Raw genomic sequence first — 57,671 nt, 5'->3', positions numbered from 1 at the left:
GCGCGCACCGTGGCGGCTCCGCGCCACCAAGCGTCGGGAGGCGCCCGCACCGCGGGGTCGCGTGCGGAGGTGAGGACGCCCGCGAGGTCGTGGCCGTCGGCCGGGACCAGCACGCCCGAGGTCGTCACCGTCGCCCCCAGCGCCGCGTGTCGCCAGGCCTGGCCGCCGATGACGAGCACCGGCGTGGCGAGCCGGTGGGTGCGCCCGCGACCCGTGACGGTGCGCACCTCGAGGCGGAGCACCACCTGCTCGGCAAAGCGGCCTGCCACCGGACGGGGGTCCGACGCGACGGTTCCGGTCAGGGTGGCGGCGGCCCGGTCCTGTGCCAGGGTGCCCACCGGGTTGTCGCTCACCGCCTGCACCCGCAGCAGCGTCGAGGCGGCCACCGCGGCCGCCACCATCGCCACCGCCACGAGCGTGGGGGACCGGCGTCTCGCCGCGAGCACCCCGGCCACCGCGACCGCCGGCCACACCCAGCCGCCCACCTGGTGGGCGGCGATGCCGGTCAGCCATCCGGCCGCCGCCAGGGCGGGCATCCGCAGGTCGTGCCCGGCGACCGCCCCTCCCACCGGGTGCCTCGTCAGATCGTCACGAAGGGAGCGATCTTGGCGAGGGTGGCGTCGCCGATGCCGTCGACCTCCAGCAGCTCGTCGACCGACGAGAAGCCGCCGTGCTCGGTGCGCCAGGCGAGGATCGCCTGTGCCGTCACGGGCCCCACCTCGGGCAGCGTCTCGAGCTCGGCCTGACCGGCCGTGTTGAGGCTGACCGGCGCCGAGGCGCTCCCGCCCCCGGGCGCGGGAGGAGGCGCCGCACCCGGCACCGACGCGGGCGCGGCACCCACCAGCACCTGCTCGCCGTCGATGAGGAGCCGGGCGAGGTTGAGCGACGCCAGGTCGACCCCTGCCCGGGCGCCGCCCGCCGCCTCGATCGCGTCGACCACGCGCGCCCCGGCCTCGAGGACCTGGATGCCCGGACGCCGCACCTTGCCGGCGACGTCGACGGTCACGGTCGTGGCCGCGCCGCTCGTCGTGCCGGGGTCGGACCCGGGCGGCGCCGGGGCGGGCGGTGGCGCACCCGCGGGCGCCTGGGCCACCGAGACCAGCGGGTCGCTCACCGGCGAGAGGGTCGGGCCGACGGAGACCGGCTCGGGGTCGCCGCGCACCACCCACCAGGTCGTGACGGCCAGCCCCACGGCGACCAGCACCGCCACGACCGTCACCTGGAGGGGGCCCAGCCACGTCCGGCCGCGCAGCGGCTCGGGCACGGCGTCGGCCAGCACCCGACGACGACGAGCCGCGTGCCGTCCGGGGAGCGGCACCGGCGGCACGGGCGGCTCTGGCGGCACCGAGGGCCCAGGGACCTCCGGCAAGCCGGGTGGCGGGGCGGGCGGCCGGACCGCCGGCCTCGTGGGCGGAGGTCCCTGCGGCGGGTCGGGGTCCGCGGGAGCCACCACCACGAGCGGACGGCGGGCCGGGGCGATGCGGGTGTGACCGTCCCACCACTCGCCGCCGGCGGCGGGCGCCAGCCCGCGCTCGTCCGGCCCGTGCGGGCCCGGCGGCTGGTGGGTCGAGGTCAGCTCGGCACTCAGCTGGGCCAGCCTGCGCGCCACCGCCTCGTCGTGCTCCTGCTGGGCTCGTCGCGATCGCATGGGAGGGACGCTAGGCAGCCGGCCGGACGGCGGCCGCCGGCAGCGGCGCGGGGTGTGGACGGCCCCTCGCGGCGGCGTACCTGTGCACGACTGACGGCTCGTTCGGTCGGTCGAGCGCGGGCCTGACGGCGTCGCGGCCGGACCTTCTGGGCAAATACCTGACGTTCTGGGCCAGAACTCTGCCCCAGAGGCGCTGGTCTACCAGCAGATGCTGAAAACCCTGCTACGTGCGCGGCGCGACGCAGACGGCGATCATGCCCGGGCCAACGTGCGCGCCGAGGACGGCGCCGAGCTCGCCGCACCAGGCCTCGCGGCCGCCGAGGTTGGCGGCGAGGCGGTCGGAGAGCCGGTCGACGAGCACCGCCGCACGGTCGGGGTTGGCGAGGTGGGCGACGCAGAGGTCGATCGGGCCGGAGCCGGCGGCCTCGACGGCGAGCTCCTCGAGGCGGGCCAGCGCGCGGGTGGTGGTGCGGACCTTCTCCAGGGACGCCACGACGCCGTCGTCGATCTGCAGCAGCGGCTTGACCGCGAGGGCGCCGCCGAAGAGCGCGGAGGCGGTGCCGATCCGGCCGCCGCGCCGCAGGTACTCGAGGGTGTCGACGTAGAAGAGCGAGCGGGAGGCGGCCGCGCGGGTGCGGGCGGCCTCGGCGGCGGCCTCCACGGAGGCGCCCTGGCCGATGGCGTCGGCGGCGGCGAGCGCGGCGTAGCCCGTGGCGACCCCGACCTGGCGGCTGTCGACGCAGATCACCCGCACCGGGGCGTCGCGGGCCGCCAGCTGGGCGGACTCGAAGGTGCCGCTCATGTCGCCGGAGATGTGCACCGAGACGATCTGCTTGGCGCCGGCGAGCGCCGCGCGCTCGTAGGCGTCGAGCATCGCCCGGGGCGCGGGCCGCGACGTGCTGACGGGACGGAACTCCCGCAGCGCCTGCGCGACCCGCTCCGGGGTCGCCTCGTCCGAGCCCTCGTCGTAGGAGCTCGCGCCGATGACCACCTGCAGCGGGACCACGATGATCCCGCGCTCGGCCGCCAGCTCCGGGGGGAGGCTGGCGGTCGAGTCCGTGACGACGACGACCGACATGGAGCGAACAGTAGCCCGAACGGCCCGGGCTCAGACGACGATGTTGACCAGCTTGGGCGCGCGCACGATGACCTTGCGGATCTCGCGCCCGTCGATCGCGCGCACCACGCCCTCGTCGGCCAGGGCCAGCGCCTCCAGCTCGGCCTCGGAGATGCCCGGGGGCACCTCCAGCCGGCCGCGGACCTTGCCCTGCACCTGCACGACGGCCGTGACGGACTCCTCGACCAGCAGCGCCTCGTCGACCGAGGGCCAGCCGGCGAGGGCCACGGTCGGCTCGTGGCCCAGCCGGTCCCACATCTCCTCGGCGGTGTACGGCGCCACCAGCGACAGCAGGATGGCGACCGCCTCGACGGCCTCGCGCACGGCGGGGTCGGCGCCGCCGGGGCCGGAGTCGATGGCCTTGCGGGTGGCGTTGACCAGCTCCATGGTGCGGGCGACCATCACGTTGAAGCGGTGGATCTCGATCAGCGACTCGGCGTCGTGCAGCGTGCGGTGGGTCAGCCGGCGCAGCGCGGCGTCGCCGCCGGCGGGGTCGGCGCCGGGCTCGCTGGTGACGTCGCCGCTCAGCCGCCAGGCGCGCTGCAGGAAGCGCAGCGAGCCGGCGGGCGACATGTCGGCCCAGTCGATGTTGTCCTCGGGCGGACCGGCGAAGACCAGGGTCAGCCGCACGGCGTCGACGCCGAAGGCCTCCAGCTGCTCCCCCAGGCTGACGCCGTTGCCCAGCGACTTGCTCATCTTGCGGCCGTTGTTGATGACCTTGCCCTGGGACAGGTACGCCGAGAACGGCTCGTCCCAGTCGACCATGCCCATGTCGCGCAGCGCCTTGGTGAAGAAGCGCGCGTACAGCAGGTGCAGCACGGCGTGCTCGTCGCCGCCGACGTACAGGTCGATCGGGCCCCACGCGTTGGCCAGGTCGGTGTCGAAGGCCTGGGTGTCGTCGTGCGGGGAGACGTAGCGGAAGAAGTACCAGGACGAGTCGACGAAGGTGTCCATGGTGTCGGTGTCGCGCGTGGCCGGGCCGCCGCACGTCGGGCAGGTGACGTTGACCCAGTCGGTGGCCGCCCCCAGCGGTGAGGTGCCCTTCGGCTTCAGGTCGGCCCCGCGCAGCTCGGGCAGCTCGACGGGCAGCTGGTCCTCCGGGACCGGGACCTCGCCGTCGACCGGGCAGTGGATGATCGGGATCGGGGCGCCCCAGTAGCGCTGGCGCGACAGCAGCCAGTCGCGCAGCCGGAAGTTGACCGTGCCGCGGCCCAGGCCCTTGCCCTCCAGGTAGGCGATCGTCGTGGACTTCGCCGCGGCGATGTCCATGCCGGACAGGTCGATCTCGTCGTTGGCGGAGTTGATCGCCGGCCCGTCGCCCGTGAACGCCATCGTGTCGTGGCCCTCCCAGTCGGCGGGCGGCTCGACCGTGCGCACGACCGGCAGGTCGAAGACCTGCGCGAACTCCCAGTCGCGCTGGTCCTGCCCGGGCACGGCCATGATCGCGCCGGTGCCGTAGTCGGCCAGCACGTAGTCGGCGGCGTAGACGGGGATCCGGGTGCCGGTCAGCGGGTTGGTCGCGTGGACGCCCAGGTCGACCCCGGTCTTGGGCCGGTCGGTCGACAGCCGGTTGATCTCGGTCTCCTTGCGGACCTCGACCAGGTAGTCCTCCAGCGCCGGGCGCTGCTCGTCGGTGACCAGCTCCGAGGCCAGCGCCGCGTCGGCGGCGACCACCATGAACGTCGCGCCGAACAGCGTGTCCGGACGCGTGGTGTAGACGGTCAGCGGCTCGGAGCGACCCTCGACGACGAAGTCGACGTGCGCGCCCTCGGAGCGGCCGATCCAGTTGCGCTGGGCGTTGACGACCTTGTCCGACCAGGTCGGCTGCAGGTCGTCCAGGCCGTCCAGCAGCTCCTGGGCGTACGCCGTGGTGCGGAAGTACCACTGGGTCAGCTCGCGCTTGGTGACCTCGGCGCCGCAGCGCTCGCAGGCGCCGTCGACGACCTGCTCGTTGGCCAGCACGGTCTGGTCGTGCGGGCACCAGTTGACCCAGCTGTTCTTGCGGTAGGCCAGCCCCTTGGCGTGGAACTTCAGGAACAGCGACTGCGTCCAGCGGTAGTACTCGGGGTCGGAGGTGTTGAAGCGCCGCGACCAGTCGAAGCTCACGCCGTAGCGGCGGAAGGACTGCAGCTGCGTGGCGATGTTGCCGTAGGTGTAGTCGGCGGGGTGCGCGTCGTTGCGGATCGCGGCGTTCTCGGCGGGCAGGCCGAAGGAGTCCCAGCCCATGGGGTTCAGGACCTCGTAGCCCTTCTGCCACCAGTAGCGGGCGATCACGTCGTGCAGCGCCGTCACCTCGGCGTGACCCATGTGCAGGTCGCCGCTGGGGTAGGGGAACATCGTCAGCGCGTACTTCTTCTCGCGCGGCGACGCGTCGTCGGCGCGGAAGGGCTCGAGCTGCTCCCAGACCGGCTGCCACTTCCGCTCGGTCGCGGCGACGTCGTACGTCGCGGCGTCGGGGCCGGTCTCGCCGGCGGTGTCGCTCTGCTGCTCGCTCATGGTGTCTCTCTCGCCTCTGGTGGGTCCTGGCTCCGGGCACAAAAAAGCCCCTCGGTCACGAGGGGCAGCCGCGTCGGTCTCGGATCGATCGACGCGGCTAGGTAAGGAGCAGGTCCCTGTGCATGGCACCAGGGTAGCCGAATCTCACGAGGGAGCGGGAGCCAGCATCAGCGGCATCAGGCCGTGCACCTGGGAGGCGATCGAGTCCAGCGCCTCCGGCTGCCCGGCGATGTGGCCGAGCAGCGCCTGCTGGAACAGCCCGTCGAGCACGGCGTACGCCGCCGAGGGAGCCATCGCCGTGGGGCGGTCGGCCAGCTCGGCGTAGCGGCTCACCACCCGCCAGATCATCTCCTGCAGCGTGGCGTCGATCATCGTCACGGCCTCGCGCAGCGACTCCTCGAACATGCTCTGGGTGCGCAGGTCGTACCAGAGCCGGTGCATCGGGGCCTCGTCGCGCAACGTCTCCACCAGCTTGGCGGCGAAGGCGTCCAGCAGCCCCTCCGCGGAGGTCGAGTCGGAGACGACCGCGTCGTAGCGGGTCACGCACTGCGCCTTGTAGTAGCGCACGCAGTAGACGATCAGCTCGAGCTTGTCGTGGAAGTAGTAGTGCACGACGCCGTGGCTGAACTCGGAGTTGTTGGCGATCTCGCGCAGGCTGGTGCGGGCGTAGCCGAGCTCGCCGAGCGTGGTCAGCGCCGACTCCGCGAGCTGGTTGCGCCGGGCGTCGTGCTTGTCGGCGGGGCTCCGCCGGACGGTCTGGGTGCCGGCCACCTGCTCACCTCCGTCCGGCTGCTCGAGCGTCACTCTACGGGCTCGGCGCCCCGCGACACGGCGATCTTGACAAATGTCCAGAAAAGTCTTGACAGTCGTCAAGACGCTGCGGGACGTTGTGACGGCCACCACTCGCGAACTCGAGGAGCACCCACATGACCCACCTGGACCTGTCCGGCCGTACCGCCCTGGTGACCGGGGGTGCGCAGGGCCTCGGCGAGGGAATGGCCCACGCGCTCGCCGCCGCCGGCGCCCGCGTCGTGATCGCCGACCTGCAGGACGACCTCGGCGAGAAGGCCGCGGACGCGCTCCCCGGCGAGGGCCACGGCTTCGTGCACCACGACGTCACCGACGACGCGAGCTGGGCCAACGTCACGACGGCTTGCGCCTCCGACTTCGGCGGTCTCGACATCGTCGTCAACAACGCCGGCATCGAGATCACCAGCCTGCTGGTCGACCTCGACCCCGACCAGGTGCGCCGGCAGCTCGAGGTGAACCTCCTCGGCACCTCGCTGGGTATCAAGCACGCCTTCCGCACCATGCGCCCCGAGGGCGCCGCGGGCAAGGGCGGCTGCGTCATCAACGTCGCCTCGGTCGCCGCCACCATCGCGTTCCCCGGCATCGGCGTCTACTCCGCCACCAAGTCCGGCGTCGACCGGCTCACCCGCGTGGCCGCCATGGAGGCCGGCAAGCTCGGCTACGGCGTGCGTGTCAACTGCATCTACCCCGGCCTGGTGCCGACCGCCATGGGCGCCGGCCTCGCCAACGACGTCGCCTCGATCGGGCTCTTCGGCTCCCCCGAGGAGGCCGTCGGCGCGGTCATCGAGCTCACGCCGTCGGGCCGCCTCGGCGAGGTCTCCGACATGGCCGACGCGGTGGTCTTCCTGGCCTCCGACGCCGCTCGCTTCGTCAACGGCGTCGGCCTCCCGGTCGACGGCGGGATGGGGATGTGAGCATGAGCGAGACCAAGCGCGTCGTCGTCTACGGCGCCTCCGGCTACACCGGCCGCCTCATCTGCGAGTACCTCCGCGAGTACGGCGTGCCGTTCGTCGCCGCCGGCCGCTCGGCCGACACCCTCAGCGCCTCGATGGCCACCAACGTCGCCGGCATCGAGACGGCCGACTACGAGGTCGTCGAGGTCACCCACGACCTGGAGTCGCTCACCGACCTGTTCCAGGGCGCCTCGGTGGTGCTCAACACCGTCGGCCCGTTCAGCAAGTGGGGACCCGAGGTGGTCGAGGCGTGCCTGGCCGCGGGCGCCCACTACACCGACACCACCGGAGAGCAGGACTGGCTGATCACCTGCGACGAGCAGTACGGCGCCGACTTCGCGGCCGCGGGGCTGCTGCTCGCGCCGGGCATCGCGCAGATGTACACGACCGGCGAGATCGCGGCGGAGGTCGCGCTCGAGACGCCCGGGCTCGACACCCTCGACATCGCGGTCTTCTGGGGCGGCAGCCCGACCATCGCCTCCACCCAGACCATCCTGTTCAACGCTGCGCTCTCGGGCGCCCACTACCTCGAGCAGGGCCGCTACGTGCCCTTCGACCCCGAGGCGGGGCACTACCAGCTGGCGATCCCCGGCCAGCACGAGCTCGCGCTGGCCCTGCCGTGGGGCGGCACCTCGCACCCGGTCTGGTACCGCAACGACCCCCGCGTCGCCAACGTCAAGGCGCTCGGCGGGGTGTTCAACAAGGCGCTGATGCTCGGCGTCCCGCAGATCGTGGCCGCCGCGATCGAGGCCACCAAGGACATGGACGCCGACGACACCTACACCGCCCTGGCCGCCACCGCGGCCCAGGTGATGAGCACGATGCCGCCGCGCGAGAACCCCCGCCTGAACAAGTCCCTCGACTCGGTGCACGCCTCGGGACCGCTCGGCCGCGCCCACTGCGTCATCCACGGCAACCAGAACTACAAGCAGACCGGGCTGCTCCAGGCCTACGCCGCCTACCACCTGCTCCAGCAGCCGCCGAAGCGCGTGGGCTTCGCGTCCGGGTGCCAGGCGTTCGGGCACCGCGAGCTGCTCGGCGTGCTGCGCAGCTTCGGGCTGGTCTCCGCGCCGGTGCTGACCGTGGAGAGCTGACCTACGTGCGACTGGTCGACTACCTCGACAAGGGGGCCTCGCTCGATCCCGGGGCCCCCTGCCTGACCACCGACGGCGCGAGCCTCTCCTACGCCGAGGTGCAGGAGCTCAGCGCCCGCGTCGCCGGCGGTCTGGTCGCCCGGGGGGTCGCCGCGGGCGACACCGTGGCGATCCTCTCGGCCAACGACCCGGTCGCGTTCGCCAGCGTCTTCGGCATCAGCCGGGCCGGCGCCGTGTGGTGCCCGGTCAACCCGCGCAACGAGGCCGCCGAGAACCGCGAGCTGCTCGACCTCTTCGACTGCTCGGTCCTGGTGTTCCAGGCGACGTACGCCGGTCTGGTCGCGCAGATCCGCGACGACCTGCCGAAGCTGACCACCCTGGTCTGCCTCGACGGCACGGTCGAGGGGGCGCTGGCGTGGGACGAGTTCCTCGGCGAGCCGCTCGCCGAGCCCGTGCGCCCGCTCGACGACGTCGCCATGATCGTCGGCACCGGCGGCACCACCGGCCGGCCCAAGGGGGTCCTGCTCACCGGGCGCAACCTCGAGACGATGAGCGCCATCACGCTGATGAGCTACCCCTTCGAGGGGCGGCCCGTCTACCTCGCCCTGGCGCCGCTCACCCACGCGGCGGGCGTCCTGTGCTTCCCCGTGCTGACGCTGGGCGGCGAGATCGTGGTGATGCGCTCCCCCGACGTCGGGTCCTTCCTCGAGCACGTCGCGCGGCACCGGGTCACCCACACCTTCCTGCCGCCCACGCTCGTCTACATGGTGCTCGCCCACGCCGACCTCGACGCGACGGACACCTCGTCGCTGCAGTGCTTCTGGTACGGCGCGGCGCCGATGTCGGCAGCCCGCCTGGAGGAGGCCATCGGGCGGCTGGGCCCGGTGATGGCGCAGCTCTTCGGCCAGACCGAGGCGCCGATGATGATCGCGACCCTGTCGCCGCGCGACCACCTGCGCGCCGACGGCAGCATCGCCCACGAGCGGCTGTCATCAGCGGGGCGTCCGGCACCGCTGGTGACGGTCTCCATCATGGCGCCCGACGGCACGCTGCTGGCCCGCGGCGAGACCGGCGAGATCGTGGTCCGCAGCTCGCTGGTGATGGCCGGCTACCGCCGCGACCCGGAGGCGACCGCCGAGGCGTCGGCCCACGGCTGGCACCACACCGGCGACATCGGCTACCTCGACGACGAGGGGTACCTGTTCATCGTCGACCGCGCCAAGGACATGGTCATCACCGGCGGGTTCAACGTCTACTCCACCGAGGTCGAGCAGGCCGTCATGCAGCACCCGGCCGTCCAGGACTGCGCGGTGGTGGGGCTGCCGGACGACAAGTGGGGCGAGCGGGTGACCGTCGTGCTGCAGCTGCGACCCGGCGCGAGCCTCGAGCCGGACGAGCTGACGGCGTTCGTCAAGGAGCGCCTCGGGAGCGTCAAGGCGCCCAAGCAGGTGGAGGTCTGGGACGACCTGCCGCGCTCCAAGGTCGGCAAGGTCCTCAAGACCGACATCAAGAAGACGCTGCTGTCGGGTTCGGCCTAGCACGCCCTAGGGTCGGGGCATGACCGTGAGCGACATGTTCCGACTGGACGGCAGGGTGGCCGTGGTGACCGGCGCCTCGAGCGGGCTGGGCGTCGCCTTCGCCCAGGGCCTGGCCGAGGCGGGCGCCGACGTGGCGCTCGGCGCGCGCCGCGTGGAGCGGCTCGACGACACCGCCGGCCTGGTGCGGGCGGCCGGTCGCCGGGCCCTGCCCGTGGCGACCGACGTGGCCGACCCCGACTCGTGCACGAACCTCGTCGCCCTGGCCATGGAGGAGTTCGGCCGCGTCGACATCCTCGTCAACAACGCCGGCATCGGCACGGCCGCACCGGCCACTCGCGAGGCACCCGACGACTTCCGCCGGGTGATCGACGTCAACCTCAACGGCTGCTACTGGATGGCGCAGGCCTGCGGTCGGGTCATGCAGCCCGGCTCGAGCATCATCAACATCTCCTCGGTCCTCGGCATCACCACCGCGGGACTCCCCCAGGCGGCCTACGCCGCGTCCAAGGCGGGCCTCATCGGGCTGACCCGCGACCTCGCCCAGCAGTGGACCGGTCGCAAGGGCATCCGCGTCAACGCCATCGCGCCCGGCTTCTTCGCCTCCGAGATGACCGAGCAGTACCCGCCCGGCTACCTCGAGTCCCAGGGCCCGCGACTCCTCGCCGGACGCAAGGGCGACCCCGCCGAGCTCGCCGCGACCGTGGTCTTCCTCGCCTCCGACGCGGCCGGCTACATCACCGGCCAGACGCTCCCCGTCGACGGCGGCATGACCATCACGTGATCGGTTTCGAGACGGTTGCTGCGCAACCTCCTCAACCAACGGGGGCTGAGGTAGCCGCGCTGGACCCCCGGGGGTTGAGGAAGGCGCGCTAGACCCCCGGGGGTTGAGGAAGGCGCGCTAGCGCCTGTCTCGAAACCCCCACCGCGCCCGCGCGTGCAGGTACGCCGCCGCGTCGGCGTAGCCGAGCCGGGCCGCCACCTCGGCGACCGGCATGGTCGCGCGGCCGGCGTGCAGGGCCCGGGCCAGCGACGAGCGCACCTCGTCGAGCAGCTCGCGGTAGCCGACGCCCTCCTCGGCCAGGCGCCGCCGCAGTTGGCGCTCGCTGAGAGCCAGCGCCGCAGCCACCTCCGGCATCGGGGCGCCCTCGGGCAGCCGCTGGGTGATCAGCACCCGCACGTCCTGCGCCAGGCCCGTGCGCGCCCGGCGGACGTCGACGACCTGCGCGCACATCGTCGCGGCCAGCGCGAGGCGCTCGTCGCTGCGCTGCGGGAGCGGCCGCTCGAGCTGCTCGACGCCGAACTCCAGGCGGGCCGCGTCGTCGCTCCAGGCGAGCTCGGCGCCGACGCCGCCCGGCACCAGCGCCTCCAGCACCGCGTGCACGGCCGTGGCGTCCCGCTCGACCAGGAAGCGCCGCACGTCGGGCGGCAGCCCGGCCCCGTCGAGCGTCACGACGACCCGGTCGCCCACCAGCTCGGCGCGCGGGATCGCGAAGGCGAAGCTCAGGTCGATGAAGCGCAGGGCCACCGTCATCGCGTCGAGCACGGTGCGGCTGGCCAGCAGCGCGAACCCGAACGCGCCGAACGTCGCCGCCTCGTAGCGCTCCCCCACGTCGCGCCCGACCTCGCCGAGGAGCCGGTGCAGCGTCCGCACGACCCGCAGCTCCTGGGCCGCCGTCACCTCGCCACCGGCCAGGTCTCCGAGGCGCAGCCCGGTGCCGAGCAAGGCCCGCTGCGCGCGCACGCCGCGCGCCGCGGCGTACTCCACCAGCAGCGCGACGCCCGCGGCGGAGCGGGGGAAGTCCCAGTCGCGGGCGGCGGGCTCCGGTAGGTGCGGCATGTCCGGAATTATCAACCCGGTCGCCCTCCGGCGCCCCCCCGCACCGCCGGACAGCCCTACCTTCGAGGCCATGAGCACCCGCGTCGTCGTCATCGGAGCCGGCTTCGGCGGCCTCGGCGTGGTCCGGGAGCTGCGCCGGCGCGGCCTCACCGACATCACGGCGCTGGAGCGCGCCGACGACGTGGGCGGGGTCTGGCGCGACAACACCTACCCGGGCGCCGCGTGCGACGTCCCGTCCCCGCTCTACTCGTGGTCGTGGGCGGTCAACCCGCGCTGGACCCGCCGCTACTCCCGGCAGCCCGAGATCCTCGCCTACCTGCGCGAGGCGGCGCAGCGCGAGGGGCTGCTCCAGCACGTGCGCACGGGGGTCGAGGTGACGTCGCTCGTCTACGACGACGCGGCCGGGCTCTGGCACGTCGGGACGGCCGACGGCACGACGTACGACGCCGAGGTGGTCGTCTCGGCGGTCGGCCAGCTGTCCAACCCGGCCGTCCCCGCCGTGCCCGGCGCTGAGACGTTCGCCGGCCCCGCCTTCCATTCCGCCCAGTGGCGCCACGACGTCGACCTGCGCGGGGCGAGGGTCGCCGTCGTCGGGACCGGCGCCAGCGCGATCCAGCTCGTGCCCGCCATCGTCGACGACGTCGCCGCGATGACCGTCCTCCAGCGCTCGGCGCCCTACGTCGTGCCGAAGCCCGACCAGGGCTACCGGCCCGCACACCACCGCGCGTTCGAGCGGTTCCCGTGGCTGCTGGCCGCCGAGCGTCGCTCGTGGTTCTGGCTCACCGAGCGCTTCAACCTCGCCCTCGGCGGCCGCTCCCCGGTCTCCCGGCCGCTGCTGGCCACCCTGCGCGCGGCCTGGCGCCTCACGCTGCGGCGCCAGGTCCCTGACGAGCGACTGCGCCGACGGCTGGTGCCGGACTACCCGCTCGGCTGCAAGCGCCTGCTCTTCTCCAACGACTGGTACCCCGCCCTGGCGCGCGAGCACGTCGACGTCGTCAACGAGCACGTCTCGGCCATCGAGCCGGGCGGGGTGCGCACCGCCGACGGGCGTCTCCACGAGGCCGACGTGCTGATCTGGGGCACCGGCTTCAAGGCCACCCAGTTCCTCGCCCCGATGCGCGTCACCGGCGTCGGCGGCGCCGACCTGCACGCCCTGTGGAGCGACGGCGCCCGCGCGCACCTGGGCCTCACCGTGCCGGGCTTCCCGAACCTGTTCTGCATCTACGGGCCCAACACCAACCTGGGCGGCAGCTCGATCATCGCGATGATGGAGGCCCAGGCCGGCTACGTCGCGCAGGTGGTGGCCCGCCTGGACCGCGACGGCCCGCGCCCGCTCGCCGTGCGGCGCGAGGTCGCGGCGGCCTACGACCGCGAGATGCAGTCGCGGCTGGCCGACAGCGCCTGGAGCGGCTGCACGAGCTGGTACGTCGACGGCCCGCGCATCACCACGAACTGGCCGGGGCTCGTCGCGGAGTACCAGGCCCGCACGGCCCACGTCGACTGGGACGACCTCGAGGAGATCACGGCATGAGCACCCCCTACCCGCCGCAGCCCTGGGACCTTGCCGGACTCGGCCACCTGACGACCTGGTCGGTCCCCGCCGAGGCGCTGCCCACGCTGCCGTTCAGCGCCAGGCCGGTGACCGTGCGCGGCCGGGCGGTGGTGACCACGGCGTTCGTGGCCTACTCCGACGCCGGCCAGATGGCCTACGACGAGCTCCTCGCGGCCGTCGTGGTGCGCCACGGCCGGCGAGTGGGCCTGTCGATCACCGACATCTGGGTCGACAGCGAGACCTCGATGCTGGGCGGGCGCGGGCTGTGGGGCATCCCCAAGGACCTGGCGGCGTTCGACGGGCTGCACGCCTCTGTCGGCGGCAGGCCCATCGCCGGCGCGCGCTTCACGGCCCGCCGGCTGCCCGCCGTACCCCTGCCGGTGCCGGTGCGCGGTCGCGTCGTGCAGACCCTGCGCGAGCGCACGGTGGCCAGCCCGATCCGCGCGTCCGGCCGGATGCGCCCGGCCTCCGCCGCGTGGACCATCGACGAGGCCGGCCCGCTCTCGTGGCTGCGCGCCGGTCGTCCCCTGGCGAGCTTCGTGGCCGAGGACTTCGCGATGCGCTTCGGCTCCTGAGCCGCCTCAGGCCTCGGCCTGGGCCTTGGCCCAGCGGTAGTCGGCCTTGCCGGAGGGCGAGCGCTGCATCTCGGTGACGCGGACGACCGCCTTGGGCACCTTGTAGCGGGCGACGTGCCGCCCGGCCTCGGCGAGCAGGTCCTCGTCGCTGGCGTCGGCGCCGTCGGCGAGCTGCACGACCGCGACGACCTCGCTCCCCCAGCGCTCGGAGGGGCGGCCGACCACGACCACGTCGCGCACGGCCGGGTGGGCGGCCAGCGCCCGCTCGACCTCCTCGACGAAGATCTTCTCGCCGCCGGAGTTGACGGTGACGCCGTCGCGGCCGAGCAGCTCGATGCGGCCGTCCTCCAGCACGTTGGCGCGGTCGCCCGGCACCGACCAGCGCACGCCGCCGACGACCGGGAAGGTGCGCGCGGTCTTGTCGGCGTCGCCGAGGTAGCCCAGCGGGATCCGGCCGGTGCGGGCCAGCCAGCCGCCGCTCTCGCCGGGACCGAGCAGCCGGCTGAGGTCGTCGGCCACGACGGCGGTGTCCTCCTGCGCCTCGAACACCGCGGTGTCGGCCTCGGCACCCTTGAACGAGTAGATGTTGAGCTGGATGCCGGTCTCGCTGGACCCCACGGTGTCGCGGATCATCACGTGCGGCAGCGCCTCGAGCAGGCGGGTGCGCACGGTCGGCGACAGCGGCGCGCCGCCGTTGCTGACCGCGGCCACGCACGACAGGTCGTAGTCGCCGCGCTCGAGCTCCTCGACCAGCGGTCGCGCCACCGCGTCGCCGACGACCGGGATCGCCAGGCACTTCTCCCGCGAGGCCGCGCTGAGCGCGTCGGCGGGGTCCATGCGGTGCACGTCGTCGGGGATGACGATCTTCCCGCCGGTGGCGAACATGTGGAACGCCGACCACTGGGCGGCGCCGTGCATGAAGGGCGGCAGCATCAGCATCGTGGTGCCGCCGTTGGCGGCCACGGCCGCCTGCGCGATCTCGTCGTACGACGCGTAGGGCGTGGTGGTGCCGAACGGCAGCCCGCCCATGGCCGAGATGAACACGTCGTCGTGGCGCCACACCACGCCCTTCGGCATCCCGGTGGTGCCGCCGGTGTACATGATGAACAGGTCGTCGCCGGACGGCTCCGGCATCCCGCCCGCCGGCGCCGGGGTCGCGACGATCGACTCGTAGTCGACCGCGCCGGGCAGCAGCGCGTTGCCGCTGTCGTCGGCCACCTGCACGAGCACCCGCAGCCCGGGCACCTGCTCGCGCAGCGCGGCGACCTGGGGCGCGAACTCCGCGGCGTAGACCAGCCCGTCCGTGCTGGCGTCGTTGAGGAGGTAGAGCAGCTCCTCCTCGACGTAGCGGTAGTTGATGTTGTACGGCGCCACGCGGGCGCGCCACGCACCGACGAGCGTCTCGAGGTACTCGTTGCCGTTGCGCAGGTAGACACCCAGGTGGTGCTGGCCGGACTCGTGACCGGCGAGCCCGTCGCGCTCGGTGTGGCACCCGAGGCCCTGCTCGACCAGGAAGTGCGCGACGCCCTGCATGCGGCGGTCGATGTCGGCGTAGGTGAAGCGCCGGTCGCGCCAGACCAGGACCTCCTGGTCGGGGACCGCGCGGGCCACGGTCTCGAAGACCGTCGAGAGGTTGAAGCCGGGCATGCATGCTCCTGTGGTGGACGGCCGGACGGGACCAGAACTAGAACAAGTTCCAGGAACTGTAGCGGCCGTCACACCCCAGGGACAGGCTTTGGAGGAAGTTGTTGACAGGTGTCAAATCAAGGGTTGCGGCGCACCCGGATCGTCGCGCTCACGTCGCGCCGGCAGCCCGCGTCGGTCGGCCCTCGGGGCGGCCGCCGCCCCCGCGACGCCGAGCGGGAGTGCGACGGCCCGCCCGGTGGCACGGGTGGGACGCCCGCCCCCTAGCCTCCCCTCGTGGATCTCTCCTTCTTCCGCGCCGACGGCGCGGCGCTCGTGCCCACCGAGCTCGCCCAGAGCATGTGGGACGCCAACCAGATGCACGGCGTGGCCGTCAGCGGTGCGCTGGGCCGGGCCCTGGAGCGCAGCGTCGCCGACCTCGGCCGGCACGACCTCCGGCCTGCCCGCCTGACCGTCGACCTGTTCCGCCCGGCGACCATGGACCCCTGCGAGACCACCACGACCGTGGTGCGCGAAGGCCGCCGGATCTGCCTGGTCGACGGGGTGCTGACCCAGGGCGGGGTCGCGGTCGCGCGCGCGAGCGCCGTCTTCCTGGCACCCTCGGCCGACCCCGAGGGCGACGTGTGGAGCCCCGACGCCCGGCCGGTCCCGCCACCCGAGGACGTCGCCCCGCCGACCGACGTACCGCACGTGCCGTTCTTCCACAGCGAGGACGCCGGCTGGTCCCAGCAGTTCGGCGACCACCAGAACGGCTCGCGCAAGCGGTCCTGGAACTCCGCCATCCCGATCGTCGCGGGCGAGTCGATCACGCCCTTCCAGGCCGCGGCCGCCGTCGCCGACGGTGCCAGCCTGGTCACCAACTGGGGCAGCGGCGGCGTCCAGCACATCAACACCGACATCACCCTCACCCTGGCCCGCCGCCCCGAGGGCGTGGAGATCGGCCTCGCCGCGGTCGACCGGGTCGAGAGCGACGGCATCGCCGTCGGCACCGTGGCCGTCTTCGACCGCCGCGGCCCGCTCGGCACCGCCGTCGTCACCGCCCTCGCCAACTCCCACCGCACCGTGGACATGGGCGGGATCGAGTACCAGGACGACGGGAGCCGGCGCTCGCGCTGAGGCGCGGGCGAGTCCGGCGCACCACCAGCCACGCAAGCACCACCGCCCTGACGAAGCTCACGCTTCCGGCGTGAAGCTTCCTACCGGAAGCGTGAGTTTCACCGGGTACCCGGTGAAACTCCCCCGACGAGGCGCGCCGCTACACCGCGGCCGCCAGCACCGAGTCCAGGAGCCCGGGGAAGGCCCGGTCGAGCTCGTCGCGGCGCAGGTGGAGGACGCGCCCGCGACCCTGCGGCTCATTGCGTACGACGCCGGCCTCGCGGAGCACCTTGAAGAGGTGGGACTTCGTCGACTTCGGCAGCGCCGGGTTGAACGTACCGCACTCGGCCATGCTGAGCGGGCCGCCCGCGAGCTCGCGCACGATCTCGAGCCGCGCGGGGTCGCTGAGGGCGAAGAGGACGTCGGTCAGGCGCACCTCGGACATGTCCGGGTGCGGCAGGGACGTGACGGAGGCCATGGTTCGATAATACTTGAACAATCCTGAGACTTCCGTAGGGTGAGCACGGTTCCAACTATTTCGAACTCACGCCCGCAGAAGGACCACCATGACCGTCACCAGCGCCACCAACGCCACCGGCGCCACCACCGCGCCGGCCGCAGCGCGCACCGGCAGCTCGGGCTTCGCGCTCGCCGTCGCCGCCGTCGTCACGATGATGGCCGGCGCCAGCGCGCCGTCGCCGTTCTACCCCGTGCTGCAGCAGCAGCTCGGGTTCTCGGCGGCCACCATGACCGGGATCTTCGCCGTGTACGCCGTCGCGCTGCTCGTGACCCTGCTCCTCACCGGCTCCATCTCCGACCACCTCGGCCGCCGGCCGGTCGTCTCCGCCGGGTTCGTGGTGCTCGCGCTGAGCATGGTGGCGTTCTGGCACGCGGAGTCCGTCGGCGTCCTGGTGGCGGCGCGCATCGCCCAGGGGGCCGCCACCGGACTGCTGGTGTCGTCGCTGTCGGCCACGGTGGTCGACCTGGAGCCCGCGCACCGTCCCGGCTCCGCCGCGACGCTCAACAGCATCAGCCCGCTGGTCGGCCTCGCGACCGGCGCCCTCGTCGCCGGCGCGGTCCTCGACTGGACCTCCTCGGCGCTCACCGGAGTCTTCAGCACCCTGACCGTGGTCTACCTCCTCGTCGCGGCCGCCGTCTGGCTGCTGCCCGAGACCTCGCCGCGGCACGAGGGTCTGCTGCGCTCGCTGGTCCCTCGCATCGGCGTTCCGCAGGCCGCCCGGGCGCCGTTCCTGCGCAGCGCCCCCGCCCTGTTCGCCGGCTGGGCGAGCGGCGGGCTCTACCTCTCGCTCGGCGCTCCGCTGGTCGCGACCGAGCTCGATGGCGCGCGCCACGTCGAGCAGGGCCTGGTCGTGACGACGCTGGCCGGGGTCGGCGCGCTCGCGTGCTTCGTCGGCCGCCACCAGACCTCGCGACGCCTCACGATCACCGGGACGACGTCCCTGGCGGTGGGCACGGCGCTCACCCTGCTCGCCCTGGCGCTCGGGTCCTTCTGGGGCTTCATCGCGGCCGCGGTGGTCGCCGGGGCCGGCTTCGGGCTGACGTTCATGGGCATCATGCGCTCGATCACCCCGGTGGCCGCCCCTCATGAGCGTGGCGAGCTCTTCGCCTCGGTGTTCGTGGTCTGCTACCTCGCCTTCGGCGTGCCCGCGGTCGTCGCCGGCATCGCCTCACCCCACCTCGGCCTCGCCGAGACGACGTACGTCTACGGCGGGTGCGTCATCGTGCTCGCCGGTGTGACGGCGCTGATGCGCCGCTTCGGCTCGACGGACTAGGCGCGGCGGCGCCCGGTCTCTGCGCCAACAACGACAACGGCAGGCCCCTCGGGGCCTGCCGTTGGTCGTGATCTCCGAGGAGATCGTCCGGTGGAGCTGAGGGGACTCGAACCCCTGACCCTCTGCATGCCATGCAGATGCGCTACCAGCTGCGCCACAGCCCCGAACCGCTGCCCCGTGCTTCAGGCAACTCGCGGAATACTAGCCAACGCCGCTCGCCAGAGGAAATTCGGGGGTCACCCCGCGCGGTTGTAGGCGCCCAGCCGCAGCCCGCCGTCGTCCGGATGCTCCTCCAGGACGACCCAGCCGCAGTTGCCCAGCCCGCGCAGGGTGTGGAACTGCTCGTCGGGCCACCCGAGCATCGCGCCGGTCGCGACGCGGATCGCCGCGCCGTGGGAGACCGCGACGCCGGTCTCGCCGGGGGCGAGCTCGTCGAGCAGGTCGTGCAGGACCGCGCTCATGCGGCGGCGTACGTCGCCCGTCGGCTCGGCGCCCGGGGCGGCGTCGTAGCGGCCGCTGCGGAACTCCGCGAAGCCCTCGGGGTCCAGGGCGGCGTACTCGTCGTGCGTGAGGCCCTGTCGCTCCCCCAGGTGGAACTCCCGCAGCCGGGCGTCGTACGTCGCCGAGAGCCCGGTCGCGTCCGCGACCGCGTCGGCGGTCACGCGCGCACGCAGCAGGTCCGAGGACCGGAGCAGGCTGGGGCCGAGCTTGGCCAGCGCGGCGGCGGCCACGACCGCCTGCTCGCGCCCGACGTCGTCGAGGTCGACGTCGGTCTGGCCCTGGACGCGCTTGGCGTGGTTCCAGGCGGTGCGGCCGTGGCGGAGCAGGACGAGGGTGCGGGAGGCGCTCTCAGGCACCGGCGGGCGGGGCGGGCGGGCCCAGGACGTCGGCGGGCAGCTCGATCGCGGGGCAGTCGCGCCAGAGCCGCTCGAGCGCGTAGAACTGGCGCTCCTCCTCGTGCTGCACGTGGACCACGATCTCGCCGTAGTCGAGCAGCACCCAGCGGCCCTCGCGGTGGCCCTCGCGGCGGATCGGCTTGGCGCCGGCCTCGCGGAGCTTGTCCTCGACCTCGTCGACGATCGACTTGACCTGGCGGTCGTTGGAGCCCGACGCGATCACGAACGCGTCGGTGATGGCGAGCTGTTCGCTGACGTCGAAGGCGACGATCTGCGTGGCGAGCTTGTCGGAGGCCGCGCGGGCGGCGGCGACGACGAGCTCCACGGCGTGGTCGGTGGCAGTCATGAGTTGTCCGATGCTGTTGCGGTGGTTGCTGCGGGGGTTGCGGCGGCTGCGGGAGGAGCAGCCGGTGGGTACAGACGGTGCTTCTGGATGTACTGCACCACACCGTCGGGCACGAGGTACCAGACGGGCTGACCGCGGCGCTGGCGCTCACGGCAGTCGGTGGAGGAGATGGCCAGCGCTGGGATCTCGACCATGGTGACCCGCGCCGAGGGGATCGAGCCCAGCACGTCGGGGTCCATGTCGTAGCCCGGGCGGGTGCAGCCGACGAAGTGGGCGAGCGAGAAGAGCTCGTCGGCGTCGCGCCAGCCGAAGATATCGGTGAGGGCGTCGGCGCCGGTGATGAAGTAGAGGTCCGCGTCGGGCATCGCCGCGCTGAGGTCGCGCAGCGTGTCGATCGTGTACGTCGGTCCCTCGCGGTCGACGTCGACGCGGGAGACCGTGAAGCCCGGGTTGGCCGCGGTCGCGATGACCGTCATCAGGTAGCGGTGCTCCGGCGGGGAGACCTGGCGCTCGGACTTCTGCCACGGGCGCCCGGTGGGGACGAAGACCACCTCGTCGAGGCCGAACCACGCCTGCACCTCGGCGGCGGCCACGAGGTGGCCGTGGTGGATGGGGTCGAACGTGCCACCCATGACGCCGACCCGGCGTCGTACGGCGTCAGTCATGGCCGGCGGTCATGACCGGGCGTCGTGGAGGGTCATGCTCAGCTGTGCTCGCGTCCTCCGCCGAAGGCGACCAGGGCACCGAGCATCCCCAGGAGGATGCCGATCGCGATCAGGCCCACCCACCACGGGTTGATGACCTGCTCGTGGTGCTCCTCGGCGGCCCGGCTCAGGGACAGCGTGATCTCGCTCAACGACATGCCCCCAGCCTATCCGGGTCCTCACCCGAGCAGCGACTCGACTCCGGCCAGGACGACCCAGAAGCGCAGGGAGCGGCCGATGAAGATGGTGGGGAGGAAGACGTACATCCGCATCTTCAGCGCGCCGGCCACGGCCGCCATCACGAGCAGCGGCGGCACCCCGGCGAACGACGAGACCAGCATGATCGTGCCGCCGAACCACGGCCGGCCGTCGATGCGCTGCTGCCAGCGCTGGTAGCTCGCGCTCACCTTGGGCCCCGACAGCCGCTTCTGGACCCACTCGGTGTCGAAGCTGCGGCGGGTCAGCTCGTACCAGACGATCTTGCCCACGGTCTGGCCCGCGCCGGCCACGCACGCGAGCGCCAGCGCGTGACCGTCTCCGACGGTGGCCGCCATCCCGCCCAGGATGACCTCCATGTTGATCAACGGGAACAGCGCGGAAGCGATGCTGACCCCGAAGGTCCACAGGTACAGGCTCATGCCGGGAGGCGCTCCGGCACCGGCAGACCCAGCTGGAAGAGCCACCGGAGGGAGACGCACTTGAGCACGACCAGCGCGAGGGCGATGCTCAGGCCCACGGCGAACGCGACGTCGACGTTCCAGTCGCGCAGCACCAGGAGCAGGACGGCGAAGAGCGACGAGTTGACCGCTTTGGCCGGCTTCGACCAGTTCCAGACGTAGATCCGGCGGTCGACGACGTAGAAGTAGTTGGGGCTGCGGATCGGCCAGGCGAGGAAGGCCAGCGACAGGAACATGTCGATGACCATGAAGTTGAAGAGGTAGACCGCGACCGGCAGCGCCAGGTCCGGCTCGATCCAGACGAGACCGATGTAGAAGCCCGCGCAGTTGATGCGGTCGCACATGATGTCGATGACCCCGCCGATGCGGGTCTCGCAGTCGCGCAGGCGGGCGTAGCCGCCGTCGGCCATGTCGCCCACCCAGTAGACGGCCAGGCCCACGACGAGCATCGTGAGGTCCTCGTCCATGGCGGCAGCGAGGCAGAGACCCAGGGAGACGAGGGTCCGGACGAAGGTGATGACCGTGGCGCCCGTGAACAACCTCTCGGCTGCCGGATCGGCGTACACGGACGCGTCGGTCGCGGGCATGCGGGAGACGCTATCGCGCCGGGGGCCCGGGTCAGCGCACGTGGCCGTCCCCGGTGACGACGTACTTGGTCGAGGTCATCTCCGGCAGGCCCATCGGACCGCGTGCGTGGAGCTTCTGGGTGCTGATCCCGATCTCCGCGCCGAAGCCGAACTCGCCGCCGTCGGTGAACCTCGTCGAGGCGTTGACCAGCACGGCCGCGGAGTCGACGGCGGCGACGAAGCGGCGGGCCGCGGTCTGGTCCTCGGTGACGATCGCGTCGCTGTGCTGGCTGGAGAAGCGCCGGATGTGGGCGACGGCCGCATCCAGGTCCGGGACGACGGCCGCCGAGATGTCGAGCGAGAGGTACTCCTGCGCGTGGTCCTCGTCGGTCGCCGCCACGACCCCGGCCAGCCCCTGGAAGGACGGGTCGCCGTGGATCGTCACCCCGGCGCCCTGCAGCGCGGCGGTGACCCGCGGGAGGAACTCCCCCGCGACGTCGGCGTGCACCAGCAGCGACTCCGCCGCGTTGCAGACGCTGGTGCGGTGGGTCTTGGCGTTGAGCACGATCGCGAGTGCCTTGTCGAGGTCGGCGGCGCGGTCGACGTAGACGTGGCAGTTGCCGACGCCGGTCTCGATGACCGGCACGGTCGACTCCTCGACGACCGAGCGGATCAGGCCGGCGCCGCCGCGCGGGATCAGCACGTCGACGTAGCCCCGGGCGCGCATCAGCGCCTTGACGCTGTCGCGCGTGTCGCCGGGCACCAGCTGCACCGAGTCGGGGTCGAGGCCCGTCGCCTGCGCCGCGTCGCGCAGCACCGCCACGATCGCGGCGTTGCTGGAGCGCGCGCTGGAGCTGCCGCGCAGGAGGACGGCGTTGCCGGACTTCAGGCAGATGCCGGCCGCGTCGGCCGTGACGTTGGGGCGCGCCTCGTAGATCATCCCGACGACGCCGAACGGCACCCGCACCTGCCGCAGCTCGAGGCCGTTGGCCAGGGTGCTCCCCCGCACCACCTCGCCCACCGGGTCGGGCAGGCCGGCGACGTCGCGCAGCCCTTGGGCCATGCCCTCGAGCCGGTCGGGGGTCAGCCGGAGCCGGTCGACGATGTTGGCCGGCGTGCCGTCGGCCTCCGCTCGCCCGACGTCCTCGGCGTTGGCCGCGAGGATCTCGTCGGCGCGCGCCAGGAGGGCGTCGGCCATCGCGTGGAGCGCGCGGTCCTTGTCGGCGCGAGTGGCGAGCGCCAGCGCGTAGCTGGCCTCGCGTGCGCGCGCCGCGACGGCGAGGACGTCCTGCTCGGTGCTCATGGACCCAGCGTAGTGAGCCGGCGCCGCCCTCGCGCCGGGCTCAGACCACGTGGTCCTGGTAGAGCATCGACCACGGGGCTCTCGGCGAGACCCGCTGAGTTGCGCGCCGACGTCCGGTGGTTGAGGTGCGAGCGCAGCGAGCCTCGCAACCACCTTCCGGTGGTCGAGCAGTGAGGAGCGCCAGCGACGAGCGCCCGTCGAGACCCCTGCACTTCTGGTTGTCTCCTCGGGGCCGGACTGGGGTGCCGCGCGCGTAGCCGGTCGCGTCTCCGCGTCAAGGAGCTTCGCCCGCTTCGCGGCGGCTTCGCCGTCCTTGACCCGGAGCCTCTCCCGACCGGCTTGACGGCGCACGGGGCGACACGGGCTTCGCCCGCGCCGCCCGCGCAATGCGCGGCACCCTTCCCCGTGGGGCTGGTGTGACTGGTGGTGCGTCTACCGACACACTCAGCGTCGGCAGTTGGTCACCGGTGCGGGCCACGCCAAGCGTGCGGAGGCCCAGTCCGAGCTCGAACTGCCGACATAGGTGACCGATAGGCAGGGCCCGCGCTGTATGCGGGCGGCGCGGCGAAGCCGCCGCCGCCCGTGCGCCGCCACAGCAGCCCGGGAGAGGCTCGGAGTCAAGGACGCCCGAAGGGCGCCGCGAAGCGGGCGAAGCTCCTTGACGCCGAGACCCGGGCTGCTACGCGCGCGGGCCCACACCAGCCACGCACACCGTGAGTGGTTTCGAGGCGCGCTGCGCTCGCACCTCAACCACCGTGGTTCAGCTCGGCGGTCAACTCACGGGGTCTCGACGGGCGCTCGTCGCTGGCGCTCCTCACTGCTCGACCAGCGGGGCCGAAACGACCGCCGACCCGCCAGAGAGCTCTGGCGGGTCAGCGGGTGGAGCGGGTCAGTTCTTGCGCTCGTTGATCTTCTCGGTCGCGGCCGGGAGGACCGAGTGCAGGTCTCCGACGACGCCGAAGTCGACCAGCTCGAAGATCGGGGCCTCGTCGTCCTTGTTGACGGCCACGATGGTCTTCGAGGTCTGCATGCCGGCGCGGTGCTGGATGGCGCCGGAGATGCCGTTGGCGACGTAGAGCTGCGGCGAGACGGTCTTGCCGGTCTGGCCCACCTGGAAGGTGTGGGGCATCCAGCCGGAGTCGACCGCGGCACGCGAGGCACCGACCGCCGCGCCGAGCGCGTCGGCGAGACCCTCGATCGGCTCGAAGTTGCCGCCGGTGCCACGACCGCCGGAGACGACGATGGCGGCCTCGGTGAGCTCGGGGCGACCCGACGCCTTGCGCGGCTGCTGCGCCACGATCTGCGCGGTCTTGGCGGCGTCGGAGATGGTCGCGGAGAACTCCTCGACCGTGCCGGCGCCGGCCTCCTCGACCGGGGAGGTCGAGTTGGGCTTGACCGTGATGATCGGGGTGCCCTTGGTGACCTTGGCCTTCACCGTGTAGTTGCCGGCGAAGACGGACTGCGTGGTGACGGGGGCTCCCCCGTCGGCCTCGACGTCGACGGCGTCGGTGATCAGGCCGGACTCGATCTTGATCGCGAGCCGGGCGGCGACCTCCTTGCCCTCGTAGCCGGAGACGAAGAGCACCGCCGCGACGCCCCCTTCACCGGCCTTCTCGACCAGCTGCTGCAGGGCCTCGGCCTTGGGGGCCACGAGGTAGCCCTTGATCTCGGCGTCGTCGACGACGTAGATCTTGTCGGCGCCGAACGCCTTGAGCTTCTCGGAGACCTCGCCGGCCTTGTCGGAGCCGCCGAAGAACACGGCGGCGGGCTCGCCGAGCCGCTTGGCGATCGCCAGCAGCTCGAGCGTGGGCTTGCGGATCGCGCCGTCGACGTGGTCGACGACAACCAGGACCTCAGACATGTTGGCTCCCCGTCCTCAGATGAACTTCTTGGAGGCGAGGAAGTCGGTCAGCGCAGCGGCGCCCGACCCGTCCTCGTCCTTGACGATCTCGCCGGCCGTGCGCGGCGGGCGCTCGGTGGTGTCCTCGACCTCGGACCAGGCGACCGACAGGCCGACCTCGCCGGCGTCGACGCCCAGGTCGCTGAGCGACCAGACCTCGAGCGGCTTCTTCTTCGCGGCCATGATGCCCTTGAACGACGGGTAGCGCGCCTCGCCGGTCTGGTCGGTGACCGAGAGGACCAGCGGCATCGTGCCGCCGATGACCTCGGTCGCCGTGTCGGAGTCGCGCTTGACCCGCACCTGGTCGCCCTGCGTCTCCACGACGGAGGCGAAGGTCACCTGCGGGAGGTTGAGGCGCTCGGCGAGCATCGCCGGGACGACGCTGCCGGACGCGTCGGTGCTGGCCATGCCGCACATGACGAGGTCGGCCTGGCCCTTGTCCTGGCTGATCTTCTCGATCGCCTTGGCCAGGACCAGCGAGGTGGCGATGTAGTCGGAGCCGGCGATCGCCTCGTCGGTGACGTGCACCCCCTCGTCGGCACCCATCTGGAGGGCCTTGCGCACCGCGTCGACCGCCTTCTCGGGACCGACGCTGAGCGCGATCACCTTGGTCTCCTCGGGGCTGCCGGACTTCTCCTTGATCTGGAGGGCCTGCTCGACGGCGTACTCGTCGAGCTCCGAGAGGAGCCCGTCGACGCCGACGCGGTCCACGGTGTTGTCCGACTCGAACCGGCGGTCACCGGTCGCGTCGGGGACGTGCTTCACACAGACGACAATGTTCATGGTGGTGTGGCCTGGACGGCCCCTCCTGATGCACTCGTGAGGTCAAGGTGTGGCCTGACTGCCAGGACTGCTGGCCTGGGCAGGCTACCGCCGAGTCACAAGCGGACGGAACAGCGGTCGGCGGTCGACTACGTCACAGCGTGCGATGGGTCACCGGCGCCGTGCGCGCGGGTCAGGGCCGCACGAGGCGGTCGACGACCCGGCCGACGACGAGGTAGACGACCGCGCCGATGCCGTAGTTGAACAGCGCGGTGGTCGTCTCTCCGTTCTCCCCGGTGAACCGCTTGATCGGGTTGTCGAGGTCGAAGACGCCCAGGTCGACGCCGTCGGCAAGGTCCAGGACGAGCTCCACGAGAGGGTTGCTGCGCTCCGCGTCGACCGCGATCAGCAACGCGGCCACGGCGAGCACCGAGGCCGCCAGCACGAACAGCGCCCAGAGCACCCGTGCCACCGTCAGCCGCATCCTGGCACCGCTCGTCCTGCCCTCAGCCACGTCGCTACCGCCCCTTGAACTCAGCCTTGCCCGGTCCGTTCGTGACGAAGGATTGCATACCGGCGGTCCGGTCCTCCGTGGCGAACAGCCCCGTGAACTGGATGCGCTCGATCTCCAGACCGGTGGCCAGATCCACCTCGAGACCGCGGTCGATGCTCTCCTTGGCCGCGCGCAGCGCCAACGAGGCGCCCCGGGCGAACTGCCCGGCCCAGGCCACCGCCTCGTCGTAGACCGACGCCGCGGGGACCAGCCGGTCGACCAGGCCGATGGCGAGCGCCTCCTCGGCCTTGACGAAGCGACCGGTGAAGATGAGGTCCTTGGCGCGGCTCGGACCGACGAGCCGGCTCAGGCGCTGGGTGCCGCCGGCGCCCGGGATGATGCCGAGCAGCACCTCCGGCTGCCCGAGGGTGGCGTCGTCCGCCGCGATCCGGAAGTCCGCGGCCAGGGCGAGCTCGCAGCCGCCGCCGAGCGCGTAGCCGTTGATGGCCGCCACGACGGGCTTCGGGATCGCAGCGACGGCGTTCACCGCCGACTGGATCGAGCCGGAGATCCGCATCATGTCGGCCGAGGACAGGTCGGCCATCTCCTTGACGTCGTTGCCGGCCGCGAAGACCCGCTCGCCGCCGTGGACGACGACGGCCCTGACGTCCTCGCGGTCGGTCGCCTCCTCGGCGGCCGCGCGGAGCTCGGTCTGGACCTGGACGCTGATCGCGTTCATCTTCGGCCGGTCCAGCCGGATCGTGCCCACGCCGTCGGCGACCTCGAGCGTCACGAACTCTGACATCTGGCTTCTCCTTGCTCGTCGGTGGTCTCGCTCGTCTGAGGAGCGGAACCCGAGCCTCCCACCCGGTGCCGGGTTCGGGGGACCCGGGACCGGCCCATAGGCCACAATGGATCGAGTGACTCCCGGCCTGTGGCGCAACCTCGGTGACCGTGCGCCCGTCTGGCCCGGACGGCACTACCCGCTCGGGGCGACCTGGTCCCCCGAGTCCACCAACTTCGCCGTCCACGCGCCCCGCGCCGAGGCCGTCTGGGTCTGCGTCCTCGACGACGAGGGGGGCGAGCGGCGCCACCAGCTCACCGAGCAGTCACTGGGCATCTGGCACGGCGCGATCCCGGGGATCGAGCCCGGCGCCCGCTACGGCTACCGCGTCGACGGCCCCTGGGAGCCTGCGGCCGGCCTCCGCTTCAACAGGGAGAAGCTGCTGCTCGACCCGTTCGCCCGCGCCGTCAGCGGCGGGCTGACCCTGGACCCGGCCATCTACGGCTTCACGCTCGACCGCGACGGCGTCCAGCAGCGCAGCGACGCCGACTCCGCGCCGTACGTGCCGAAGAGCGTGGTCGTCGCCGACGACTTCGACTGGGGCGACGACGCCGCTCCCCGGCACCGGTGGCGCGACACGGTCGTCTACGAGGCGCACGTGGTCGGCATGACCAAGCTCCACGACCGGGTGCCCGCCGAGCTGCGCGGCACCTACGCCGGGCTGGGGGCCCCCGCGGTCGTCGACTACCTGCGCGACCTGGGCGTCACCGCCATCGAGCTGCTGCCGGTCCACCAGCACGTGCCGGAGCCGGCGCTGCTCGAGCGCGGACTGACCAACTACTGGGGCTACAACTCCATCGGCTACTTCGCCCCGCACGGCGCCTACTCCGCCTCGGGTGACCGCGGCCAGCAGGTGAGGGAGTTCAAGGAGATGGTGCGCTCCTTCCACGCCGCCGGTCTCGAGGTGATCCTCGACGTGGTCTACAACCACACCGCCGAGGCCGGGCCGGACGGGCCGACCCTGTCCTTCCGCGGGTTCGACGACGCCGTCTACACGCGCGTGGGGCCGCGACCGGGCGCGCCCACGGACGACGCCTACTGGGACGTGACCGGGTGCGGCAACACCGTCGACGCGGCGTACCCGTTCGCACTGCGGATGATCCTCGACTCGCTGCGCTACTGGGTGACCGAGATGCACGTCGACGGCTTCCGCTTCGACCTGCTCTCCGCGCTCACCCGGGTCGACCACGAGGTCGACATGGACTGCCACCTGCTCACCGCGATCGGCCAGGACCCGGTCCTGCGGCACGTGAAGCTGATCGCCGAGCCGTGGGACGCCTCGATGGACGGCTACGCCGTCGGCAAGTGCCCGCCCCCGTGGGTGGAGTGGAACGACCAGTACCGCGACGAGATCCGCGACTTCTGGCGTGGTCGGTCCGCCGGCATCCGGACCGTCGCCACCCGGCTGGCGGGCTCCTCGGACCTGTACGCCGACGACGGCCGCTCGGCGTACGCCTCGGTGAACTTCGTGACCGCCCACGACGGCTTCACCGTCCGCGACCTGGTGACCTACGAGCACAAGCGCAACGAGGCCAACGGCGAGGGCAACCGCGACGGCACCGACAACAACCGGTCCTGGAACCACGGCGTCGAGGGTGAGACCGAGGACGCCGACGTGCGGGCGCTGCGCCGTCGGCAGGCCGCGAACCTGATGGCCACCCTGTGCCTGTCGACCGGGGTCCCGATGATCACGGCCGGCGACGAGCGCGGCCGCACCCAGCGCGGCAACAACAACGCCTACTGCCTCGACGACGAGACCTCCTGGATCGACTGGCGGCCCGACGACGCGTGGCTCGACGTCTACGAGGTCACCAAGACGGCGCTCCGGCTGCGGCGCGACCACCCGGCGCTGCGCCAGCGACACTGGCTGGCCGGGCGGCCGGCGATCCACGGCGGCCCCAAGGACCTCGCCTGGCTGCACCCGTCCGGCCGCGAGATGACCGCCGACGACTGGCACGACGCCGGCATGACCGCCGTGGGGATGTTCGTCTCCGGTGCCCCCCTCCGCTCCCCCGGCCCACGCGGCGAGCAGCAGGTCGACGACTCCTTCATGATGTGGTTCAACTCCGGCGCCGAGCCGGTCACGCTCACCCTCCCCGAGAACGACTGGGTGCAGCAGGGCGAGGTCGCCCTCACCACCGACTCAGCGTTCGACCAGGGATCCCCCGTCAAGGCCGGCGACACCCTCACCCTCGGCCCCCGCTCCGTCCTCGTCCTCCGTGGCACGTAGCCGGAGCCTCCGGTGGTCGAGCAGCGAGGAGCGCCAGCGACGAGCGGCCGTCGAGACCCCCGCACCTCTGGCTGTCTCCTCGGGGCCGGACTGGCGTGAGGCTGGTGTGACTGGCGGTGCGACAACCGACACTCTGCGTCGGCAGTTGGTCACCCCGCCGGCCCGGCCAAGCGTGGCGAGGCCGGCCTGGGGCTCGAACTTCCGACATAGGTGCCCGATAGGCGGGCCCGCGCTGTTTGCGGGCGGCGCGGCGAAGCCGCCGCCGCCCGTGCGCCGCCCCAGCAGCCCGGGAGAGGCTCGGAGTCAAGGACGCCGAAGGCGCCGCGCAGCGGGCGCCGAAGGCGCCGCGCAGCGGGCGCCGAAGGCGATCCTTGACGCCGAGACCCGGGCTGCTACGCGCGCGGGCCACATCAGCCACGCAGACACTGTGGTTTCGAGGCTCGCTGCGCTCGCACCTCAACCACCGTGGTTCAGCTCGGCGGTCGGCTCACGGGGTCTCGACGGACGCTCGTCGCTGACGCTCCTCACTGCTCGACCACCGGAGACGTGGTTTCGGGGCTCGCTGCGCTCGCACCTCAACCACCGTGGGGTCGGTCGGCGGTCGACTCGCCGGGTCTCGACGGACGCTCGTCGCTGGCGCTCCTCACTGCTCGACCACCAGCGGTGTGGTTTCGAGGCTCGCTGGCGCTCGCACCTCAACCACAGTGGGGTCAGCTCGGCGTTCGGCTCACCGGGTCTCGACGGGCGCTCGTCGCTGGCGCTCCTCACTGCTCGACCACCGGAGACGTGATTTCGAGGCTCGCTGGCGCTCGCACCTCGACCACCGGTGGGTGGTTTCGAGCGACCGGGGCAGGCGTCAGGCCATGGTGACGACGCCGAGCTCGGCGTCGGAGGCCAGGAGGTCGTTGCGGGGGATGACGCGGACGGTGTAGCCGAACGAGCCGCTGTGGTCGAGGGTGACGTCGCCGTCGAAGCGGTAGCGGCCGCCGTCGTAGGTCTCGCCGACGGTCAGCGGCTCGATGACGGTGTCGGTGAGCTGGTCGTCGGCGTCGGTCTTGCCGTGGACCAGCTGGACCGCGACGTCGTCCGGGGCCAGCTCGCCCAGGGAGACGAAGGCCCGCACGTCCAGGTGGGCGCCGACCTCCGGGGCGTCGCCGACGCCGCTGCTCTCCACGTGCTCGACACGTACGTCGGACCAGCCGGCCTTGACGCGCTGCTTCCACGCCGCGAGGCCGCGGGCGCCCTCGTAGTCGGAGTTGAGCAGGCGCGCGTTGGTGGCGGCCGGGGTGTAGAGCTGCTTGGTGTAGTCGCGCACCATCCGGGTGGCGAGCACCTTGGGGCCGAGCGACTTCAGCGTGTGGCGGAGCATCTCGACCCAGCGGGTCGGGACGCCGTCGGCGTCGACGTCGTAGAAGCGCGGGGCCACCTCGTTCTCGAGGAGCTCGTAGAGGGCGGTCGCCTCCAGGTCGTCGCGTCGGTCGGGGTCGTCGAGTCCGTCGGCCGAGGGGATCGCCCAGCCGTTCTCGCCGTCGTACCACTCGTCCCACCAGCCGTCGAGGATCGACAGGTTGAGACCGCCGTTGAGCGCGGCCTTCATGCCGGAGGTGCCGCAGGCCTCGTAGGGGCGCAGGGGGTTGTTGAGCCACACGTCGCAGCCGGGGTACAGCGGCTGCGCCATCGCGATGTCGTAGTTGGGCAGGAAGACGATCCGGTGGCGCACCTCCGGGTCGTCGGCGAAGCGCACCATCTCCTGGATCAGCTTCTTGCCGCCGTCGTCGGCCGGGTGCGACTTCCCGGCGATGATCAGCTGGATCGGGCGCTCGGGGTCGAGCAGCAGCCGCTTGAGGCGGGCGGGGTCGCGCAGCATCAGCGTGAGCCGCTTGTACGACGGCACGCGTCGCGCGAAGCCGATCGTCAGGACGTCGGGGTCGAGCGCGCCGTCGATCCACGCCAGCTCGGCCTTCGCCGACCCGCGCTTCTCCCACGAGCGACGCAGCCGCTTGCGGGCGTCGGCGACGAGCCGCTCGCGCAGCCGGCGCTTGGTCGACCACACCTCGGCGGAGGGCACCCTGTCGACCGCGCTCCAGAACACCTCGGTGTCGTCGGACTCGGCGTCCGCACCCTGCGACTCGGCGAGCGCGATGACCTCGCGCGCCACCCACGTCGGGGCGTGCACGCCGTTGGTGATCGAGCCGATCGGGACCTCGGCCTCGTCGAAGGCCGGCCACAGCCCGTTGAACATGCCGCGGCTGACCTCGCCGTGCAGGAGGGAGACGCCGTTGGCGCGCTGCGCCAGCCGGAAGCCCATGACCGCCATGTTGAACACCGACGTGTCGCCGCCGGCGTAGTCCTCCGTGCCGAGCGCCAGCACCTTCTCGATCGGGACGCCGGGGGTGGCACCGCTCTCGCCGAAGTACTGCTCCACCAGCGTGCGCGGGAAGCGGTCGATGCCGGCGGGCACGGGCGTGTGGGTCGTGAAGACGGTCGAGGCCCGGCTGACCTCGAGCGCCGTGGCGAAGTCCAGGCGCGGGCCGGACTCGGCGACCGTGAGCTCGCGGATCCGCTCGATGCCGAGGAAGCCGGCGTGGCCCTCGTTGGTGTGGAACACCTCGGGCACGGGGTGCCCGGTGATGCGGGAGTAGGCGCGCAGCGCGCGGACGCCACCCACGCCGAGCAGCATCTCCTGGCGGAGACGGTGCTCGCTGTTGCCGCCGTAGAGGCGGTCGGTGACGTCGACGTAGTGCTCGGGGTTGCCCTCGACGTCGGTGTCGAGCATCAGCAGCGGGACGCGGCCGACGCTGGCCACCCAGATCCGCGCGACGAGGTCGGGTCCGCCCGGCATCGCGATCGAGATCGTGGCCCGGCTGCCGTCGGGCTCGCGCAGCAGCGAGATCGGCAGGCCGTCGGGGTCGAGCAGCGGGTAGGTCTCCTGCTGCCAGCCCTCGCGCGAGAGCGACTGCTCGAAGTAGCCGTGGCGGTAGAGCAGGCCGACGCCCACGATCGGTACGCCGAGGTCGCTGGCGGCCTTGAGGTGGTCGCCGGCGAGGATGCCGAGCCCGCCGGAGTACTGGGGCAGCACGGCGGTGATGCCGAACTCCGGCGAGAAGTAGCCGATCGCGGCGGGACCGCGCTCGTGAGACGTGCCGTCGGCGCCGTCGCGGGCGGCGACGCGCTGGTACCAGCGCTCACCGGTGAGGTAGGAGTCGAGGTCGTCGGCGGCGACCTTGAGCCGCTCCAGGAAGCCCTGGTCGGCGGCGAGCTCCTCGAGGCGGGTGCGGCCCACCGCGCCCAGCAGGCCGACCGGGTCGTGACCGGTGGACTCCCACAGCTCGGGGTCCACCTCCTCGAAGACGTCCTGCGTCTCGGGGTGCCACGACCACCTCAGGTTGAGGGCGAGCACCCCCAGCGCCTCGAGGGCGGGAGGAAGGACGGGACGGACCGTGAATCGTCGGATGGCGCGCACCCGGAGGACGCTACCGCCGATCTCTGGAACGATCCAATGAATCGCGGAACCCGTGCCGGGAGACCGCCGCCGGACCGCCGGGCACTCCCGGCTCTCGGCGCTTCACCCTCACGGGGGATGGACAGGACTCCGGTTTGCACGGGGGCTGGCGACCGGCAAGGGTGGGTCGTATGGCTGGACGCATACCGATCATGGACGTCATGCCTGTCGTGGACCTCGGCAGGCGACCCGCGAAGGCGACGGCAGGTGAGCCCTTCCCGGTGACCGCGACCGTCTTCCGGGAGGGGCACGACCAGCTCGGCGCCGAGGTGGTGCTCATCGACCCGAAGGGCGGTCGCCGCGAGCCGCGGCGGATGACGCCCCACGGCGAGGAGCCCGACGTCTACCGCGCCTGGGTCACCCCGGACACCGAGGGCGCCTGGACCTTCGAGGTGCAGGCCTGGTCGGACCCTCTGGCGACCTGGGAGCACGACGCCGGGATCAAGATCCCCGCCGGCGTCGACGTGGAGCTGATGTTCCTCGAGGGCCGCCTGCTCCTGGAGCGGGTCAAGGCCGGCCTGCCCAAGAAGGCCAAGGACGAGCACGCGGCGCTGAAGGGCGCGATCAAGGCGGCCACCGACACCGACCGCCCCGTCGAGGCACGTCTGGCCCAGCTCATGTCGGAGGACCTGTGGGCGGTGCTCCACGCCCACCCGCTGCGCGACCTGCTCACCGTCGAGGGTCCCTACCCGGCGTACGCCGACCGCACCCGCGCGCTCTACGGCAGCTGGTACGAGTTCTTCCCGCGCTCCGAGGGCGCCACCCGCGACGAGGCCACCGGCGCGGTCACCAGCGGCAGCTTCCGCACCGCGACGAAGCGCCTGGACGCGGTCGCGGACATGGGCTTCGACGTCATCTACCTGCCGCCGATCCACCCGATCGGTGAGGTCAACCGCAAGGGCCCCAACAACACGCTGACGCCCGGCCCCGACGACACCGGCTCCCCGTGGGCGATCGGGTCCAAGGACGGCGGCCACGACGCGATCCACCCCGAGCTCGGCACCTTCGCGGACTTCGACGCCTTCGTGGCGCGCGCCGGCGAGCTCGGACTCGAGGTCGCGCTCGACCTGGCCCTGCAGGCCGCGCCGGACCACCCGTGGGTCACCACGCACCCGCAGTTCTTCACCACGCGCGCCGACGGGTCGATCGCCTTCGCGGAGAACCCCCCGAAGAAGTACCAGGACATCTACCCGATCAACTTCGACAACGACCCGACCGGCATCTGCCGCGAGGTGCTGCGCGTCGTGCGGCTGTGGATCTCGCACGGCGTGCGGATCTTCCGCGTCGACAACCCGCACACCAAGCCGCTGCCGTTCTGGGAGTGGCTGCTCGGCGAGGTGCGTCGCACCGACCCGGACGTGCTGTTCCTGTCGGAGGCGTTCACGCGCCCGGCGATGATGCACGGCCTCGGCTCGGTGGGCTTCCACCAGTCCTACACCTACTACACGTGGCGCACCGCCCGCTGGGAGCTCGAGGAGTACCTCACCGAGCTGTCGAGCGAGTCCGACCACCTGATGCGGCCGAACTTCTTCGTCAACACCCCCGACATCCTCCACTCCTACCTCCAGTACGGCGGTCCGGCCGCGTTCAAGGTGCGCGCGGCGATCGCGGCGACGAGCTCGCCCAGCTGGGGCGTCTACGCGGGCTACGAGCTCTTCGAGCACGTGGCGGTCAAGCCGGGCAGCGAGGAGTACCTCGACTCGGAGAAGTTCCAGATCCGGATCCGCGACTGGGACGGCGCCGCGGCCGAGGGCCGCACCCTCGCGCCGTACCTCACGCGGCTCAACGAGATCCGGCGCCGGCACCCGGCGCTCCAGCTGCTGCGCAACATCACCATCCACAGCAGCGACGACGAGAACATCCTGGTCTTCTCCAAGGTCGCCTACGACCCCGAGAGCGGCGACCCGGGCGACACGGTGATCGTGGTGGTCAACCTCGACCCGCACGCGACCCGCGAGTCGATGGTCCACCTCGACCTGCCCGCCCTCGGCCTCGACTGGCACGACGGCTTCACGGTCCACGACGAGATCACCGGCGAGGACTGGAACTGGGGGCAGCACAACTACGTGCGCCTCGACCCGGGCCACGAGCCCGCCCACGTCCTCACCCTCAGGAGGGGCCTGTGACCGACCTGCAGCCCGAGCAGACCCAGCAGCCCGAGCCCCGGCCGGCCGATCCGAACGACCCGTTCCCCGACACCGTCGGGACCACCCCCGACTGGTTCAAGTCGGCGGTGTTCTACGAGGTGATGGTCCGGTCCTTCCGCGACTCCAACGGTGACGGCACCGGTGACTTCAAGGGCCTCACCGAGAAGCTCGACTACCTCGAGTGGCTCGGCGTCGACTGCCTGTGGGTGCCGCCGTTCTTCACCAGCCCGCTGCGCGACGGTGGCTACGACGTCGCCGACTTCACCAACATCCTCCCCGAGGCCGGGACCGTCGAGGACTTCCACCACTTCCTCGACGAGGCCCACAAGCGCGACATCCGCGTGATCATCGACTTCGTCATGAACCACACGAGCGACCAGCACCCGTGGTTCCAGGCCAGCCGCGAGGACCCCGACGGGCCCTACGGCGACTTCTACGTCTGGTCCGACACCGACGAGCTCTACCAGGACGCGCGGGTCATCTTCGTCGACACCGAGCCGTCCAACTGGACCTGGGACCCGGTGCGCCAGCAGTACTTCTGGCACCGGTTCTTCTCCCACCAGCCCGACCTGAACTACGACAACCCGAAGGTCCACGACGCGATCCTCGAGGCGATCTCGTTCTGGTTCGACATGGGGCTCGACGGCTTCCGTCTCGACGCGGTGCCCTACCTCTACGAGCGTCCGGGCACCAACGGCGAGAACCTCCCCGAGACCCACGACTTCCTCAGGAAGGTCCGTCGCTTCGTCGACGACAAGTACCCCGGCCGGATCCTGCTCGCCGAGGCCAACCAGTGGCCCTCGGACGTCGTCGACTACTTCGGCGACTTCGAGTCGGGCGGCGACGAGTGCCACATGTGCTTCCACTTCCCGGTGATGCCGCGCATCTTCATGGCCGTGCGGCGCGAGTCGCGCTTCCCGATCTCGGAGATCCTCGAGCAGACGCCGCCCATCCCCCACGGCTGCCAGTGGGGCATCTTCCTGCGCAACCACGACGAGCTCACCCTCGAGATGGTCAGCGACGACGACCGTGACTACATGTGGGACGAGTACGCCAAGGACCCGCGGATGAAGGCCAACATCGGCATCCGCCGACGTCTGGCCCCGCTGCTCGACAACGACACGAACCAGATCGAGCTCTTCAACGCCCTGCTGCTGTCGCTGCCCGGCTCGCCGGTGCTCTACTACGGCGACGAGATCGGCATGGGCGACAACATCTGGCTCGGCGACCGCGACGGGGTGCGCACGCCGATGCAGTGGACCCCCGACCGCAACGCCGGGTTCTCGGCCGCCACCCCGGGCAAGCTCTTCCTGCCCGCGATTCAGGATCCCGTCTACGGGTACCAGTCGGTCAATGTCGAGGCTCAGATGGAGAACCCCTCCTCGCTGCTGCACTGGACGCGGCGGATGATCCAGGCGCGCCGTCGCCACGACGCGTTCGGCCTCGGGTCCTTCCACGACCTGGGCGGCTCCAACCCGGCCGTGCTGTCCTACGCCCGTGAGCACACCGGCGACGACGGGGAGCGCGACGTCATCGTCTGCGTCAACAACCTGTCGCGCTTCGCCCAGCCGATCGAGCTGGACCTGCGCCGCTTCGAGGGCATGGTGCCCGTCGAGCTGCTGGGCGGCGTGCCGTTCCCCCGCATCGGTGAGCTGCCGTACCTGCTCACCCTCGGCGGCTACGGCTTCTACTGGTTCCGGCTGACGCCGGGGACCGACTCGGGAGAGAGGCAGCTGCTGTGACCCATCTCGATCCGGTGGTCTTCACCGACTACCTCGTGCGCACGCGCTGGTTCGCCGGCAAGGGACGCCCCTTCACCGTCACCGGGGTCCGCCTGGTCGGCGAGGTGCCCGGGCGCGTCGAGGGCAGCCCGCACGTGGTCATCCACCTCGTGCAGGTCAGCTACTCCGACGTGGAGGAGACGGCCGTGGACGCCGTCGAGCTCTACCAGGTGCCGCTGGCGTTCTACGAGCACCCGCAGCAGCGGCTCGACCACGCCTTCGTCGGGTGGTGGGAGCACCCCGAGCACGGCTGGGTGCACGCCTACGACGCCCTCCACGACCGCGAGGCCATGGCGTGCTGGCTGCGCTCGTTCGACGCCGCCGCCTCCGAGGAGCACGGCAACACCGTCGACCCGGAGACCATGCTCACCTTCCACCGGCTTCCCGGCTACGACCTCGACGCCGAGGCCCCGTCGATGCTGTTCACCGGTGAGCAGTCCAACTCCTCGGTGAGCTTCGGCGAGGACGCCCTGATGAAGGTGTTCCGCAAGGTGACCCCGGGGGTCAACCCCGACGTCGCCGTCCACGACGTGCTGACGCGGGCCGGCTCCGACCACGTCGCGGCCCTCTACGGCTGGCTCGACGTGCTCGACGCCGACTCCGACGCGGTGATCCAGCTGGCCATGCTTCAGCAATTCCTGCGCACGGCCACCGACGGCTGGGACCTCGCGCTGGGCAGCGTCCGCTCGCTGTTCGCCGACCCCGAGCTGCACGCCCGCGAGTCCGGCGGCGACTTCGCCGGTGAGGCGACCCGGCTCGGCGAGGCGCTGCGCGAGCTGCACGAGACGCTGCGCGAGTCGTTCGGCTCGTCCAGCATCGAGACCGGCGACCTGGCCGACCAGATGCGCGCGCGGCTCTCCGCCGCCGAGTCCGTCGTACCCGGGCTGGCCGAGCACCACCAGGCGCTGTCCGCCCTGCACGACCGCGTCGCGCAGCTCGGCCGGATCGAGGTCCACCGCATCCACGGCGACCTGCACCTCGGCCAGACCCTGCGCACCAGCAAGGGCTGGAAGGTCGTCGACTTCGAGGGCGAGCCGGCCAAGCCGCTCGCCGAGCGGATGCTGCCCGACTCCCCCTGGCGCGACGTCGCCGGGATGCTGCGCTCGTTCGACTACGTGCCCCACGTGGCCGACCGCGAGCGCGACGAGGAGCACGATCCCGAGGAGGCCGCGCAGCGCACCCAGCGCGCGCAGGAGTGGGCCCACCGCGCCCGCAACCACTTCCTCAACGCCTACACCGGCGGCCAGATGAGCGACACCCAGCACACCCTGCTCGACGCCTACGTCGCCGACAAGGCCGTCTACGAGACCGTCTACGAGACCCGCAACCGTCCGACCTGGGTGGACATCCCGCTCCAGGCCGTGGCCAGGATCGGAGCCGCATGACCGGCACCATCGCACCCGTCCCCACGTCCGAGCTCGACCAGATCATCCACGGCGAGCACGGCCACCCCCACGCCGTCCTGGGCCCCCACGTGCACGAGGGCGCCGTCACCGTGCGCGTCCTCAAGCCCCTGGCCTCGGCCGTGGTGGTCCGCCACGGCGGCACCGAGACCCCGCTCGAGCACGAGCACGAGGGCGTCTGGGTCGGCGTGCTGCCCGGCGTCACCGACGTCCCCGACTACCGCCTGGCGGTGTCCTACGACGACGGTTCGGTCGAGCTCGACGACCCCTACCGCTTCCTTCCGACGCTCGGCCAGGTCGACCTGCACCTCATCAACGAGGGTCGCCACGAGCAGCTGTGGAACGTCCTCGGCGCCCGCGTGCACCACTACGCGGCCGCCGGCGGCACCGTCAGCGGCACGTCGTTCGCGGTCTGGGCCCCCTCGGCCCGCTCGGTGCGCCTCAAGGGCGAGTTCAACAGCTGGGACGGGCGCGAGCACCCGATGCGCCAGCTCGGCAGCTCCGGCGTCTGGGAGCTCTTCGTGCCCGGCCTCGGTGCCGGCACGTCGTACAAGTACGCCATCCGCGGCGCCGACGGCGAGTGGCGTGAGAAGGCCGACCCGATGGCGTTCCACGCCGAGGTCGCCCCCGCCACCGCCTCCCGGGTCACCGAATCCACCCACGTGTGGGGCGACGACGAGTGGATGGCCGCCCGTGCCGAGCGGCAGCCGGTCACCGAGGCGATGTCGACCTACGAGCTGCACCTGGGGTCGTGGAAGCGGCACCCCGGCGGCGGCTTCTGGAGCTACGACGAGCTCGCCGACGACCTGGTCCCCTACCTCTCCGAGCTGGGATTCACCCACGTCGAGCTGATGCCGGTGATGCAGCACCCGTTCGGCGGCTCGTGGGGCTACCACGTCACGTCCTACTTCGCCCCGGACTCCCGCTACGGCGACCCCGACGGCTTCCGCCGTCTCGTCGACCGGCTGCACCAGGCCGGCATCGGCGTCATCCTCGACTGGGTGCCGGGCCACTTCGCCACCGACCCCTGGGCGCTGGCCAGCTTCGACGGGACGCCCCTCTACGAGGACCCCAACCCGCAGCGCGGCTGGCACAAGGAGTGGGGCTCCCACATCTTCAACTTCGGCCGCCCCGAGGTGCGCAACTTCCTCTACGCCAACGCGCTCTACTGGCTGGAGGAGTTCCACGCCGACGGCCTGCGCGTCGACGGCGTCGCCTCGATGCTCTACCTCGACTACGCGCGCGAGGAGGGCGAGTGGTCGCCCAACAAGTACGGCGGGCGCGAGAACCTCGAGGCCGTGCAGTTCCTCCAGGAGATGAACGCCACCGTCTACAAGCGGGTGCCGGGCATCGTCACCATCGCCGAGGAGTCCACCTCCTGGCCTGGCGTCACCGGGCCGACCAGCGAGGGCGGCCTCGGCTTCGGCCTGAAGTGGAACATGGGCTGGATGCACGACTCGCTCGGCTACCTCGCGCGTGAGCCGGTCCACCGGCCCTACCACCACCACGAGATGACGTTCGCGCTCACCTACGCCTGGGCGGAGAACTACGTCCTGCCGATCTCGCACGACGAGGTCGTGCACGGCAAGGGCTCGCTGCTGCGCAAGATGCCCGGCGACCGGTGGCAGCAGCTGGCCAACCTGCGCGCCTACCTCGCCTACATGTGGGCCCACCCCGGCAAGCAGCTGCTGTTCATGGGCTGCGAGCTGGGCCAGGAGTCGGAGTGGGCCGAGGCCCGCGAGCTCGACTGGTGGCTGCTGGAGCACCCCGAGCACCGCGGCGTCCACGACCTCGTGCGCGACCTCAACCGCACCTACGTCGACTCCCCCGCGATGTGGTCGCGCGACGGCGACCCGTCGGGCTTCCAATGGGTCGACGCCAACGACGCCGGCCGCAGCACCTACACGTTCGTGCGTCGCGGCGACGGACCGGACCTGGTCTGCGTCTCCAACTTCCGCGACCAGCCGCACGAGGGCTTTCGCCTCGGGCTGCCGGCCACCGGCGCCTGGGAGGAGGTGCTCAACACCGACGCCGAGATCTACCTCGGCTCCGGTGTGGGCAACCTCGGCCAGATCACGGCCGTCGAGGGCGAGCACGACGGGCAGCCGGCGCACGCCGACATCGTGGTGCCGCCGCTGGCGACCGTGTGGTTCCGCCACGTGCCCGCGACGGAGCCGGTGAAGGAGTCCCCTCGCGCGGTCTCCTAGGGTTGAGGGCGTGAGCGAGCAGCCGAGGGTCGAGACGGTCTCCGACGGCGTCGCTCGCATCGTCTGGACCCCGCCCACGACGGGCGACGCGACGCCCTCGCTCGACGCCGTCCGGCGCGAGGTCGAGGGCGCGCTGGCCTCCCACGGCCGGGTCGAGATCCTGGTCGGGACCGACGACGAGGCCGGCCAGCGCGTCGCCACCTGGTCCGGCATGCAGCGCGAGGGCGTGCAGCGCGGGGTCGACGGCGACCTCGTCGTCTACGCCAGGCTCGGCTCCGACACCTCGGTGGACGAGCCCGGTGGCTTCCGGGCACTGCTCAACTCGTTCCTGCCGCGCAAGCGCGCCATCAGCCAGATGCTGATCCGCGACCGCGACGAGCGGGTGCTGCTGTGCCAGCTGACCTACAAGCAGGACTGGGACCTGCCCGGCGGCGTCGTCGAGGTGGGCGAGTCGCCGCAGCTCGCGGTCGCCCGCGAGGTCGAGGAGGAGCTGGGCCTCTCCCTCGAGGTCGGGCCCCTGGTCCTCACCGACTGGCTGCCTCCGTGGGGCGGTTGGGACGACGCCCTGTGCCTGGTCTTCGACGGCGGCGTGCACGACGCCTCGATCACCGACGTCATCGTCAAGCAGGCCCGCGAGATCCGGTCGGCGGAGTTCCTGACCCTCGACGAGGCCCGCGAGCGGTGCGCCGACTTCACCACCCGGCGCCTCGAGGCCGCGCTCGCCAACCTCGGCGGCGGCCCCGCCTACACCGAGTCCGGCCGCACGGAATGACCCCGCTGCCCGACCACTGAGGTCCGGCAGGCCTTCTCAAGGCCCCCGCACCGGTGTAGAACGAGTTCCCAGGGGTGGAGGGAGCGACCGATGCCGGACGTGGAGACGCAGGACCCGCAGCTCAAGGCCGACTCGATCGGCTTCGTCGACGCGCTGGTGATCGGCCTGGCCGCGACGTCGCCCGCGTACTCCCTGGCGGCGGTGATCGGTGCGATCACGGCCGCCGTGGGCGTCTACGCCCCCGGCGCGCTCCTGGCGTCGTTCGTGCCGATGGCGCTGATCGCCACCGCGTTCCTCTACCTCAACCGGGTCGACCAGGACTGCGGCACGACGTTCAGCTGGGTGACCCGCGCGCTGGGCCCGTGGTTCGGGTGGATCGGGGGCTGGGCCATCACCATGACCGGCGTGCTGGTGATCGGCTCGCTGGCCGACGTCGGTGTGAGCTTCACGCTGCGGACCTTCGGCGCCGACGCGGCCGCCGACGACGCGTGGGTGCGGATGCCGTTGGCGATCGCGCTGATCCTGCTGCTCACCTGGATCTGCATCCTCGGCACCGACGTCTCCGCACGCCTGCAGAACGTGCTGATCCTGGCTCAGGTCGTCTCCTTGCTGGTCTTCGCGGCGGTCGCGATCACCAAGGCCGTCAGCGACAACAGCACCCTCGACCCGATCGACCCGTCGTGGTCGTGGCTGAACCCCTTCGGCGCCGGCGGGGCGAACCTGTCCACGGCGCTGCTGCTGGGCGTCTTCGCCTACTGGGGCTGGGAGTCGGCGGTCAACCTCAGCGAGGAGACCACCGACGGCGCCTCCACGCCGGGACGCGCCGCGGTCTGGTCGACGCTGGTGCTGCTGGCGACGTACGTCTCGGTGGCCGTGGCGGTCGTCGCCTATGCCGGCACCGCCTGGCTGAGCGAGAACGCCGGCGAGGAGGAGTTCGTCTTCGCCTACCTCAGCGAGGAGGTGATGGGCGGCTGGAGCTGGGTCGTGCTGGCGTCGGTCGCGACGTCGGCGATCGCCTCGACGCAGACGACGATCATCCCGGCGTCACGCACCGGCCTCTCCATGGCCCGCAGGCACGCGATCCCGGCGCACTTCGGGCGCATCGACCCGCGGCACCGCACGCCGTACGTCAGCACCTGGTGGGTCGCGGGCATCGCGATCGTCTGGTACGTCTCGATCTACCAGGTCAGCGCCAACGCGCTCTTCGACTCGCTCACCGCGCTGGCCCTGCTGATCGCGTTCTACTACGCGCTGACCGGCATCGCCTGCGCGGTCTACCACCGGCGGCACCTGCTCGAGAGCCCCAAGAACCTGCTGCTCATCGGCGTCGGTCCGGTCGCCGGTGCGCTGATGCTGATCTGGCTGCTCGTGCTGTCGGTGCGCGACATGTCGGACCCCGCCAACTCCTACAGCGGCCAGTCCTGGCTCGGGGTCGGCCCGCCGCTCGTCATCGGGCTCGGCATCTTCCTGACCGGCGTGGTGCTGATGCTCTTCTGGCGGACCCGGGACGCGCGCTACTGGCAGGAGCGGGCCGGTGTGCCCGACCCCGACGTCGTCCACGGCGTGAAGACCGGACAGGCCGACCCCGACGGACTGGAAGGCTGACCCCATGGCAGTGGTGCTGGGCTACGACGAGTCACCGGGCGCGGACGCCGCGCTCACCACCGCGATCAACGTCGCGGCCCGCTTCGGCGAGCCGCTCGTGCTGGTCTACGGCGTCGCGCCGCCGGGCGGCGGAGGCGAGGAGTTCAAGGCCCACCGCGAGGCACTGCTCGAGATCGGACGCACCGCGCTGTCGCACGCCGTCGAGCGCGCTCAGGCTGCCGGCGTCGAGACCGACATCGAGCTCGTGGACGCCAAGCCGGCCCAGGCCCTCATGCAGGTGGCCGACGCCCGCGACGCGACCGTCATCGTGGTCGGCACCGCCGGCGAGAGCCCGCTCAAGGGCGCGATGCTGGGCTCGACGCCGCACAAGCTGCTGCACCTGAGCTCGCGACCGGTGCTGTGCGTGCCGGTGGCGGACTGACGCGCACGCGGCTGCTCGGGCGCAGCGCCACCAGGACCCCGAGCACCAGCAGCAGCCCGCCCAGGGACTCGGCGGCGTTGGGGCGCTGGTCGAGCAGCAGCCAGGCCGAGGCCATCGCCACCACCGGCGCGAGCAGCACCCACGGCACCACCGAGGCCGACGGGTTGCGGCCGAGCAGCGTGTTGAAGATCCCGTAGCCCACCAGCGAGGCGAGCCCGGCGGTGTAGAGCGTCGACACCAGCGCCTGCCAGCCGAACGCCGTCACGCCGTCGGCCAGCGCGGCAGGGCCGTCCAGCAGCAGGCTCAGCGCCACCAGGGGCACCGGGACGACGAGGGCCGACCACACGGTGAGCGAGAGGCCTCCGGTGACCCCGGACGCCCGGGCCAGGACGTTGCCGATGCCCCAGGAGAGGGCGGCGAGCAGGCACAGGGCGAGCGCCAGCAGCGGCACGTTGCCGCCGCGGCCCACGGCCACCACGAGCAGGCCGACCGAGCCCAGAGACACCCCGACGGCCTGGGCCGGTGTGGGCAGCTCGCGCAGCACGCCGGTGGCGATCAGCACGGTGAAGATGACCTGGGCCTGGAGCACCAGTGCGGCGAGCCCGGGCGGCATGCCCGCGGCCATCCCGACGTACAGGAAGCCGAACTGGCCCAGCGACATGAAGACCCCGATCAGGGCCACCGTCCGCCAGGGCGCCTGCGGGCGCCCGACCAGGAAGACGGCCGGGAGCACGACCAGGACGAAGCGGGCGGCCAGGAAGAGCAGCGGCGGGACGTCGCCCATCCCCCAGTCGATGACCACGAAGTTGAAGCCCCAGACGGTCGCCACGAGCGCGGCGAGGAGGGAGTCGCGTCGGTTCACGGCTCTAGCCTGACGCCGGCGACTCGGAAGCACCAGCGAATCCTCGTGCACGTTTCCCGGTAGCATCGCTGCATGATCGACCTGAACGCCCTCACCGCCCTGCGCGCCGTCGACACCCACGGCTCGGTCGTCGGCGCCGCCGACGCGCTGGGATTCACGCCGAGCGCGGTGTCGCAGCAGGTGAAGCGGCTGGAGCGCCAGACCGGCGTGCCCCTGCTGGAGCGGGTCGGGCGCGGCGTCATGCTGACCCGCCACGGCCGGCACCTGGTCGACGCGGGCGCCAAGGTGCTCGGGGACCTCGAGGAGATCGAGTCCGGGCTGCACCGTCAGGCCGAGGCGGTCGCCGGGCACCTGCGCATCGTCGCGTTCTCGACGGCCATGCGCGGGCTGGTCGCGCCCGCGGTGCGCGCGCTGCTCGACGCCCATCCCGACCTCACGCTGCAGCTCTCCGAGCGCGAGCCGTGGGACACCGTCGACCTGGTCGCCTCCGGCCAGTGCGAGATCGGCGTGGTCCACAGCTGGGGCGACGTGGCGCTGGCGATCCCCGAGCACGTCGTCGCGGCGCGGGTGGCCCGGGACCTCGCGGACGTCGTGGTGCACCGCGACCACCCGCTCGCCGGCCGCCCGCGCGTCACCCCGCGCGACCTCGTGGACGAGGGCTGGGTCGCCACCCCCGAGGGGACGATCTGCCGGCAGTGGCTGACCCGGATGTACGACGGCACCGGGCGGCTGCCGCGCATCGCGCACCAGTCGATGGAGTTCGACAGCCACCTCGCGATGGTGCGCGCCGGGCTCGGAATCGCCCTGGTCCCCCGGCTCGGCCGCGCGCCGCTGGGCGAGGAGCTCGTCGCCGTCCCGGCGACCGATCCGGCACCCACCCGCGAGGTGCTCGCCCTGCACCGGCGGAGCATGGCCTCCTCCCCCGCCGTCACCGCCGTCCTCACCGCCCTCGCCGCCGGGGGCTAGAGAAGGACGACGTCCGCCCGGGGGTTGAGGAAGGACGAAGTCCTGTCTCGAAACCCCTACCTCGAAGCCCCTGTCTCGATACCCCTGTGGGTCAGCGCACTTCGGCCGCGTCCCGCTCGGCCGCCAGATCCCGGGCGAGCATGGTGGCGCCCACCACGGCCGCCGGCATCACGACCACCGCCCCGAGCGGCACCAGGAAGAACGCCTGCACGAGCACCCCGAAGCCCAGCACGGTCCGGCGCCGACCCCGGGTGAGCTCCGCGCGGCGCGCCGCGTCCAGGCCACGAGCCTCGAGCGGGCGCCCGAGGAGGTCGCCGGCGAGCATCCATCCCGAGACCACCAGCCCGAGCACGGCGCCGAGCACCGTGCCGACGACGGGCAGGAACCCGATCACGACGACCAGCACGCTGGCGCCGATGCCCACCAGCACCAGGACGACCGCGTCACGGGCCGCACGCCACGCGCTGAGCTCGCCGTCGGGCACGTCGCCGCCGAGCATCCGCTCGGTCTCGCGCCAGATCCGCGCGTAGAACGGGTCACCGACCAGCAGCGTCAGCGCGACGAAGGTCGAGGCGGCCAGCGCGAGGGCCCCGACCGCGACCACGAGTCCGACGCTCAGCCGCACCAGGACCTGCACCGGGTCGCCCGCGTCGTCCACGAACGGCGTCGCCCAGCTCACCAGGTCGGGCAGCTGCAGCAGCAGGACGACGTACGCCGTCAGCAGCACGAGCGAGACGATCAGGGCCGGGAGCATCCCCAGCAGCATCAGCCCCGGGCGGTGCCGCCACAGGGCGAAGCCGCGCAGGACGTAGGACGGGCCGGCGTTCACCCGTGCACTCAGAAGAGCGCGGAGGCGAGGCTCTGACGGCCCTTGAGCACGCGCGGATCCTCGTTGCCGACGGCCGCGAAGAGCCCGAGCAGGTGCTCGCGCGCGGCGTTGCGCTCGTCGCCGGACGAGCGGCGGACCAGCTCGACCAGGCGGCCGAAGGCCTCGTCCACGCGGCCCTCGAGGAGGTCCAGGTCGGCCACCAGGGTCTGCGCGTCGAGCTCGTCCGGGGCGCCGTCCGCCGCGGCGCGAGCAGCGGCGGGGTCGACGCCCTGGGTGCGCTGGAGGACCTTGGCCATGGCGAGCCCCGCGGCAGCCTCGGCGTCGGCGGGGTTGGCGGTGACGAGCTTCTGGTACTCCGCGACGGCGCCGTCGAAGTCGTTGGCGGCCAGCGCGTCCTCGGCGGCGGCGTAGCGCGGGTCCACCGCCTCCTCGTCGCCCTCGCCGGCAGCGGCGGGCGCGGCACCGGACAGCGGCTGGTGGCGAGCGGTCATGCCCTGGGTCGCGAGCTGCTGCATCACCTGGGTCAGGGCCGTGCGCAGCTCCTCGAGCGGGACGACGTCCTGCAGCAGCGGCGCGGGGCGACCGTCGAGGATGGCGACGACCAGCGGGATCGACTGGACCTGCATGGCCTGGGCGATCTGCGGGGCGGCGTCGACGTCGACCAGTCCGGCCAGGAACCGGCCCTCGAACTCTCCCGACAGCGTCGCGAGGTCGTCGGCGAGCTGGCCGCTCTCGGGCATCCGCGAGCGCGAGAAGAGCACGAGCAGGACCGGCGCGGTCATCGACCGCTCGATGACCTCCTGGAAGTTCTGCTCGGTGACCTCCAGGGCGTACGACGCGATGCCGCCGCCGGCTGCACCCGCGGGGGCGCCGGCGCCCGGCGCGGGGCTCGGCGCGGCGGGGCGCTTGAGGGCGGAGAGGTCGATCGCTCCGGGGCGGCTGAACGGCTGCTGCGTCATGGCCCCAATCCTAGGGAGGACCGCCACCCGGCGTTCGGGCGGCTGTCACCTGGCCGTGGCAGGGTCGGAGCCATGAAAATCTCTCGGGCTGCCGCGGCGAGCGCCGCGGCCATCACTCTCCTGACCACGCCGGCCGTCGCCGGCCTCACCGGCGGGTCCGCCACCGCCGCCGACCGCGACCGCCACGGGGGCCACCACGGGACCCATCAGCAGGGCCACCACGGTGGCCACCAGGGGGGTCACCACAGCACGCGTGGCACCGTTCGGTTCCAGACCTTCAACGCCTCCCTCAACCGCACGCGCGCGGGCGAGCTCGTGGAGGACCTCTCCACCCCCGACGACCCGCAGGCGTCGGCCGTGGCCGAGATCATCCAGCGCACGCGCCCCGACGTCCTGCTGCTCAACGAGTTCGACTACGTGCCCGGCCGGGTGGCCGTCGACCTGTTCCGCGACAACTACCTCGCGGTGGGCCACGGCGGCGCGAGGCCCATCGACTACCCCTACGCCTACGTCGCCCCCTCCAACACCGGTGTCCCCAGCGGGCACGACCTCGACAACAACAGCACCGTGGGCGGCGGCAACGACGCGTTCGGGTTCGGCGACTTCGAGGGCCAGTACGGCATGGTCGTGCTGAGCAAGCACCCGATCGTCGCCGGCAAGGTGAGGACGTTCCAGCGGTTCCTGTGGAAGGACATGCCGGGCGCCCTGCTGCCCGACGACCCGGCCACCGCCGCGCCGCGTGACTGGTACTCCCCCGCCGAGCTGGAGGACGTGCGGCTGTCCAGCAAGTCCCACTGGGACGTGCCGGTGCGGATCGGTCGCCGCACCGTCCACTTCCTGGTCTCGCACCCGACCCCTCCGACGTTCGACGGCCCCGAGGACCGCAACGGCGCCCGCAACCACGACGAGATCCGCTTCTGGGCCGACTACGTCGACGGCCGGCGCTACGTCTACGACGACCGCGGCCGCCGAGGCGGCCTGCCCCGCGGCGAGAGGTTCGTCATCGCCGGCGACCAGAACAGCGACCCGCGCGACGGAGACTCGGTGGGGGGCTCGATCCAGCAGCTGCTCGACCACCCGCGCATCACCGACCCGCGGCCGTCGTCCCGCGGCGGGGTGGAGGCCGCGGCACGCCAGGGCGGCGCCAACCTCGCGCACGAGTCGGACCCGCGCTTCGACACCGCCGACTTCAACGACAACCCGGCCCCGGGCAACCTGCGCGCCGACTACGTGCTGCCCGCGAGGGGCCTGAAGGTCCGCGGCTCGGGCATCTTCTGGCCGGTGCCGTCCGACCCGCTGTCGCGCCTGACCGGCGAGTTCCCGTTCCCGTCGTCGGACCACCGCGCGGTCTGGGTCGACCTGCGCCCCTGACGCCTCACGCGAGCCCCAGCGCCGCGGCCTCCTCCCAGAGGTCGTCGCGGACGCTGGGGTGAGCGGCGTGGTCGATGATCTGGCGGGCCTGCTCGCGCTGGTCCCGACCGAAGACCTCGGCCAGGCCCTGCTCGGTCACGATCGCGCTCATCTGGAACGACGTCACCGGCTCGTCGACGAGCGCGACGACGGTCGACACGTCCGCCTTCGGGTGCCAGGAGCGCAGGGCGATGAACGCCTGACCGCCCGGGCTGTGCAGCGCGCCCACGATGAAGTCGGTCTGGCCACCGGTGCCGGAGTGGATGCGGGCGTTGATCCGGGAGGCGTTGGCCTGGCCGAAGAGGTCGACCTGCAGCGCGGTGTTGACGCTGACCATCGCCGGGTTTCCGGCGATGCGCGCCGGGTCGTTGGTGACCTCGGTGCGCACCATCTCGACGCGGTCGTTGCCGTCGACCCACTCGAAGAGCTCCGGCGAGCCGAACAGGAACGACGCCGAGATCGGCACGTCGCGGTCGAGGGCGCCGGCGAGCTCGAGCGCGAGCACGCTGTCGGAGAACATCTCGGTCCAGATCCGCAGACCGCGGCGCCCGATGAGGCCGCGCATCGTGGCGTCCGGCACCGCCCCGATGCCGGCCTGGAGCGTCGCGCCGTCCCCCACCCGCGCGGCGACCAGCTCGCCGATCCTGGCCGACGCGTCGTCGATGGGCGCCCCGGCGGCGTGCGCGAGCGGCTCGTCGGCCTCCACGAGCACGTCGAGGTGCTCCACGTCGACCAGCGCGTCGCCGTACGTCCACGGCAGGTGGTCGTTGACCTGCGCCACCACGATCCCGCCCCGGCTGCGCACCGCCTCGATCGCGGCCGGCAGCACGTTGACCTCCACCCCCAGCGACACCTTCCCGTCGCGGGGCCGCGTCGTGTGCAGCACCACCGCGTCCGGAGGCATCGACCCCGCGAACAGCGTCGGCACGAGCGAGAGCCGCGACGGCACGTAGCTCAGCCGCGGGCTGCGCCGCTGCCCCGGCCCGACGAACGACGTCTCCAGCGTCACGCCCTCCCGGTCCGGGATCCCGTGCTGCCCGTTGAGCATCCACAGCCGGTACTCCGCCAGCCGCTCGTCCACCAGCCTCAGCGTGTGCCACGGCGTCGCGTGGTTGCCCGTGACGACGATGCGGGGATTGGCAGGCAGCGCGGCCAGCGCGCGGTCGAGGTCCACACCGACGATTCCACCAGACCCCTCCACACCCCACCCAGGCCCAAGGTCCCCACCGCCCCAGGACCAAGTCCCACCCGGTGGTCGAGGAGGGACGAAGTCCCGTCTCGAAACCACGTCGCCCTGCGGTGGTTGAGGTGCGAGCGAAGCGAGCCTCGAAACCACCCGACCGGTGGTCGAGCAGTGAGGAGCGCCAGCGACGAGCGCCCGTCGAGACCCCGTGACCCGACGCCGAGCAGTGACCCACGGTGGTTGAGGTGCGAGCGCAGCGAGCCTCGAAACCACGTCTCCGGTGGTCGGGAGGGGTTTCGAGACAGGCGCTAGCGCGCCTTCCTCAACCCCCGGAGTTGCCGCTCTTCTGAAGGTGTTCTCGGGCCGGACTGGGGTGCCGCGCGCGTAGCCGGTCGCGTCTCCGCGTCACCCCTGGTGAGGCTGGCGTGACTGGTGGTGCGTCTACCTGCTCTCAGCGTCGGCAGTTGGCCACCCCAGCGGGCCGGCCAAGCGTGGAGACGTCGCTGTCAGGCGCGAACTGCCGACGCTGATGACCGATAGGCAGGGCCCGCGCTGTTCGCGGGCGGCGCGGCGAAGCCGCCGCCGCCCGTGCGCCGCCCCAGCAGCCCGGGAGAGGCTCGGAGTCAAGGACGCCCGCAGGCCGCCGCGAAGCGGGCGAAGCTCCTTGACGCCGAGACCCGGGCTGCTACGCGCGCGGGCCACATCAGCCCCGCACACATCAGGTGGTTTCGAGGCTCGCTGCGCTCGCACCTCAACCACCGTGAGTCGCCGCTGGGCGCTCGGCTCACGGGGTCTCGACGGGCGCTCGTCGCTGACGCTCCTCACTGCTCGACCACCGGACGCGGCTCGCCGCGCACGCGCCTCGACCACCGGGGCGAGGGGTCAGAAGTCGCCGGCCTCGCGGCGGACCGGGCGGAGGAGCTCCGACAGGGCCTGCAGGTCGGGGTCGCTCATGGCGTTGAGGGCGAAGCCGGACTCGACGAGGTCGCGGGTGGCGGCCTCGACGACGGCGCGTCCCTCGGCGGTGATCTCGGCGAGGACCGCGCGGCCGTCGTCGGGGTGCTGGCGGCGGGTGATGTGGCCGGCCGCCTCCAGGCGTCGGGCGATGGAGGTGATCGAGGTGGGGTGGACCTGGAGGCGCTGCCCCATCTTGCCCAGGGGAAGCGACCCTCGGGAGGAGAAGACCAGCAGCACCAGCGCCTCGTAGCGGGCGAAGGTCAGTCCGTGCGGCTTGAGGAGCGCGTCGAGCTGGCCGATCACCAGCTGCTGAACCCGCATCAGCGAGGTGACCGCGTGCATGGCAGCGACACCGTCCCAGCGCTTCCCCCACTGTCGAGCGGCTTCGTCGATGGGGTCGAAGGGCAGGGACATGGTCCGGACATAGTGGCAGCCGGGACCCCGGACCGGAACTTGTGAAAACTTTCACAAAGGGTGTGACGTTCGGCCCTGGCGTCCTACGGTCGGAGTGTGACGGTCTCCGCGCTCACTCTCCAGCTGCTCACCGCCGAGGACCCGGCGGGGCTCCTCCCGGCCCGGGAGCAGATGGCGCTCTCGCTCGGCTGGCACATCGTGCTGGCCTGCTTCGGGGTCGCCTTCCCCGCGATGATCTTCGTCGTCCACCGACGCGGCATCGTCCGCGACGACCCGGTAGCGCTGGAGCTCGCCAAGCGCTGGTCGAAGGTCTCGGCGGTGCTGTTCGCCATCGGCGCGGTGTCCGGGACCGTGCTGAGCTTCGAGATGGGGCTCCTGTGGCCCGGGCTCATGGGCCCCTTCGGCGACGTGCTCGGGCTGCCCTTCGCGTTCGAGGGGCTGTCGTTCTTCGTCGAGGCGATCTTCCTCGGCATCTACCTCTACGGCTGGGGCCGGATGCCACCGCGCCGGCACCTGCTGATGCTGGTCCCGATGGCGGCCGCCGGCGTCGTCGGGACGTTCTGCGTGATCTCGGTCAACGCCTGGATGAACGCCCCCGCCGGCTTCACGATGGTCGACGGCGAGGTCACGAACGTCGACCCCTGGGCCGCGATGTTCAACGACCTGGTGTTCATGCAGTTCCTGCACATGTGGGTCGCGGCGTTCATGGTGGTTGGCTTCGCCGTCTCCGGGGTGTACGCCGTCGGCATGCTGCGCGGGCGCCGCGACCCGCACCACCGGCTCGGGTTCATCGTGCCGTTCGTGTTCGCGACCGTGGCCGCGCTGACGCAGCCGTTCATCGGCCACCTGCTCGGCGGCAACCTCGGTGACCGGCAGCCGGCCAAGCTCGCGGCGTTCGAGCTCGCCGAGACGACCGAGAGCCCCTCTCCCCTGCGCCTGGGCGGCGTGCTGGTCGACGGCGAGGTCAAGTGGGCGATCGACATCCCGGTGCTCGGCTCGCTGATCGCCCAGAACTCCTTCACCGAGCCGGTCCAGGGACTCGACACCATCCCGGAGGAGGACCACCCGCCGGTCAACCTCACCCACTGGGCGTTCCAGACGATGATCGGCATCGGAACGCTGCTGGCCGGCGCGGTCGTGCTGTTCTGGTTCATGCGCTGGCGAGGACGCGACCTGCTGGAGCGCCGCTGGTTCCTGCGCTTCGCCGCCGTCTCCGGGCCGCTCGCGGTGGTCGCCCTCGAGGCCGGCTGGATCGCCACCGAGGTGGGCCGTCAGCCCTGGGTCGTCTACGGCGTGCTGCGCACGACGGAGGCGGCCGGCAGCAACTCCGGCCTGTGGTGGCTGCTCGGCGCGACCGTCGTCGTCTACGCCGGCATGACCACCGGGGCCGTCGTCGTGCTGCGCTCGATGGCGCGTCGCTGGCGCGCCGGCGAGAGCGACCTGCCCAGCCCCTACGGTCCCGAGCCGCGCGAGGAGGTGGCTCGGTGACCCTGCCGATGCTGGTCGTCGCGGCGCTCTTCGTCGGCGTGCTCGCCTACGCGCTCTTCGGCGGCGCCGACTTCGGGTCGGGCTTCTACGACCTCACCGCGGGTGGCGCCGTGAAGGGCGCGGAGCTGCGCACGCTCGTCGACCACAGCATCGGCCCGGTCTGGGAGGCCAACCACGTCTGGCTGATCTACGTGCTGGTGATGTGGTGGACGGCGTTCCCCGAGACCTTCGCCAGCACCATGTCGACGCTGATCCTGCCCATGCTCCTCGCGCTGCTCGGCATCGTGCTGCGCGGCGCCAGCTTCGCCTTCCGCAAGTACGCCGGCACGCTCGGCCAGGCCCGCCTGTTCGGCGCGATCTTCGCGGTGTCGTCGGTGGTCACGCCGTTCTTCCTGGGCGCGGTCGCCGGCGCGATCGCGTCGGGCCGCGTGCCGGCCACCGGCCGGGGCGACCTGTGGTCGTCGTGGCTCAACCCGACATCGATGTTCGGTGGGGCGATCGCGGTCGGCACGTGCGCGTTCCTCGCCGGCACCTTCCTCACCGCCGACGCCGTCCGCAGCGGCGCCGACCGGCTGGCCGAGGCGCTGCGCCGCCGCACCCTCGTCGTGGGCGTGGTCACCGGCGCGGTCGTGTTCGCCGCCCTGGTGCCGCTCACCCGGGACGCCCCGACCCTCACCGACGGCCTCGCCGGACGCGCCGCGCCGCTGGTCGTGCTGTCGGCCGTCGCCGGGGTCGCGACGCTGGTGCTCCTGCTCCGGCGGCGCCCGGCTCCGGCCCGGGTCACGGCCCTGGCCGCGGTGGCCGCCGTCGTCCTGGGCTGGGGCGTGGCGCAGTACCCCTACCTCCTCGTCGACGAGATCACCATCGCGGACGCCGCCGGCGCCCCGGCCACGCTCCGCGCGCTGCTGGTCGCCGTGGTGCTCGCGGCCGTCATCGTCGTCCCGGCCCTGACCTACCTCTTCCGCCTCACCCAGAGCGAGGACTGGACCCACCACTGAGCGGCCGCCACGGTCACTCGTGGATCAGGATCCGAGATTGTCGGACAACTTCACCGAAAGTGACACGCACGAAACACGACCTGACTAGGTTCTCAGTCGATCCCGCTCTCGGAACTCTGCCGCGGGGCACGACCCGAGAGATGCACACGTGACGACTGCGCGACGCCGCACCGGCCAGCTGGCCGCCCTCGCCCTCACCACCGGCCTGCTGGTCACCGTCACCGGGACGGAGGCGGCGAACGCCGAGGACGCCGTCGTCGGCGCCCAGACCGCGAGCCCCGCCGACTCGCTGTTCCCGAACCAGGGCAACAGCGGCTACGACGTGAAGCACTACGACCTCGACTTCCGCATCGACGTGGGTATCGGGACGACGCACAACGCGCCGTCCACGACCACCCTCCAGGACGCGACCGCGACGATCGAGGCGACCACCACCGGCGCCCCGCTGTCGTCGTACTCCTTCGACTTCCAGGGCACGTCGACCACGCTCGAGGCCGCGACGCTCAACGTCGAGTCGGTCACCGTGAACGGCGCCCCCGCGACGTTCTCGCGCATCGAGAACACCACCATCACCGACGCGACCACGGACAAGCACAAGCTGGTCGTCACCCCGTCCACGCCGGTGAGCGGCGCCTTCACCACGGTCGTCACGTACTCCGGCCAGCCGGTCAGCCACCGCGACACCGACAACTCGATCGAGGGCTGGAACAACACCGTCGACGGCGCCACCTTCGTCAACCAGCCGGTCGGGTCGATGACCCTGTTCCCCAACAACAACACCCCGCGCGACACCGCCACCTACACCTGGACGGTCGACGCCTCGAGCAAGGTGGGCACCTCCAACCTCGCGGTCGGCGGCGACCGCACCTACCAGGCCGGCGTCGTGAGCAACGGCGAGCTGGTCTCCCGGACCCCCAGCGGCGACGGCTCGCGCACCACCTGGGTGTGGGACCAGAAGAAGCCGCAGGCCAGCGAGCTGTCGTTCTTCTCGATCGGCCGCTACGACATCTACACCTCCGACATCACCCTGGCCAGCGGCCGGACGATCCCGGAGTGGACGTTCATCGACCCGGCGCTCTCCCAGGCCAACCAGGCCGTCACGCTCGGGAGCCGCGCCCAGCTGAAGTCGGTGATCGACTTCTTCGAGACGAAGTTCGGCCCCTACCCCGGCAACAGCACCGGCCTGGTCACCGACAACACCACCGGCATCAACTACGCCCTGGAGACCCAGGACCGCCCGTTCTTCCCCAACAGCGCCGGCCGCGGCACGACGTACCACGAGATCCTGCACCAGTGGTGGGGCAACAACGTCGCGCCGACCGACTGGAACGACATCTCCCTCAGCGAGGGGTCCGCCCAGTACTCGGAGTTCCAGTTCCCGTACGAGGAGGCGGGCACCTCCACGACCACGACCGAGCAGGCCAACTTCGCGCTCTACACCTCCCGGTCCGCCACCAGCGGGACCTTCAACACGGCGCCGGCCGCGATGACCCAGGCCGGTCAGCTGTTCGGCAGCCAGTCCTACGAGCGCGGATCGATCGCCCTCGAGGCCCTGCGCACGTCGATCGGCACCGCCGACTTCGAGACCCTGGTGCGTGAGTTCCAGCTGACCTACGGCGGCACCCAGGTGCCCGGTCGGCGCGTCGTCGACTTCCGGGCGATGGCCGAGGACATCTCGGGCAGGGACCTGGGCGCGTTCTTCCAGGCCTGGTACTACACCGCCGGCAAGCCCGCCTGGCCCGTCAAGTTCGACCTGAACCTCGCCGGCCCGACCGGCGCGGTCGACTCCGGCGACCCGGTCACCTACACGCTGACCGCCCGCAACACCGGCAAGGTCGCGATGCCCGCCGCCGGAACCGTGGTCACCGTCGACCTGGCCGGCGTGCTCGACGACGCCACCATCGGGACGACTCCTGCCGGCACCACGCTCGACGGCACGACCCTGACCTGGACCGTCCCGGCCACCGCGCTGGCCGCGACCGCCAGCGTCGAGATCCCCTTCACCGTCGACGCCGGCACGATGGGCAGCGCGCTCACGCCCGTGGCCCGGGCCGCGACCCTCGGAGGCACCTGCCTCGACTGCGCGCCGCGTCTCGTCGTGGGCACCGCCTTCACCTCCCCCGCGCCCGTGCCGACGATCACCGGCGGTGTCGCGGCGGTGGGCGCTCCGCTGAGCGTCGACACCTCCGGCTGGGCCGACGGTGCGACCTTCGCCTACCAGTGGCTCGTCGACGGCAGCCCCGTGCCCGGCGCCACCGGCGCGTCGTACACCCCGACCGTCGCGGCCGTCGGCCTCCCGGTCCGCGTGAGGGTGACCGGCACCTCGGCGGGCCTCAACCCGACCTCGGTGACCAGCGCCGCGACCGCGAACGTCGCTCGCGGCACCCTGGTCACGGCGACGCCGACCATCAGCGGCACCCCGCAGGCGGGTCAGCGGCTGACCGTCTCCCCCGGGGCCTGGACGCCGGGCACCGTCTTCACGTACCAGTGGCGCAACAACGGCACCGCCGTCCCCGGCGCCACCGGTCCCAGCTACTACCCCACGGCCGGCCAGGTCGTCTCCGTCACCGTGACGGGCACCCGAGGCGGCTACACCACCACGTCCGCGATGAGCGAGGCGACTGCCGAGGTGGCGTCGGGGCAGGAGCCGACGCAGACCCCCGTCCCCGTGCTCGACGGCACGCCCAAGGTCGGCGCGCCCTACGAGCCGACGCTGGGGACGTGGGACACCGGCACGGTGCTGACGTTCCAGTGGTCGGTCAACGGCACCAACCCCACTAGCGGCGCGACCGGCGCCACCTTCACCCCGACCGCCGCCCAGCTGGGCCAGCGGCTGACCCTCCGGGTCACCGGCACCAAGCCCGGGTTCGCGCCGGTCGTCCGCAGCACCGAGGTGCCCAGCGCGCCGATCGAGCCGGGCACGCAGGTCCTCCAGCCGACCCCGACGATCACCGGCACGCCCCGGGCCTACGCCCAGGTCCCGGGAGTCCCGGGCACCTGGGACACCGGCACCACGAGGACCTACCAGTGGTACGTCGACGGCGTCGCGATCCCGGAGGCCACGGGCACGTCGTACACGCCTCCGGCCGCGCAGATCGGGCAGGCGCTGACCTTCGCGGTCACCAGCACCCGGAACGGCTACGCGCCCGTCACGAAGACCAGCGAGCCCAAGACCGTGCTGCCCACCCTGCAGAGCCTGACGCCGACGCCGACCGTCACCGGCTCGCCGAAGGTGGACTCCCCGCTCACGGTCGACCCGGGCCGCTGGGAGGACGGAGTCACGCTGACCTACCAGTGGTCTGCTGACAGGGAGCCGGTCACGGGAGCCACCGAGGTCGTCTTCACGCCGGCAGCCGCCCAGCTCGGTGCCCTGATCACGGTCACCGTGACCAGCAGCAAGCCCGACTTCGAGACGGCCTCGCGGACCAGTGAGCCGACCGATCCCGTCGCGGCCGGTGACCAGGGCTCCACCCCGACCCCGACGATCACCGGCAACCCCAAGGTCGGCGTCGAGCTCACCGCCGTCCCCGGCACCTGGGACGAGGGCACCGACCTCGCCTACCAGTGGTCCGCCGACGGCGAGGCCGTCGAGGGCGCCACGTCGGCGACCTTCACCCCCGGCCCCGGCCGCGCCGGCGACGTCCTCACCGTCGCCGTCACCGGAACACGGACCGGCTACGCACCCGCAACCCGCACCAGCGAGCCCACCGCCCCCGTGGCTGCCGGCGAGCTGACCGCCTCCCCGACCCCGACGATCACCGGCACCGCCAAGGTCGGCGTCGAGCTCACCGCAGTCCCGGGCACGTGGGACGAGGGCACCACCCTCGCCTACCAGTGGTCCGCCGACGGCGAGGCCGTCGAGGGCGCCACCACGGCGACCTTCACCCCCGGCCCCGGCCGGGTCGGTGACGTCCTCACCGTCGCCGTGACCGGCACGCGGACCGGCTACGCCCCCGCCACCCGCACCAGCGAGCCGACCGCCCCCGTGGCCGCCGGGGACCTGAGCCTCGCCCCGACCCCGGTGGTCTCCGGCACCCCCAAGGTCGGCGTCGAGCTCACCGCCGTCCCGGGCACCTGGGACGACGGCGTCGCGCTCACCTACCAGTGGTCCGCCGGCGGGACGGTCATCGAGGGCGCCGACACCGCGACGTTCACCCCCGGCCCCGCCCTCGCGGGCGAGCGTCTGGCGGTGACGGTCCGTGGCACCAGCACCGGCTACCAGCCCGTGGCCCGCACGAGCGAGCCCGCCGCCCCGGTGGCCCCGGGTGACCTGACGACCACCCCGGCGCCGACGTTCAGCGGCACGGCGCAGGTCGGCCGGACGGTCTCGGCGGCCTCGGAGCCGTGGGACGACGGCACGGAGCTGACCTACCAGTGGCAGCGCAACGGCGTTGCGATCGCGGGCCGCACCGGCACGACGTACGCCATCGTTGCCGCGGACCGCGGGACCCGCCTCAGCGTGGTCGTGACCGGCCGCAAGCCGGGCTACGCCCCGGTCAGCCGCGTGTCGCCGGCCCGGCTCGTGGCGGCGGGGACGCAGGTGCGGGCGCCGAAGCCGCGCATCACGGGCGCGCCGAAGGTGGGCCGCACGCTGCGGGTCGCCCCGGCGACGTACGACGCCGGCGTCCGGCTCACCTACCGGTGGCTGGTCGGCGGGAAGGTCGTGGCGGGCGGCACCGCGAAGACCTTCCGGCTCACGAAGAAGCACGCTGGCAAGCGGGTCACCGTGCGGGTGACCGCCACCAAGGCCGGCTACGTCACGAGGACCGCGACCAGCGCGGCCACGCGACCCGTCCGGCGCTGACACGCAGAACGGCCGGGGGGGGGGGGGGGGGGCGCCCCCCCCCCCCCGGGGGGGGGGGGGGGGGGGGGGGGCGCCCCGGGGGGGGGGGGC

46 protein-coding genes and 1 tRNA gene (1 of these 47 running past the window's edge) are annotated in these 57,671 nt (G+C 72.4%); 21 read left to right on the top strand and 26 right to left on the bottom strand.

From position 1 onward, the window contains the following. From IRQ30_RS09500 to IRQ30_RS09480, 5 genes are all read right to left on the bottom strand, one after another. Positions 1-569, bottom strand: partial view of a ComEC/Rec2 family competence protein gene (locus tag IRQ30_RS09500; RefSeq protein ID WP_338089641.1) — the beginning only. 1,711 nt of this gene lie to the left of the window's left edge; 569 of the gene's 2,280 nt are visible here — the first part of the coding sequence; its start codon is at positions 567-569; the stop codon falls past the left edge of the window. Positions 570-580: 11 nt separating this feature from the next. Next, positions 581-1,648 (bottom strand): ComEA family DNA-binding protein, encoded by a 1,068-nt coding sequence (locus IRQ30_RS09495; RefSeq protein ID WP_227467316.1) that lies wholly within the window; start codon positions 1,646-1,648, stop codon positions 581-583. 223 nt (positions 1,649-1,871) lie between these two features. Then, on the bottom strand, positions 1,872-2,726 hold the full coding sequence (locus IRQ30_RS09490; RefSeq protein ID WP_193612668.1) for a DegV family protein: 855 nt from the start codon (positions 2,724-2,726) through the stop codon (positions 1,872-1,874). Between the two features lie 30 nt (positions 2,727-2,756). Next, positions 2,757-5,261 (bottom strand): leucine--tRNA ligase, encoded by a 2,505-nt coding sequence (gene leuS, locus IRQ30_RS09485; protein WP_193612667.1) that lies wholly within the window; start codon positions 5,259-5,261, stop codon positions 2,757-2,759. Between the two features lie 144 nt (positions 5,262-5,405). After that, entirely contained in the window at positions 5,406-6,032 is a 627-nt protein-coding gene (locus IRQ30_RS09480; RefSeq protein WP_193612666.1) for a TetR family transcriptional regulator, read from the bottom strand. A gap of 155 nt (positions 6,033-6,187) precedes the next feature. On the opposite strand from IRQ30_RS09480, the gene IRQ30_RS09475 reads away from it, so the two are divergent. Genes IRQ30_RS09475 through IRQ30_RS09460 form a run of 4 tightly spaced genes read left to right on the top strand, consistent with a single transcriptional unit; the run spans position 6,188 to position 10,437 of the window. Continuing rightward, positions 6,188-6,985 carry an SDR family NAD(P)-dependent oxidoreductase gene (locus IRQ30_RS09475; protein WP_193612665.1) on the top strand — a complete coding sequence of 266 codons (798 nt, stop codon included), beginning with the start codon at positions 6,188-6,190 and terminating at the stop codon, positions 6,983-6,985. A gap of 2 nt (positions 6,986-6,987) precedes the next feature. Beyond that, complete coding sequence (locus IRQ30_RS09470) at positions 6,988-8,118, top strand: DUF5938 domain-containing protein (RefSeq protein WP_193612664.1); 1,131 nt, start codon at positions 6,988-6,990, stop codon at positions 8,116-8,118. 5 nt (positions 8,119-8,123) lie between these two features. Continuing rightward, positions 8,124-9,656, top strand: coding sequence for an AMP-binding protein (locus IRQ30_RS09465; protein WP_193612663.1), 1,533 nt, complete (start codon positions 8,124-8,126; stop codon positions 9,654-9,656). 19 nt (positions 9,657-9,675) lie between these two features. Next, on the top strand, positions 9,676-10,437 hold the full coding sequence (locus tag IRQ30_RS09460; RefSeq protein WP_193612662.1) for an SDR family NAD(P)-dependent oxidoreductase: 762 nt from the start codon (positions 9,676-9,678) through the stop codon (positions 10,435-10,437). 117 nt (positions 10,438-10,554) lie between these two features. Here the strand turns inward: IRQ30_RS09460 and IRQ30_RS09455 are convergent, their stop codons facing one another. Next, positions 10,555-11,493, bottom strand: a complete 939-nt coding sequence (locus tag IRQ30_RS09455) for an AraC family transcriptional regulator (RefSeq protein ID WP_193612661.1) — start codon at positions 11,491-11,493, stop codon at positions 10,555-10,557. 70 nt (positions 11,494-11,563) lie between these two features. Between IRQ30_RS09455 and IRQ30_RS09450 the strand changes: the two genes are divergently transcribed. Then, positions 11,564-13,024 carry a flavin-containing monooxygenase gene (locus IRQ30_RS09450; protein ID WP_193612660.1) on the top strand — a complete coding sequence of 487 codons (1,461 nt, stop codon included), beginning with the start codon at positions 11,564-11,566 and terminating at the stop codon, positions 13,022-13,024. Beyond that, entirely contained in the window at positions 13,021-13,620 is a 600-nt protein-coding gene (locus tag IRQ30_RS09445) for an acetoacetate decarboxylase family protein (protein WP_193612659.1), read from the top strand. Before IRQ30_RS09450 ends, IRQ30_RS09445 begins: the two co-directional genes overlap by 4 nt. A 6-nt stretch (positions 13,621-13,626) precedes the next feature. Here the strand turns inward: IRQ30_RS09445 and IRQ30_RS09440 are convergent, their stop codons facing one another. Further along, positions 13,627-15,267, bottom strand: coding sequence for an acyl-CoA synthetase (locus tag IRQ30_RS09440; RefSeq protein ID WP_193612658.1), 1,641 nt, complete (start codon positions 15,265-15,267; stop codon positions 13,627-13,629). A 273-nt stretch (positions 15,268-15,540) separates the two neighbouring features. Between IRQ30_RS09440 and IRQ30_RS09435 the strand changes: the two genes are divergently transcribed. Beyond that, entirely contained in the window at positions 15,541-16,380 is an 840-nt protein-coding gene (locus tag IRQ30_RS09435) for an acyl-CoA thioesterase domain-containing protein (protein WP_193612657.1), read from the top strand. A 139-nt stretch (positions 16,381-16,519) separates the two neighbouring features. Here the strand turns inward: IRQ30_RS09435 and IRQ30_RS09430 are convergent, their stop codons facing one another. Beyond that, positions 16,520-16,837: an ArsR/SmtB family transcription factor gene (locus IRQ30_RS09430; RefSeq protein ID WP_193612656.1), complete on the bottom strand. Its 318-nt coding sequence runs from the start codon at positions 16,835-16,837 to the stop codon at positions 16,520-16,522. A gap of 88 nt (positions 16,838-16,925) precedes the next feature. Between IRQ30_RS09430 and IRQ30_RS09425 the strand changes: the two genes are divergently transcribed. Further along, the gene (locus IRQ30_RS09425; protein WP_193612655.1) at positions 16,926-18,152 is read left to right on the top strand and encodes an MFS transporter; all 1,227 of its coding nucleotides are present in this window, start codon (positions 16,926-16,928) and stop codon (positions 18,150-18,152) included. A 91-nt stretch (positions 18,153-18,243) separates the two neighbouring features. On the opposite strand, the gene IRQ30_RS09420 is transcribed toward IRQ30_RS09425, so the two are convergent. From IRQ30_RS09420 to IRQ30_RS09365, 12 genes are all read right to left on the bottom strand, one after another. Then, positions 18,244-18,316, bottom strand: a tRNA-Ala gene (locus IRQ30_RS09420). Between the two features lie 72 nt (positions 18,317-18,388). Beyond that, a complete protein-coding gene (locus IRQ30_RS09415; RefSeq protein ID WP_193612654.1) occupies positions 18,389-19,009 on the bottom strand; it encodes a histidine phosphatase family protein in 621 nt (206 codons plus the stop codon). Further along, positions 19,002-19,394 (bottom strand): ribosome silencing factor, encoded by a 393-nt coding sequence (rsfS, locus tag IRQ30_RS09410; RefSeq protein ID WP_134741794.1) that lies wholly within the window; start codon positions 19,392-19,394, stop codon positions 19,002-19,004. Before rsfS ends, IRQ30_RS09415 begins: the two co-directional genes overlap by 8 nt. Beyond that, positions 19,391-20,059, bottom strand: coding sequence for a nicotinate-nucleotide adenylyltransferase (gene nadD, locus IRQ30_RS09405; protein WP_193609091.1), 669 nt, complete (start codon positions 20,057-20,059; stop codon positions 19,391-19,393). Before nadD ends, rsfS begins: the two co-directional genes overlap by 4 nt. Positions 20,060-20,097: 38 nt before the next feature. Further along, positions 20,098-20,256: a hypothetical protein gene (locus IRQ30_RS09400; RefSeq protein ID WP_193609090.1), complete on the bottom strand. Its 159-nt coding sequence runs from the start codon at positions 20,254-20,256 to the stop codon at positions 20,098-20,100. 21 nt (positions 20,257-20,277) lie between these two features. Then, complete coding sequence (locus IRQ30_RS09395; protein WP_193609089.1) at positions 20,278-20,736, bottom strand: YqaA family protein; 459 nt, start codon at positions 20,734-20,736, stop codon at positions 20,278-20,280. After that, positions 20,733-21,362: a CDP-alcohol phosphatidyltransferase family protein gene (locus tag IRQ30_RS09390; protein WP_193609088.1), complete on the bottom strand. Its 630-nt coding sequence runs from the start codon at positions 21,360-21,362 to the stop codon at positions 20,733-20,735. The genes IRQ30_RS09395 and IRQ30_RS09390 overlap by 4 nt, the downstream gene beginning before the upstream one ends. Positions 21,363-21,393: 31 nt before the next feature. Then, a complete protein-coding gene (locus IRQ30_RS09385; RefSeq protein WP_193612653.1) occupies positions 21,394-22,644 on the bottom strand; it encodes a glutamate-5-semialdehyde dehydrogenase in 1,251 nt (416 codons plus the stop codon). An 889-nt stretch (positions 22,645-23,533) separates the two neighbouring features. Next, the gene (locus tag IRQ30_RS09380; protein WP_193612652.1) at positions 23,534-24,505 is read right to left on the bottom strand and encodes an electron transfer flavoprotein subunit alpha/FixB family protein; all 972 of its coding nucleotides are present in this window, start codon (positions 24,503-24,505) and stop codon (positions 23,534-23,536) included. Positions 24,506-24,520: 15 nt separating this feature from the next. Next, positions 24,521-25,309, bottom strand: a complete 789-nt coding sequence (locus IRQ30_RS09375) for an electron transfer flavoprotein subunit beta/FixA family protein (RefSeq protein ID WP_338088005.1) — start codon at positions 25,307-25,309, stop codon at positions 24,521-24,523. A gap of 190 nt (positions 25,310-25,499) precedes the next feature. Beyond that, complete coding sequence (locus IRQ30_RS09370) at positions 25,500-25,790, bottom strand: hypothetical protein (protein ID WP_193612651.1); 291 nt, start codon at positions 25,788-25,790, stop codon at positions 25,500-25,502. A gap of 34 nt (positions 25,791-25,824) precedes the next feature. Further along, the gene (locus IRQ30_RS09365; RefSeq protein WP_193612650.1) at positions 25,825-26,604 is read right to left on the bottom strand and encodes an enoyl-CoA hydratase/isomerase family protein; all 780 of its coding nucleotides are present in this window, start codon (positions 26,602-26,604) and stop codon (positions 25,825-25,827) included. 115 nt (positions 26,605-26,719) lie between these two features. On the opposite strand from IRQ30_RS09365, the gene glgX reads away from it, so the two are divergent. Further along, positions 26,720-28,873 carry a glycogen debranching protein GlgX gene (glgX, locus tag IRQ30_RS09360; RefSeq protein WP_193612649.1) on the top strand — a complete coding sequence of 718 codons (2,154 nt, stop codon included), beginning with the start codon at positions 26,720-26,722 and terminating at the stop codon, positions 28,871-28,873. A gap of 856 nt (positions 28,874-29,729) precedes the next feature. On the opposite strand, the gene glgP is transcribed toward glgX, so the two are convergent. After that, positions 29,730-32,336 (bottom strand): alpha-glucan family phosphorylase, encoded by a 2,607-nt coding sequence (gene glgP, locus IRQ30_RS09355; RefSeq protein ID WP_193612648.1) that lies wholly within the window; start codon positions 32,334-32,336, stop codon positions 29,730-29,732. Positions 32,337-32,506: 170 nt separating this feature from the next. Here glgP and IRQ30_RS09350 point away from each other — a divergent pair, with 170 nt between their 5' ends. The 7 genes from IRQ30_RS09350 (at position 32,507) to IRQ30_RS09320 (ending at position 42,711) form a co-directional block, all read left to right on the top strand. Then, on the top strand, positions 32,507-34,501 hold the full coding sequence (locus IRQ30_RS09350; RefSeq protein ID WP_193612647.1) for an alpha-1,4-glucan--maltose-1-phosphate maltosyltransferase: 1,995 nt from the start codon (positions 32,507-32,509) through the stop codon (positions 34,499-34,501). Further along, a complete protein-coding gene (treS, locus tag IRQ30_RS09345) occupies positions 34,498-36,264 on the top strand; it encodes a maltose alpha-D-glucosyltransferase (RefSeq protein ID WP_338089640.1) in 1,767 nt (588 codons plus the stop codon). Before IRQ30_RS09350 ends, treS begins: the two co-directional genes overlap by 4 nt. Continuing rightward, positions 36,261-37,688 (top strand): maltokinase N-terminal cap-like domain-containing protein, encoded by a 1,428-nt coding sequence (locus IRQ30_RS09340; RefSeq protein WP_338089639.1) that lies wholly within the window; start codon positions 36,261-36,263, stop codon positions 37,686-37,688. Before treS ends, IRQ30_RS09340 begins: the two co-directional genes overlap by 4 nt. Continuing rightward, positions 37,685-39,913, top strand: a complete 2,229-nt coding sequence (glgB, locus tag IRQ30_RS09335) for a 1,4-alpha-glucan branching protein GlgB (protein ID WP_193612646.1) — start codon at positions 37,685-37,687, stop codon at positions 39,911-39,913. Before IRQ30_RS09340 ends, glgB begins: the two co-directional genes overlap by 4 nt. Positions 39,914-39,923: 10 nt before the next feature. After that, the gene (locus IRQ30_RS09330) at positions 39,924-40,685 is read left to right on the top strand and encodes an NUDIX domain-containing protein (RefSeq protein ID WP_193612645.1); all 762 of its coding nucleotides are present in this window, start codon (positions 39,924-39,926) and stop codon (positions 40,683-40,685) included. A gap of 90 nt (positions 40,686-40,775) precedes the next feature. Further along, positions 40,776-42,290, top strand: coding sequence for an APC family permease (locus IRQ30_RS09325; RefSeq protein ID WP_193612644.1), 1,515 nt, complete (start codon positions 40,776-40,778; stop codon positions 42,288-42,290). A gap of 4 nt (positions 42,291-42,294) precedes the next feature. Beyond that, positions 42,295-42,711, top strand: a complete 417-nt coding sequence (locus tag IRQ30_RS09320) for a universal stress protein (protein ID WP_193610427.1) — start codon at positions 42,295-42,297, stop codon at positions 42,709-42,711. Here the strand turns inward: IRQ30_RS09320 and IRQ30_RS09315 are convergent. Beyond that, the gene (locus tag IRQ30_RS09315) at positions 42,626-43,573 is read right to left on the bottom strand and encodes an EamA family transporter (protein ID WP_193612643.1); all 948 of its coding nucleotides are present in this window, start codon (positions 43,571-43,573) and stop codon (positions 42,626-42,628) included. The two genes, IRQ30_RS09320 and IRQ30_RS09315, sit on opposite strands and share 86 nt — an antisense overlap. Positions 43,574-43,645: 72 nt before the next feature. On the opposite strand from IRQ30_RS09315, the gene IRQ30_RS09310 reads away from it, so the two are divergent. Beyond that, complete coding sequence (locus IRQ30_RS09310; protein WP_193612642.1) at positions 43,646-44,539, top strand: LysR family transcriptional regulator; 894 nt, start codon at positions 43,646-43,648, stop codon at positions 44,537-44,539. A 91-nt stretch (positions 44,540-44,630) separates the two neighbouring features. On the opposite strand, the gene IRQ30_RS09305 is transcribed toward IRQ30_RS09310, so the two are convergent. Then, positions 44,631-45,368 (bottom strand): EI24 domain-containing protein, encoded by a 738-nt coding sequence (locus IRQ30_RS09305; protein WP_193612641.1) that lies wholly within the window; start codon positions 45,366-45,368, stop codon positions 44,631-44,633. Between the two features lie 8 nt (positions 45,369-45,376). Further along, a complete protein-coding gene (locus IRQ30_RS09300) occupies positions 45,377-46,327 on the bottom strand; it encodes a co-chaperone YbbN (protein ID WP_193612640.1) in 951 nt (316 codons plus the stop codon). A 72-nt stretch (positions 46,328-46,399) separates the two neighbouring features. Here IRQ30_RS09300 and IRQ30_RS09295 point away from each other — a divergent pair, with 72 nt between their 5' ends. Then, the gene (locus IRQ30_RS09295) at positions 46,400-47,698 is read left to right on the top strand and encodes an endonuclease/exonuclease/phosphatase family protein (RefSeq protein WP_193612639.1); all 1,299 of its coding nucleotides are present in this window, start codon (positions 46,400-46,402) and stop codon (positions 47,696-47,698) included. A 4-nt stretch (positions 47,699-47,702) separates the two neighbouring features. On the opposite strand, the gene IRQ30_RS09290 is transcribed toward IRQ30_RS09295, so the two are convergent. After that, entirely contained in the window at positions 47,703-48,911 is a 1,209-nt protein-coding gene (locus tag IRQ30_RS09290; RefSeq protein ID WP_193612638.1) for an acetyl-CoA hydrolase/transferase C-terminal domain-containing protein, read from the bottom strand. Positions 48,912-49,802: 891 nt separating this feature from the next. Continuing rightward, positions 49,803-50,291, bottom strand: coding sequence for a MarR family winged helix-turn-helix transcriptional regulator (locus IRQ30_RS09285; protein WP_193612637.1), 489 nt, complete (start codon positions 50,289-50,291; stop codon positions 49,803-49,805). A 96-nt stretch (positions 50,292-50,387) separates the two neighbouring features. Between IRQ30_RS09285 and IRQ30_RS09280 the strand changes: the two genes are divergently transcribed. The 3 genes from IRQ30_RS09280 to IRQ30_RS09270 all read left to right on the top strand — a co-directional run bounded on the left by IRQ30_RS09280 (position 50,388) and on the right by IRQ30_RS09270 (position 57,581). Continuing rightward, positions 50,388-51,779 (top strand): cytochrome ubiquinol oxidase subunit I, encoded by a 1,392-nt coding sequence (locus IRQ30_RS09280; protein WP_338089638.1) that lies wholly within the window; start codon positions 50,388-50,390, stop codon positions 51,777-51,779. Further along, a complete protein-coding gene (locus IRQ30_RS09275; protein ID WP_338089637.1) occupies positions 51,776-52,777 on the top strand; it encodes a cytochrome d ubiquinol oxidase subunit II in 1,002 nt (333 codons plus the stop codon). Before IRQ30_RS09280 ends, IRQ30_RS09275 begins: the two co-directional genes overlap by 4 nt. 148 nt (positions 52,778-52,925) lie before the next feature. Continuing rightward, complete coding sequence (locus IRQ30_RS09270; RefSeq protein WP_193612636.1) at positions 52,926-57,581, top strand: M1 family aminopeptidase; 4,656 nt, start codon at positions 52,926-52,928, stop codon at positions 57,579-57,581. Positions 57,582-57,671: the final 90 nt, after the last annotated feature.

It is taken from the genome of Nocardioides lijunqiniae (assembly GCF_015024225.1).
GTDB lineage: Bacteria > Actinomycetota > Actinomycetes > Propionibacteriales > Nocardioidaceae > Nocardioides > Nocardioides lijunqiniae.
The sequence above is the reverse complement of the archived record's forward strand: the minus strand, read 5'-3'. Positions and strand labels throughout refer to the sequence as shown.

Excerpts from the sequence above, each read along its gene's own strand:
- IRQ30_RS09495 (WP_227467316.1), bottom strand. The coding sequence starts at position 1,648 with ATGCGATCGCGACGAGCCCAGCAGGAGCACGACGAGGCGGTGGCGCGC.
- IRQ30_RS09490 (WP_193612668.1), bottom strand. The coding sequence starts at position 2,726 with ATGTCGGTCGTCGTCGTCACGGACTCGACCGCCAGCCTCCCCCCGGAG.
- leuS (WP_193612667.1), bottom strand. The coding sequence starts at position 5,261 with ATGAGCGAGCAGCAGAGCGACACCGCCGGCGAGACCGGCCCCGACGCC.
- IRQ30_RS09475 (WP_193612665.1), top strand. The coding sequence starts at position 6,188 with ATGACCCACCTGGACCTGTCCGGCCGTACCGCCCTGGTGACCGGGGGT.
- IRQ30_RS09470 (WP_193612664.1), top strand. The coding sequence starts at position 6,988 with ATGAGCGAGACCAAGCGCGTCGTCGTCTACGGCGCCTCCGGCTACACC.
- IRQ30_RS09460 (WP_193612662.1), top strand. The coding sequence starts at position 9,676 with ATGACCGTGAGCGACATGTTCCGACTGGACGGCAGGGTGGCCGTGGTG.
- IRQ30_RS09455 (WP_193612661.1), bottom strand. The coding sequence starts at position 11,493 with ATGCCGCACCTACCGGAGCCCGCCGCCCGCGACTGGGACTTCCCCCGC.
- IRQ30_RS09450 (WP_193612660.1), top strand. The coding sequence starts at position 11,564 with ATGAGCACCCGCGTCGTCGTCATCGGAGCCGGCTTCGGCGGCCTCGGC.
- IRQ30_RS09445 (WP_193612659.1), top strand. The coding sequence starts at position 13,021 with ATGAGCACCCCCTACCCGCCGCAGCCCTGGGACCTTGCCGGACTCGGC.
- IRQ30_RS09440 (WP_193612658.1), bottom strand. The coding sequence starts at position 15,267 with ATGCCCGGCTTCAACCTCTCGACGGTCTTCGAGACCGTGGCCCGCGCG.
- IRQ30_RS09430 (WP_193612656.1), bottom strand. The coding sequence starts at position 16,837 with ATGGCCTCCGTCACGTCCCTGCCGCACCCGGACATGTCCGAGGTGCGC.
- IRQ30_RS09425 (WP_193612655.1), top strand. The coding sequence starts at position 16,926 with ATGACCGTCACCAGCGCCACCAACGCCACCGGCGCCACCACCGCGCCG.
- rsfS (WP_134741794.1), bottom strand. The coding sequence starts at position 19,394 with ATGACTGCCACCGACCACGCCGTGGAGCTCGTCGTCGCCGCCGCCCGC.
- nadD (WP_193609091.1), bottom strand. The coding sequence starts at position 20,059 with ATGACTGACGCCGTACGACGCCGGGTCGGCGTCATGGGTGGCACGTTC.
- IRQ30_RS09400 (WP_193609090.1), bottom strand. The coding sequence starts at position 20,256 with ATGTCGTTGAGCGAGATCACGCTGTCCCTGAGCCGGGCCGCCGAGGAG.
- IRQ30_RS09395 (WP_193609089.1), bottom strand. The coding sequence starts at position 20,736 with ATGAGCCTGTACCTGTGGACCTTCGGGGTCAGCATCGCTTCCGCGCTG.
- IRQ30_RS09390 (WP_193609088.1), bottom strand. The coding sequence starts at position 21,362 with ATGCCCGCGACCGACGCGTCCGTGTACGCCGATCCGGCAGCCGAGAGG.
- IRQ30_RS09385 (WP_193612653.1), bottom strand. The coding sequence starts at position 22,644 with ATGAGCACCGAGCAGGACGTCCTCGCCGTCGCGGCGCGCGCACGCGAG.
- IRQ30_RS09380 (WP_193612652.1), bottom strand. The coding sequence starts at position 24,505 with ATGTCTGAGGTCCTGGTTGTCGTCGACCACGTCGACGGCGCGATCCGC.
- IRQ30_RS09370 (WP_193612651.1), bottom strand. The coding sequence starts at position 25,790 with ATGCGGCTGACGGTGGCACGGGTGCTCTGGGCGCTGTTCGTGCTGGCG.
- IRQ30_RS09365 (WP_193612650.1), bottom strand. The coding sequence starts at position 26,604 with ATGTCAGAGTTCGTGACGCTCGAGGTCGCCGACGGCGTGGGCACGATC.
- IRQ30_RS09350 (WP_193612647.1), top strand. The coding sequence starts at position 32,507 with ATGGCTGGACGCATACCGATCATGGACGTCATGCCTGTCGTGGACCTC.
- glgB (WP_193612646.1), top strand. The coding sequence starts at position 37,685 with ATGACCGGCACCATCGCACCCGTCCCCACGTCCGAGCTCGACCAGATC.
- IRQ30_RS09325 (WP_193612644.1), top strand. The coding sequence starts at position 40,776 with ATGCCGGACGTGGAGACGCAGGACCCGCAGCTCAAGGCCGACTCGATC.
- IRQ30_RS09320 (WP_193610427.1), top strand. The coding sequence starts at position 42,295 with ATGGCAGTGGTGCTGGGCTACGACGAGTCACCGGGCGCGGACGCCGCG.
- IRQ30_RS09310 (WP_193612642.1), top strand. The coding sequence starts at position 43,646 with ATGATCGACCTGAACGCCCTCACCGCCCTGCGCGCCGTCGACACCCAC.
- IRQ30_RS09300 (WP_193612640.1), bottom strand. The coding sequence starts at position 46,327 with ATGACGCAGCAGCCGTTCAGCCGCCCCGGAGCGATCGACCTCTCCGCC.
- IRQ30_RS09295 (WP_193612639.1), top strand. The coding sequence starts at position 46,400 with ATGAAAATCTCTCGGGCTGCCGCGGCGAGCGCCGCGGCCATCACTCTC.
- IRQ30_RS09285 (WP_193612637.1), bottom strand. The coding sequence starts at position 50,291 with ATGTCCCTGCCCTTCGACCCCATCGACGAAGCCGCTCGACAGTGGGGG.